This window comes from Limobrevibacterium gyesilva (assembly GCF_025989185.1).
Classification (GTDB): Bacteria; Pseudomonadota; Alphaproteobacteria; order Acetobacterales; family Acetobacteraceae; genus Limobrevibacterium; species Limobrevibacterium gyesilva.
On the sequence record NZ_JAPDNT010000032.1, the window covers coordinates 1 to 42,796 of the forward strand.

Genomic DNA, 42,796 nt, shown 5'->3' on the forward strand with positions numbered 1-42,796 from the left:
CGCGGCGCCGCGCCCCGCCGCGCGCCCGGCCGCCCCGGCCGCGGTCGCGCCGGCCCGCCGGCAGCAATTCGTCGCCGGCGACCCCGGCACGCCGATCCCGCAGGCCGGCTTCCTCGGCTTCGGCGGGAACGGCCAACCATAAGCACAACCAGGAAGGCCCGAGCGGACACGCCATGACGCCTGAAATCGACTGGACCCGCCTGACGGGCCCGGATATCCGCGCCGTCGCCGCCCGCGGCAACGCGCTGGCCGTACTTCCCGTGGGCTCGCTGGAGCAGCACGGCCCGCATCTGCCGGTGATCACCGACACCCGCACCGCCTGGGAAATCGCCATCCGCGCCGCCCGCCTCGCCGCCGCCGACACCCCCGTGCTGGTGCTGCCGGGCATGTGGACCGGCATGAGCGAGCACCATTTGCCGTTCGGCGGCACCATCAGCCTGAATTTCAACGAGTTCCGCGCCGTGCTGACCGGCGTCGTCCGCTCGCTGCGCGCCATCGGCTTCGCCCGGCTGCTGATCGTCAACGGCCATGGCGGCAACGTCGAGCCGCTCGCCGTCGCCGCCCGCGAGCTGGCCCACGAGTTCGGCCTGCCCGTGGTCGCCACCACGCCCTGGTACATCGTCGCCGACGAAATCCTGGCCCTGATGGAAACCGGCACCGGCCCGCAACACGCCTGCGAAGCGGAAACCTCGGTCATGCTGGCCATGACCCCGGACACCGTGCGCACCGACAAGCTGGAAGAAGCCGTCCGCCAGGCCCCGCCCGCCATCCCCGGCCGCCCAGGCTTCAGCCGCTTCTGGAGCTTCTCTGAACGCGCCCCCGTCACCGGAACCAAAGGCGACCCACGCCCGGCCACCGCCGAAAAAGGTGAGAAAATGCTGAACACCATGGCCGCCGCCCTGGCCGACGCCATGCACGACCCCACCCTGTGGCGCACCCCCGACCCGGTGTGGTCGCCCGGGCGCGGCCAAGGAAACACCGCGGGGTCGGCGCTGGATTGAGAAGGAAGGCCAGGGGCGCTGCCCCTGGACCCGCCAAGGGGCAGAGGCCCCTTGGATCCCGCTACTTTAAGTGGCTTGAAGAAGAGGGCCTGAGGAGCGGCTTCCGACCGTACCTCAGGCCCTCTTCTTCAAGCCACTTATGTCTGGGGTTCTAAGGGCTCCGCCCTTAGCGGGGTCGAGGGGCGGAGCCCCCGCCTTGCCTTCACACCCGCGCCCGAACCCCCTGGCGTTCCTCGGCCACGTCCAGGGCGGCCTCCACCAGGGTTCGCGGCAGGCGCGCCAGCAGGGAGCGGCGGCGGGGGCGGAAGGTTTGGGGGCGGGCTTTCTTGCCGCCGATTTCGCGGACCAGGGAGTCGATGTCGCCGAAGCGGTCGATCAGGCCGGTGTCCTTGGCGCGACTGCCGAGCATGAAGCTGCCGTCGAAGAGGCTGGCTTCGTCGGCGGTGAGCTTGCCGGCGCGGCGGGTTCGCACCCAGTCCTTGAAGCGGGCGTGGATGTCGTCCATCAGGGTGCGGACGAAATCGATGTCCTGCGGGCGTTCGGGGCTGAACGGATCGAGACGGGCCTTGTTCTCGCCGGCGGTGTAGAGGCGCCGGCGCACGCCCAGGCGGGTGATGGCGTCCTCGAACCCGAAGCCGCCGCCGACGACGCCGATGGAGCCGACCACGCTCATGGGGTTGGCCAGGATCTCGTCGGCGGCGCAGGCGAGCCAATAGCCGCCGGAGGCGCCAACATCGCCGATCACGGCGAGGACGCGGGCGTTGTTCTCCTCGGCGGCGCGGCGGATGCGGGCGGCGAGTAGGTCGGACTGCACCGGCGAGCCGCCGGGGCTGTTGATGTCCAGGATGACGTGTCCGTCCTTGCCGGCGGCGAAGGCGCGGTCGATCAGGCGGGCGTAGCCGTCCAGGTTCAGCGCGCCGCCGCGCGTGGCCAGGATGCCGTGCAGTACCAGCACGGGAATGCGCCGGCGGCGCCAGAACAGCAGCCTCATGCGGCGTCTTTCGGCAGGCGGTCGCGGGCGAGCGCGCGGAAATAGGCGACCACCACCGGCAGCGCGGCGTCGTTGAAGTCGTAGGCGGGATTGTGCAGCGGCGCGCAGGCGGTGCCGTTGCCGATGAACGAGAAATTGCCGGGCACATGCGCGAGCAGCCGGGCGAAGTCCTCGGAGCCCATGAACTGGGCGCAGTTGTCCTGCGCCGTGGGGCAGGCGGCGCGGGCGGCGCGCAAGGCCGCTTCGGTGGGGCCTTCGGTGTTGAGGGTCGGTACGAACTCGCGTGTGTAGGTGACGCTGGCGGTGGCGCCGTGGGCGGCGGCGGTGGCTTCGGCGATGCGGCGGATCTCGGCCTCGATCATGGCGCTGATGTCGGGGCGGTAGCTGCGGGTGTCGCCGCGGATGCACACCTTGGTGGGGATGACGTTGCGGGTGCCGTCGGTGATGAACTCGGTGACGGAGACCACGGCCGGGTCCACCGGGTCGATCCGCCGCGACACCACCTGCTGCAGCGCCATCACGACGGCGCTGCCGGCCAGGATGGGGTCGATGCCGGCATGCGGGCGGGCGGCGTGGACGCCGCGGCCGGTGACGGTGATCTCGAAATTGTCCTCGGCCGCCATGATCGGGCCGGCGCGGGTGGCGAAATGGCCCACCGGCGCGCCGGGGGCGTTGTGGATGCCGTAGGCTTCGTCCATGGGGAAGCGCTGCAGCAGGCCATCGTCCAGCATGGCCTGCATGCCGCGGCCGTGCTCCTCGGCCGGCTGGAAGATGAAGTGGATGGTGCCGTCGAAGTCGCGCGCGGCGGCGAGCGCGCGGGCGGCGCCGAGCAGGCCGGCAGTGTGGCCGTCATGGCCGCAGGCGTGCATCTGGCCCGGGGTGCGGCTGCGGTGCGGGCGGTCGGGCGCGTTCTCGGCGATCAGCAGCGCGTCCATGTCGGCGCGCAGGCCGATCGCGCGGTTGCCGCCGCCGTTGCGCAGCGTGCCGACCACGCCGGTGCCGCCGACGCCGGTGGTGACCTCCAGCCCGAACGCGGCCAGACGCTCGGCGACGAAGGCCGCGGTTCTGTGCTCGTTGAAGCCTGTCTCCGGGTTGGCATGCAGGTGCCGCCGCCAGGCGACGATGTCGGCCAGCTCGCTCTCGGGCAGTTCGTTTTCAGCGCGGGTCATGTCGGCCTCATATCACATGGTCGGGCCGCAGCCGGCAGGTGACCGCGGCGGTTTCGGTTTCCACCTGCAAGGTGGCATGGCGGATGCGGTAGCGCTCGCTCAGCGTCCGGCAGGCACGGTCGATCAGCACCTGGTCGTCGGCCGAATCCGTCCGCACCAGATGCGCGGTCAGCGCCGTCTCGGTGGTGGACAGGCCCCAGATGTGCAGGTCGTGCACCTCCACCACGCCGGGCAATGCGCGCAATGTGGCCTCGACGTCGAGATGCGGAATGCCGATGGGCACGCCGTCCACCGCCAGGTTCAGCGATTCGCGCAGCAGGCTCCAGGTGCCGATGGCGATCGTCACCACGATCAGGATACTGGTCAGCGGATCGAGCCACAGCCAGCCCGTCAGCATGATCAGCGCCGCCGACACCACCACGCCGGCCGACACCGCGGCGTCGGCGACCATGTGCAGGAAGGTGGCGCGGATGTTCAGGTCGTCGTGGCCGCGGCTGAACAGCCAGGCGGTGACGCCGTTGATGGCGACGCCGATGCCGGCCACCACCATGACGGTGATGCCGGCGACGGGCTCGGGCTCCATGAAGCGGCGCAGCGCCTCGACCCCGATGGCGCCGATGCTGACCATCAGCACGGCGGCATTGCCGAGCGCCGCCAGGATGGTGCTGCGGCCCCAGCCATAGGTGCGCCGGCGCGACGGCCGCCGGCGGGCCAGCCAGGCCGCCCCCCACGCCAGCAGCAGGCCCAGCACATCGCCCAGGTTGTGCGCGGCATCGGCCAGCAGGGCGACCGAGTTGGCGGTCACGCCGTAGACCGTTTCGGCGGCGACGAAGCCGATGTTCAGCGCGGCGCCGATGGCGAAGGCGGCGGTGAAATCGGCCGGAGCATGATGATGGTGGTGGTCATGCCCATGCGGGGCATGATCGTGGTCGTGGCCATGGTCGTGGCGCTGTTCAGCGGACATCCCGATCGGCTCCGGCGCTGCGGCGGCATCGCTCCCGCCCGCCGTCATCGCACCGGGCGCGACCGGGACGCAAGCGGGGTTACGGGGGGGCCGGCTGCGGCCAGTTCGGCCAGGTCAGTGCATCGGCATCGCGCCGGCGGTCCAGATGGTCCTCCACCGCCTTCACCCCGGGGATCGCCTGCGCCGCCACCACCATCGCCCGGCGCACATTCGGCTGGCGCACGATGCCCCACAGATGCACCACGCCGTCCTCGACGATGACGTTGCCTTCGTCCGGCACTCCGGCCCAGCCCTGGCTGCGCAGCTCGGCCAGCAGCGCGTCGCGGATGCGCATGTCGTCGGCCGTGCAGGCCGGCTGGGCGGCGCGGCTCGCCAGCCCTTGCAGCAGGTTGGCGCGGCTGATGATGCCCACCATCCTTCCGTCCTGGCCCAGCACCGGCACGCGCTTGATGCGCCGCCAGTCCATCAGCTCGGCGATCTCGGCGATCGGGGCGGTTTCCTCGACCGTGACCACCGGCGCCGACATCACGTCGCGCGCGGCACGGCCATGGGTGCGGACATATTCGGCGGCCAGGCTGTCGCGCGACAGGAACAGCTCCAGCCAGCGCGGGGTATGGGGCTCGGTGCCGGTTTCGGCCCGGCGCAGCAGGTCGCCTTCGCTGACGATTCCCACCGGCACGCCGCCCTCCACCACCGGCACGGCGCTGATGCGCTTGCCCAGCATCAGGCGCGCGATCTCGGGCACCGGCGTGTCCGGGGTCACAGTCACCACGTCGCGGGTCATGATATCGGCGGCCTTCATGGGCAAACCTCCTGCAACAATTTCGTAATGCTGCACCAGCGGCAGCAATTATGCGTTGACCTGGGTCAAGCTGGTGCCGGCGTTACAATATGGATCGTTGTGCGGGCGTCGTGATCGCTTGTATGGTCCGGGTCAATTCACGCAGTGGGCCGGACCATGTTCGCACGTCCTGCGATGGCCCGTCTGCCATCAACTCGGGACGTGCGCGCACGAGGGATTGCATGGGTGTTGGATTCGAGCGGCACCAACTCGTCAGCCGCATCAACGACGCGTTCCAAGCCAGCAATATCGCCGCCACCTCCGCCACGGCGGCCCGGCTGGGCCGGGATGCCGACGCCTTCGACATCGTCCATGCGCTCGGGCTGTTCGAGTTCCCGCCCGGCCTGGAGCTCGCCACCTATCGCAGCCGGCTGCCCATCCCGGACCTCAACAAGGCCATCCTGGCGCTGGCGTTCCGGCATTCGGTGGACAACAAGGTGCCGCTCAGCTTCGCCATCGCGTCCGGCCACGCCGAGGCGATCCGCGTCACCACGTCGGAGAAGCTGGTTTCCGTTGTCCTGACCCGCGTCGACTGAGCGCCGTTGCGGGCCGGCATGGCGCGCCGGCGCGGGGATCGTTGCCCTGCCGGCACGGCGCGCGTGCGATTCGGCCCTTCTGCGATTCCGATCGTTGAGCGCATGATGGCGCTTTCATTCCGCCGACGTGCCGGATCGGCGCCCAGGAGTCGATGCCGTGTCCGCGACTGGCGTGACGCCGCCCCCGAACGATGACGCGGAGCCCGAGCTGCGCCGGGTGAGCGTGATGTTCGCCGATATCGAGGGCTCGACGGCGCTGATCCAGAACCTCGACCCCGAGGACGCCGCCAGCCTCATCGACCCCGCCCTGCGCACCATGATCGACGCCGCCGAGCGGTTCGACGGCGTGGTCAGCAGCCGCGGCGACGGCATCATGGCGATCTTCGGCGCGCCCTCGGCGTCTGAGGATCACGGCGTGCGCGCCTGCCTCGCCGCGCTGGCCATCCGCGACGCGCTGGCTCCCGGCGGGGCGGCGGCACACGGCAGCGGCGGCGTGCGCGTGCGGGTAGGCATCCATGTCGGCGACGTGGTGTTCCGCCCGATGCGGATCGGCGGCGGCTGGAGCCAGGATGCGGTCGGCATCGCCGTCCATATCGCCGCCCGGCTGGAGCAGGTGGCCGAGCCCGGCACCATCTGCCTCAGCGGCGCCGCCTTCCGCCTGGCCGAGGGCTTCGTCAAGGCGGCCCCGCTCGACCCTATCGCGGTGAAGGGCGTCGACACGCCGATCGAGCGCTACCTGCTGCTGGAGGCCGACCGCACCGCCAACCGCTGGGGCGTGCGCGCGGCCAGCGGGCTCGCCGCCTTCGTCGACCGGGTGCACGAATTCGCCGCCCTGCACCAGGCGCTTGGCGGCGAGGGGCTGCGGCTGGTGCAGCTGGTGGGCGGCCCGGGCCTGGGCAAGTCGCGCCTGCTGCACGAGTTCACCAGCAGCGAGGCGGCCCGGGACTGCCATGTCGTCACGCTGGTCGGCGACTACCACCGCCGCTTCGTGCCGTTCCACCCGGTGGCCACCTGGCTGCGCGGCTGGCTGGACATCCGCAGCACCGACCCGGTCGCCGAGGCGCGGCAGAAGCTGGACCGCGGGCTCGCTGCCCTCGCCGCGCCCGATCCCGTCGACCGCGGCCTGCTGGAGCGCATCCTCGGCCTGGGCGGCCCCGGCCCCGACATCGCCAACCTCAGCGAGATCGCCAGGATCGACTTCGGCGCCACCGTCGCCGCCCTGCTCGCGGCGCTGGCCGGCGGCCGGCGCAGCGTGCTGGTGTGCGAGGACATCGACAGCTTCGACGCCGCCACCCGCGACCTGCTGGACAGCGCCTTGCAGTCCCTCGCCGGCCGCGACGTGCTGGTGGTCATCGCCAGCCGCACGCCGGTGCGCCTGGCCACCGTGCCGCCGGCGGCCACCCTGGCGCTGCCGCTGGGGCCGTTGCCGGACGAAGACGCGGCCCGGCTGCTGGCCAGCATCGACGAGAAGATCGCCGGCAACGCGGCGCTGGCCGCCACCATCCTGCGCAAGGCCGGCGGCAACCCGCTGTTCCTGGAGGAAGTGGCGCCCCTGGTCGCGCCGCCGCGCGAAGGCGCCGCGATGCCGGCACTGGACGATCGCGCGCCGTTCGACATTCCCGATCGGGTGGAGGCGCTGATCGCCGACCGCCTCGCCCGCCTGCCCAGGCCGCTGCGCCGCCTGATCCAGCTTTGCGCGGTGATCGGCGTGGACGTGCCGGTGCGGCTGGCGGCGCACCTCGCGGGCGTCACGCCCGACGAGCTGCATGCCCAGCTGCAGCAGCTGCAATCCGAGCAGCTGATGTACGAAAGCCGGAAGTTCCCCGACCCGCAATTCAGCTTCAAGCACGCGCTGACCCGCGACGTGGCCTATCGCACCATCCTGGCCGCGCGCCGACGGGCGCATCACGCCCGCATCGTCGACATCCTGGAAGGCGACGATGCCGACGAGCGCAACCTCGACGATCTCTGCGCCCATTCGATCCTGGCCCAGCTCTGGCCCAAGGCGGTGCTGTACCTGCACCGCGCCGCCCGCCAGGCCGTCGATCGCGCCGCCTACCAGCTCGCCGGGTCCTACCTCACCCGCGCGCTCGACATCTCGCACACGCTGGAGGACGACGACGCGACGGCGCGCCAGCGGCTGGATATCCTGATGGGCCTGCAATTGCTGCACGCGCAGGCCGGCAACTACCCGCGCATGAGCGCCTGCCTGGACGAGGCCGAGCCCCTGGCCCGCCGCCTGGACGAGCGCGGCATCCAGACCCGCATCCTGGGCCTTCGGGTGCATGTGATGAACATCCTGGGCCGGCTGGACGAGGCGGCCACCCTCGGCCGGCACACCCGGGCGCTGGCGCTCGAGTCGGGCAACGCGACGCTGACGCTGTTCTCCACCTTCTATCTCGGCCAGTCCTACTTCAACATGGGCCGGCTGCCCGAGGCGGCGGAGATGCTGGGCGAGAACCTGAGCATCCTGGCCGGGATGCCCACCGCGGCACGCCCGAAATCGGCCGGCACCATCGACGTGATGAGCTACGGCACGCGGGCGATGACCCTCTCCTTTCTCGGCGACTTCCCGCAGGCGCTGGCGAACGCGGCGCAGGCGCGGCGCCTGGCCGAGGAGCCCGGCCGCCAGCCTTATGACGGCGTCTTCGCCATGGCCACCACGGCCTTCACCCTGCTGCAGCGCCGCGACCTGGAAGCCGCCGAGGCCGCGTTCCGCGACGGGCTGGCCCGCTCGGAGGCGGGCGGGATCGCGCAGCTCAACCCGCCGCTGCTGGCCGGGCTGGGGCACGCGCTGCTGCTTCGCGCCGACCTGGACGCCGCCTCGGCGATGCTGTCGACCGCGCACCGCATGGCGCGCGATTCCAACCGCACGATGTTCCAGATCAGCGCCGCCACCGGCCTCGCCCTGACCGGGGTGCGGCTGGGCGAGCCCGACCTCGCGCTGCGCTTCGCCGACGAGGCGGTGGAGCTGGCCGAACGTTTCGGCTTCCACGGCTTTCGCGTCCCGGCGCTGCGGGCGCGCGGCATCGCGCTCGCCATGGCGGCGGGCCGCGAGGACGCGGGGAGCGACGTCCTCGCCGACGCGCTGCGCCTCGCGCGGTCGCTGCGGATGGCGGCCGAGGTCGCGCATTGCCACGCCGCGCTCGCCGCCTGCGGCGCGCCGGACCGGGAAGAACACCGGCACGAGGCCCAGTCCCGCTACGCCGCCCTGGGCATGACCGACTGGTTCGAGTCGCTGAACGGCACTCTCGCCCTGTAGGCGGCGCCTACGCCCGCAGCTCCGGGATCACCCACAACGGCGTCTCGCCCCGCTCCACCCGCTGCACGTTGTCGAACGCATTGCGGAAGCGCTTGAAGCGATTCTCCCAGGTGGGGCCGGCCAGATGCGCGGTCAGGATCACGTTCTCCAGCCCGAACAGCGGATTGTCGGGGCGCGGCGGCTCCTGCTCGAACACGTCGAGCCCGGCCGCGGCGATGCCGCCGCCGGCGAGGGCCGCGTGCAGCGCCGCCTCGTCCACCACCGGGCCCCGGCAGGTGTTGATCAGGATGGCCGACGGCTGCATCAGGGCGAGTTCCGCCGCGCCGATCATGTGCCGCGTCGCCGCCGTCAGCGGCACGTGCAGGCTAACCACATCCGACGTTTTCAGCACCTCGCGCAGCAAGCGGAAGCGCGCCCCCAGCGCGTCCTCGGCGTCTTCCGGCAGGCGGGCGATGTCGTAGTACTGCACGTCCATGCCGAAGGCGCGGCCGAGGCGCGCCACCTTCTTGCCGATGGTGCCAAGGCCGACGATGCCCAGCGTCTTGCCGTGCAGCTCGTACAGGTGCTTCTCGTTCCAGTCGTTGCCGCGCCAGCGCCCGCCGGCCACGTTGCCGTGCTGCCAGATCAGCCGGCGCGACACTGCCAGCATCAGCATCAGCGCGTGCTCGGCCACCGCCACCGCGTTGGCGCCGCCATTGTTGGCGATCGGCACGCCGGCGCGCCGCGCCGCCTCGACATCGCAACGGTCGTAGCCGGCGCTGAGCAGCTGGACCAGTTTGAGATTCGGGGCGGCGCGGTAGAACGCGTCGTCCATCGACGCGTCGCCCAGGCCGACGAGGTATTTCATGTCGGCAAGGGCCGCGCGGAATTCGGGGGTTCCCGGCTGGGTCACCACCAGGTCATATCCGTTCGGCGCCATGCCGCGCGAAATCTCCACGTCCGCCTGACCCAGCGGCACCAGCACGATCTTCGCTGTCATCCGTCTCCCCCGTTCCGGCCCGTTTGCTGGCGCCGATCAGCGTCCCTTGAACACCGGCCGGCGCTTTTCCATGAAGGCGCGCCGGCCTTCGACATAATCCTCGCTGTCGAAACAACCCTGGACCAGCCGCTCGCACAGCGCCAGATCGGCATCGGGGGACGTGCGCAGCAATTCCTCGACGGTGCGTTTCAAGGCCTGCATCGTCAGCGGCGCGTTCTCGGCGATCATGTCGCCGTAGGCACGCACATAGGCCTCCAGCACCGCCTCCGGCAGCACCCGGTTCACCAGCCCCATGGCGAGCGCCTCGGCGGCGTTGAAATGCCGGGAAGTGTAGAAGATCTCCTTCACATGGGCGGGCCCCACCAGGTCCATCAGCTTCTTCACCCCCGCCGGGCCATAGCCCAGGCCCAGGCGGCTGGCGGGCACGCCGAATTTCGCGCCCTGGCCGGCGATGCGCAGGTCGCAGCCGACGGCGATGCCCACGCCGCCGCCGATGCAGAAGCCCTGGATCATCGCGATGGTCGGCTTGCTGGTCCCCGACAGCCGCTTGCTCGCCTTCTCGGCCACGCTCTCGTAATGCGCGACGGTCTCGGGGGAGGAGCGCTGCTGTTCGAACTGGCTGATGTCGGCGCCGGAGACGAACGCCTTCTCGCCGGCGCCGCGCAGCACGATCACGCGCACCGCCGGATCCTGCTCGAAGCGATCGAGGATCAGCGGCATCGCCTCCCACATGTCCAGCGACACCGCGTTGCGGCGCTCCTGGTTGTTGAAGATCATCCACCCGATCGGCCCGTCGATGCGGGCGATCATGCGGGTGGTGGGAAGCTCGATGGTGTTGGGCGCGTCCATCGCGGATGTCCTTTCGGCTGGCAGGACGCGCATCGCGCCCGGGAATGGCCGGGGTGTCAACCGGGGGGCGGCGCCACCCCGCGTTTGGCCCGCGCGTTAGCCGAAGGCACCGGCGGCGCGCAGGGCGGCGATCTCGTCGGGCGCGTAACCGAACTGGCGCAGCACCGGATCGGTATCGGCCGCCAGCGCCGGCGGCCCGCGTGGCGGCACCGGCGGCGCTGCCCCCAGCCGGAACGGCGGGGCCACGGATTTCAGCGTGCGGCCCTCGGCCTCGTATTCCGTCACCTGGCCGATCGCGTGCAGCTGCGGGTCCTCGGCGGCGCGGCCGACATCGCGCACCGGCGCCGCCACCACCTTCGCCGCGTCGAGCATCGCCACCAACGCGTCGGTGCTGTGGCGGCGGGTGATGCCGCTCAGCAGCTCGACCAGGCGGACACGGTTGGCGCGGCGGCCTTCCACGCTGCGGAATTCCGGCTGATCGAGCGCCGCCGCGTCCAGCGTGCGGGCGCAGCGCAGCCACATCTCGTCGTTGCTGCCGATGATGATCGCCGCCCCGTCCGCTGTCGGAAACGCCTGGTTCGGCACCGTCAGCGCGTTGGCCGAGCCCATCGCGCGCGGCACCGTGCCGTCCAGCCAGTATTCCTGATAGAAATACGTCATCAGGTTGGCGCCGGCCGCCAGCAGCGAGGTTTCGACGCGCTGGCCCTTGCCGGTGCGCTCGCGGTGCAGCAGCGCCGCGAAAATGCCGGCGACCGCGCTCATGCCGCAATGCAGGTCGACCACCGCGCTGCCGCAACGCACGGGGGCGCCGCCGGCCTCGCCGGTGATGCTCATCAGGCCCGAATGCGCCTGCAGCGCGATGTCGTTCGCCCCGCGCGCCGCAAGCGGCCCCTGCCGCCCGTAGCCGGAGATCTCGCAATAGACGAGCCCGGGATTGGCCGCGCTCAGCGCGTCGTAGCCGAAGCCCAGGCGCTCGATCACGCCGGGGCGGAAATTATGCACCAGCACGTCGGCGCGCGCGCAGATCCGCAGCGCCACCGCCCGCCCGGCATCGCTCTTCAGGTCGAGGCCGAGGCTGCGCTTGTTGCGGTTCAGCGCCACGAACGAGGCGCTGGCGCCGCCGGCCGGATGCGCGCTGTTGTCGCCCAGGCCGAACACCCGCGCGTCGTCGCCGGCGCGCGGGTCCTCGATCTTGACGACGTCGGCGCCGTAGTCGGCGAGCAGCTGCGTTGCCGCCGGGCCGGAGAACACCCGCGTGAAATCCGCCACCAGCATCCCGGCGAGCAGGCTCATCGCGCCGCCCCCGCCGCCGGCATGATGCCGGCGGACGCGCCGCAATCGATCACCAGGGTCTGACCGGTGATGCAGCGGGCCTCGTCGGAGGCCAGGAACAGCGCCGCGTCGGCGAAGTCGCGTTGCGTGGGCATCCGGCGCAACGGCAGGCCGGCGGCCATGGTGGCGATGGCGGCGTCGGGATCGGCGCTGCTGCGCGCCAGTTGCAGGCGCAACAGCGGCGTGTCGATGCCGACCGGCGCCAGCGCGTTCACGCGCACGCCCTGCGGCCCGAACTCCAGCGACAGGCTCTTCACCAGGCCGGTCACCGCATGCTTGGTCGCCGTGTAGACGCTGCGCTCCGGCCGCGCCGTGACGCCCTGCAGGGAGCTCGTGAACAACAGCACGCCGCCGCCCCGCACCAGGCTGCGCAGCGCGGCGCGGGCGGAAAAGACGGTGCCGGTGAGGTTGACGGCGATGGCGCGCTCGATGCGCGCATCTTCCGCATCCAGCAGGCCTCCGCTGAACGCCATGCCCGCGTTGGCGTGGAAGATGTCGATCGGCCCGCCGAGGATCGCTTCCGCCGCCACCACCATGTCGTCGCATTGGCGCGGATCGGTGATGTCGCAGGCCAGGCTCGCCGCGGTCCGCCCCTCGGCATCCAGCGACCGCGCGACCGCCTCCGCCCGCGCGCCGTCGAGGTCGGCCACCACGACGCGCGCGCCTTCGGCATGAAAGCGCCGGATGGTCGCTTCGCCGAGCCCGCTCGCGGCGCCGGTGACGACGGCGCGGCGCCCCTGCAGGCGCATCAGGCGGCCTGCGGCCCGGGCAGGTAGACGGCGGCCGTGCCCACCGTCAGCACCGCGCCGGCATCGTCCTCGCACCAGACCTCGAGGCCGTAGCGGACCGTGCTGTCGCCCGCGTCGTCGGCGGCGGCGACCCGCAGGCAGGGGCGCACCCGCTGGTCCTCGTAGACCGGGCGGATGTATTTCGTCGCGAGCTCGCCGCGTTCGAGAACCGCCGACCCGAACGTGTCGAGCATGAACCCGTAGATCCAGTTCGTGGAGATCATGCCGTCGGCGATGATCGCGCTCAGGCCTTGCGCCTTCGCGAATTCGTCGTCGTTGTGGATGGTCGGCCCGGCGATGCGGAACACCCCGTCGTTTTCCACGGCGGTGTCCAGCGCGTCGCAGTACCAGCGCATCCGCTCGCGCGTCATCGCCCGGAACGGCGCGCGGAACTCCGCGCCCGGCGCAAAGGAGGGCGCGCTCATGCCGCCTGCTCCGCCTGCCGGTACGACAGGATGGCGGTGTCGCGGTAGCGCACGAACAGGCGCCCGTCCTCGGAAGACCGCAGCTCGATCTCGATCACGATGTGGTCACGTCCCTTCCGCGTTGCGCGCTCCACGACCTTCGCGGAAGCGGTGATGCGGTCGCCGGTGCGGATCGCGCCGCACCATACGCTACGAAATTCGTAATGGATGCGCGCCGTGGGGCCTGCGCCGCCCGGGCAGGCGCGCTTGAAGAAGCGCAGCTTGTCGATGTGGACCAGCGGCGCGGGCCAGGCTCCCTCCTCCTGGAATGCCGCCTGATGCAGTTCGACGGAGTGTGTATATTCGCGAACGACGAAGGGTGTGACGACATATTCGAAGCTGCCGAGGTCGTCCCCGGCCTCCAGATCGCTGGCATAGCGGCCGAGCGCCATCCGTTCCTCCTGTTCGTTCGGGTCTCCGGGGCAGGCATGGCGCCCCGGCGCATGGCCGCACGTTAGGGCTGGCCATTTCCGAGAGTCAACTCTATAACCGGGCCAACGAACGATTCTCGTCGTCATATCGCTCTTTCACGACGATAGTCGGAGAGGCCGGAAATCAGGTCTTCGAGGCACGCATGGGACGATCACCACGCCCGACACCGAAACCGGCGACACCCAGGCCGGCGGAACCGACGCAGGACGACGCGCCGCGCCGCCGCCGGCGCGGGTCCGACGGCATGCCTGTCGTGCTCGATGCAGTGGATGAGCAGATCATCGCCGCCCTGCGCCGCGACGGCCGGCAGGCCAACACGCATCTGGCCCGGCAGATCGGCGTCACCGAAGGCACCGTGCGCAAGCGCATCCAGCGGCTGCGCGAGGCCGGAATCGTCGATGTCCGTGCGTTCGTCGACATGCGCCGGATGGGCCTGGACTGGGATGTCATCATCCTCGTCAACTGCGCCTATGGCCGCATCGAGGACGTGGCCCGCCAGCTCGCGGCTCTCGACGAGGTCCGCTACGTCGCCTTGATGACCGGCCGCTACGACCTGATGGTCGCGGCTTTCTTCCGCTCGCAGACCGAACTGACGGCCTTCCTGCTGGAACGCCTGCCGGCGGTCGAAGGCGTGACCCGCTCCGAGATGCTGCACCGGCTGCGCGCGCTGAAATACGACTCGATGCGATTCCTGTAGCGCCATCCACGATGAAACGAAATGACGAAGGGAAGAGACACGCCATGACACAGGCCACCCAACCGGCGCTCGGCCGCCGCCTGCTGCTGCAGGCTTCGGCGGGGCTGCTCGCCCTGCCCGCCTCCCGCGCCGCATGGGCCAAGGACGCGACGCTGCGCATCGGCATGGCCGCGGCGCCATCGGCGATGGACCCGCATTACCATGTGCTGGCCACCAACCAGTCCGTGCTGTCGCATATTTTCGAAACGCTGGTGCGCCAGGATGCCGCGCAGAAGCTGATCCCGGGCCTCGCCGCGTCGTGGCGCCTGGTCGGCGACACCACCTGGGAATTCCAGCTGCGCGAAGGTGTTGCGTTCCATGACGGCTCGCCGTTCACGGCCGCAGACGTCGTGTTCTCGCTCGGCCGCGTGCCGAAAGTCCCGAACAGCCCGTCCTCGTTCGCGATCTTCCTCAAGCAGATCGCGACGACAGAGGTCGTGACACCGCACGTGATCCGCTTCCACACGCATGCGCCCTACCCCGACCTGCCGATCGACCTCAGCCAGATCGCGATCCTGTCGGAGACGGCCGCCGCCGGCCCGGTGCCGGAAGGCAAGACCACGCAGCAGCTCAATGCCGGCGACGGCACGATCGGCACCGGCCCGTACCGGTTCGTCTCCTTCACCCCGAACGACCGCGTCGTGCTGGCGCCCAACCCGTCCTATTGGGGCGACCGGCAGCCCTGGAGCGCCGTCACGATCATGGCGATCTCCTCCAGCGCATCGCGCGTGGCGGCATTGCTGGCGGGCGACGTGGACCTGATCGAAAAGGTCCCCGGAGAGGACGCCCTCAAGCTGCGCGGCAATCCGGCCCTGCGCGTGATGGTCACGCCGTCGAACAGCGTGTTCTATCTGTGCTTCGACCAGGCGCGCGACGACAGCCCCGGCGTCACCGACGCCAACGGCCGCAATCCGCTGCGCGACCCGCGCGTGCGCAAGGCGCTGTCGATCGCGATCGACCGTGAGCGGCTGACGGAGCGCATCCTGTCCGGCCTCGGCCAGCCGGCCGCGGAACTGGCCGCGCCGGGGATGTTCGGCGCGACGCCGGACGCCCAGGTGGACAAGTTCGACCCGGAAGCGGCGCGCAAGCTGCTGAGCGAGGCCGGATATCCGAACGGCTTCGGCCTGACGCTCGCCACCACCAACGGCTTCTATGTGCAGGATGCCCAGCTCGCCCAGTCGATCGCCGCGTTCTGGACGCGGGTGGGCGTGCGCACGAAGGTGGAGGCGCTGCCTTCCACCGTGTTCTACACGCGCCGCAACGCCCGCGGGTTCAGCGCCTATTTCACGTCGATGTCGATCATCACCGGCCAGGCCTCCGACACCCTGAAACTCCTGGCCGCCACGCAGGACCCGAAGCGTGGCCTGGGGCAGACGAATTTCGGCGGCTATTCCAACCCGCGCGTCGATGCCCTCATCGACGAGGCCGCGCGCACCATGGACCCGCGGCTGCGCGAACAGGCGCTGCAGCAGGCAAGCCGGATCGTCACGGTTGACGACCATGGCATCCTGGCTATTGCGATCGAGAAGATCGGGTACGCGTGCCGCAACGCCATCGAATACTCGCCCCGCGTCGACAAGTGGGTGACTGCGATGCAGACGCGCCCGGCCGCCGCCGGCTGACCGTCGGGGGAAGCGCGCGCCCGGGAGGGCGTACGAAACGCCGCCGCCTGCCGCATGACGGGCTGCCTGCCATTACCCAGATGTGCAGCATCGGTTCCGGGAAGGTGTGGTACGCTCGCCTCGCCCCCGGTGGCGCACGCCCGGGCCATCGCGGCTTCGCGTCCGGCATGGTCTTCCGCCATGCCGGGCCCGGCTTGCGTGCCACAGGGTCACGTGGGCCAGGGAGCTTGCGGCAATGGACAAGGACCCGGTCGCCGACACCACGCAGCAACGAGAAGCCGCCCTGGTCGGCCTCGCACAGGATTTGGCGCGGGAGCTGGGCCTGCGCCCACAGGCCGGGCGGCGCGCGGCGCTCGACATGGCGCTGGGGCGCGACTGGGGCTTCGACAGCCTGTCGCGCGCCGAACTGCTGTTGCGCATCGAGCGCGCGCTCGCCATCCATCTGCCGGCGCAGCTGCTGCAACGGGCCGAGACGCTGCGCGACGTGCTCGCAGCCCTGGAGCGGGCGGCCTCCGCGACCCCCATGGCCGGCGCGGCCGCGCCTCGGCCCATCGTCCTGACGGAGGCGGAGCCGGCGCCGGCGGATGCGCCGACGCTTACGGACGTGCTGGACTGGCATACAAGCGAGCACGGTGATCGCACCCATCTGGTTCTGACGCAGGGCGACGGCCAGGACGTCAGCCTGAGCTACCGGGAGCTGGCGGAGCGATCGCATGCGGTCGCCCGCGGGCTGCGCCAGCGCGGCGTGGAGACCGGCGAGCGGATCGCCATCATGCTGCCGACCGGCCTGGATTTCTTCGTGGCCTTCTTCGGCACGCTGTACGCAGGCGCCGTGCCGACGCCGATCTATCCGCCTGCCCGCCCGTCCCAATTTGCCGAACATCTGGCGCGGCAGGGCGGCATCCTGCGCAACGCCGGCGCGGCGCTGCTGATCGCTGCACCCGAGGCCGGCAGCGTGGCCGCCCTGCTCCGGCTCCAGGTCGGCAGCCTGCGCGGCGTGGCGACAGTGGACGCGCTGGCGGCCGGTGCCGGCGCGTTGCCCGGCCCGGCGCACCCCGACGCCATGGCCCTGCTGCAATACACCTCCGGCAGCACCGGCGACCCCAAGGGCGTGGTCCTGTCGCACGCCAACGTGCTGGCGAACATCCGCGCCATGGGCGAGGCGATGGACGCCGGCCCCGCCGACCGGTTCGTGAGCTGGCTGCCGCTGTATCACGACATGGGCCTGATCGGCGCCTGGCTCGGCAGCCTGTATTTCGCGGCACCGCTCGTCGTCATGCCGCCGATCACCTTCCTGGTGCGGCCCGAGCAATGGCTGTGGGCCATCCACCGCCATCGCGCGACGCTGTCGGCGGCGCCGAACTTCGCGTTCGAGCTGTGCCTGCGCCGGATCGCCGATGCCGCCATCGTCGGGCTCGACCTCGGCTCGCTGCGCATGGTGGCCAACGGATCCGAGGCGGTGAGTGCCGAGACGCTGCGGCGGTTCACCGCCCGCTTCGCGCCATACGGCTTCCGGGCGGAGGCGATGGCGCCGGTGTACGGGCTGGCGGAAAACGCGGTCGGGCTGACGTTTCCGCCGCTCGGGCGGGCGCCGGTGGTCGATCGCGTGCGCCGCGTTGCCCTGACCGCGCATGGGCGGGCCGAGCCCGCGGCGCCAGGCGAGGCGGATGCGCTGGAGCTCGTCGCCTGCGGGCGGCCGTTGCGGGGGCACGAAATCCGCATCGTCGGGCCCGCCGGCGAGCTGGGCGAACGCCAGGAAGGGCGGCTGCAGTTCCGCGGCCCGTCGGCGACCGGCGGCTATTTCGCCAATCCCGGAAAGACCGCGGACCTGATCGAAGGCGGGTGGCTCAACAGCGGCGATCTTGCCTATGTCGCCGGCGGCGACGTGTTCATCACCGGGCGCAGCAAGGACATCATCATCCGCGCCGGCCAGCACATCTATCCGGAAGAGATCGAGCGCGCCGTCGGCGACGTTCCCGGCATCCGCAAAGGCTGCGTGGCGGTGTTCGGCGTGCGCGACCCGCGCGCCGGCACGGAACACGTCGTGGTCGCGGCCGAGACGCGCGAGACCGACACCGCGCGTCTGGACACGCTGCGGGCGCTGGCGGCCGAGGCCGCGGCGCGGCTGCTGGATGCGCCGCCGGAACAGCTGGTGCTGCTGCCGCCGCGCTCGATTCCCAAGACCTCCAGCGGGAAGCTGCGCCGCGCCGCCACCCGCGCGCTGTTCGAGCAAGGTCAGTTGGGACGGCGGCCCGATTCGCCCGCGCGCCAGGTGCTGCGCCTGCTGGCCGCGGGCCTGCTGCCGCAGGCGCGCCGCGCCGCCGCTGCCGTCGCCGCCCTGGCTTATGCCGGCTGGTGGTGGCTGGTGCTGATCGGCGGCGCCGTCGTCGCCTGGCCCGGCGTGCTGCTGCTTCCCCGGCTGGCCTGGCGCTGGGCGCTGCTGCGCACCCTGGCGAAGCTGGTGCTGTGGCTGATGCGCATCCGGCTGGACGTGACCGGCACATGGCCAGCGGTGCCACGGCCGATCTTCGTGACGAACCACGCCAGCTATTTCGATTGTGTCGTGCTGGCCGCCGTGCTGCCGGGCGCGCCGGTGTTCATCGCCAAGAACGAGCTTGCAGCGCAGGCGATCGCCGGCCCGTTCCTGCGCGCGCTGGAGACGCTGTTCGTCGACCGGTCCGATCCCGAAGGTGGCGTGGAGGACACGCGCACGGCGCTGGCGGCGGCGGCGGCCGGGCGGGCGCTGGTGTTCTTCCCGGAAGGCACGTTCACCCGCGCCCCCGGCCTGTTGCCGTTCCGGCTGGGCGCCTTCGTCATCGCCGCGCAACAGGGGCTGGACGTCATCCCGGTGGCGCTGCACGGCACGCGTTCGGTGCTGCGCGGCGGGCAATGGTGGCCGCGGCACCACGGCGTGGCGGTGCGGATCGGCGCGGCGGTGGCGCCCGACGGCCGCGACTTCGCCGCCGCGATCCGGCTGCGCGACAAGGTACGCGCGGCCATTCTCGCCGGCTGCGGCGAACCCGACGCCGGCCCGCCATGAACCCCCTTCTGCCGGAGCCGCCGCGCCCCTGGCTGTCGCTTTATCCGCCCGGCATGCCGCGAGCGCTGCCGGCGCCGCAACGCTCGCTCGATGCGCTGTTCACCGATGCCGCCGCGCGCTACCGGGACCGCCCGTTTCTCACCTTCCTCCGCCGGCGCACCAGCTACGGCGAGGCCGCCGCGCTGATCGGCCGTGCGGCGGCAGGGTTTCGCCGCCTGGGCGTCGGCCACGACACCAGGGTGGCGCTGTGCCTGCCGAACTCGCCCGGCGCGGTGCTGTGCTATTTCGCCGTGCTGCGGGCCGGCGGCACCGTCGTGAACCTCAACCCGCTCGCCGCCGAGCAGCAGATCATCGGCCAGATCGGGGATTCGGGTGCGGAGGTGGCGGTGACGGTCGATCTGCAGCCGATGTTCGGCCGGATTTTCGGTGCGCTGCGGCGGACGCGGCTGCGCCATGTGGTGGTGTGCCGGATGGCGCAGATGCTGCCGTTCCCGCAGAGCCTTGCGTTCCGTATCCGCGAGCGCGCGCGCCTGGCGGCGCTGCCGGACGATGAGCGCGTGTGCGCCTTCGCGACACTGGGCGCGGACGCCGATGCCGGGGACGTGGCGCCCGCGCCGCACCCGTCCGGGGTGGCGGTGATCCAGTACACCGGCGGCACCACGGCCGATCCGAAAGGCGTGCTGCTGTCGCACGCGAATCTGTGCGCCAACGTGGCGCAGCTTCGCGCCTGGTTCACCCGCGCCGAACCCGGCGCGGAGCGGTTCCTGGCCGTGCTGCCCTTCTTCCATTGCTTCGGCATGACCGCGGTGATGAACCTCGCCGTCGCCCTCGGCGGCGAGCTGGTGATCCTGCCGCGCTTCCGGCCGGTGGAGACGCTGCGCACGATCGAGCGCCGGCGCGTCACCATCCTGGTCGGCGTGCCGGCGCTGTTTCACGCCTTGACCGAGTGCCCCGCCTGCACGGCGGCCGCCCTCGCGTCGCTGAAAGTCTGCGTCTCTGGCGGCGACTCCCTGCCGGAGGCCCTGGCGCGGCGCTTCGTCGCGCTGACCGGCGTTCCGTTGGCGGAAGGCTACGGCCTGACCGAGTGCGGGCCGGTGGTCACCTGCAGCAATCCGCTGGAGGGTATCGAACGGCCCGGCTCCTGCGGCGTGCCGCTGCCCGGGACGGATGTCGCGATCATGGCGGCCGAGGCGCCGCATGGCGTGCTGCCGCCCGGCGAGATCGGCGAGATCTGTGTTCGTGGCCCGCAGGTGATGCTCGGCTACTGGCAGCGGCCGGAGGCCACGCGCGAGGCCTTCCGCGACGGCTGGCTGCACACCGGCGACCTTGGCCGCCTCGACCGGGACGGGTTCCTCTATTTCGTGAACCGGCAGCCCGAGGTGATCGCGGTGCGCGGCTACAAGGTCTATGCGCGGGCGGTGGAGGAAGCGATCCGGCAGCACCCGGCGGTGGCCGAGGTCGCTGTCGTCGGTGTCCCCGATCCCGCCCGCGGCGAGGTGCCCAAGGCCTGCATCGTGTTGCGCGCCGGCACGACGCTGGCGGCCGAGGGCCTGCGCGTCTTCCTGGCCGACAAGGTATCGCCGATCGAAATGCCGCGGATCGTCGAGTTCCGCGCCAGCCTGCCGAAATCGGCATTCGGCAAGGTGCTGAAGCATGAGCTGGGCATCGGCGCCCGATCGCAGCCGAACCCGGACACCGGCAGAAGGCAATGAGCTGGCTGTGGGCGCAGTCAGGTGCGAACCAGTCTCTGCTGGGCAGATTCCCTGTTTTGCAGGGAGAAAACGGGGAACGGGTCTGATTTGACGGGCCAGGCGCCTGCCGTCCTGTGATGCCGACTGCAGCACGACGCAAGCCGGCCAGTTCATGGCAGACGGCTCTAACTCGCCACGAACACCAGCGAAGAAGAGGAACGCTCCAGCAAATCGGCTGCCACATCACCAAAGAATAACCTGCCGACGGACCGAGGTCTGACGCCGAGCACGACGAGGTCGTGACGCCCTCGCTTCACCTGCTCGGCGATCGCGTCGTCGATGGGGAGGTTCCTGCGGATAACTGTCCGCGTCGCGATCCGGTATTGATCTGCAAGGCTCACTGCCTCTCGCAGCACTGCATCTTCCGTATATGTGTCGTGGCTCCCAAAGGTGTGACGCGAGGCCGCGTGTTTCGGCGTGCCCGAAACGTACAGGAGTGTAATGGGAGCGGTACCGGATTTGGCGAAGGCAAGCGCCACTTCGAGGGCTCGTCGCGACGCGTCTGTGCCGCTGACAGGGACCAGGATGTTGACGTTCGCGGCGCGAGGGTCCTCCAGATGCGCTGCACGGGCTTCGACGACAACGAGCGGACCATCGAACGAAGCGGCAAGGCGGGTCACGTCCTTGTGGAATCCACCGTCCGGGTCCGTCGTGCGCCCCACGCCAATCAGCAGGAGGTCGTAGCCCTTGCGCGCCTCACGGGCGACAGCGTCCTCCGCGGCAGCGTCCCGGGCGCGTGTCGTGACATCAGCCGCCCTCTGCGCTCTTGCTTCGTCCGGCGCAAGGGCACTTTCGGCGGCGTTCTTGACCACAGTCTCCAACGGCGGGACCGGACCGGATGGCGGCGCCCCAGCGGGATGGTCTGGTCCCAACTCCAGCACCGTGATCGGCATGGGCCGCCACGCCGAGAGAAGTCCCGCCAGGCGCGAGGCAAACTGGCCGTTCGCTGACCGGTCGACTCCGAGGAGAACTCGCTCAAGATTGGCCACGAATCCCTTTGTCTCGAGTGCCTCACGGGCGAGGCGATCATGCTCCTCCGGGGTCATCGGCAGGCGGGCGAGTGCCCAGCGGAGCATCGGCGGCATTGCCATCGTGGTCACGAATGCCATCGTGACAATCGTCGTATACAAAGTCTCGTTGAGCACCCCAATGGACAGGCCGATCGTCGCGACAATCACCTCCGTCGAGCCGCGTGCATTCATCCCGCAAGCCAGGGCAAAGGCCTCGCGATGGGAAAGGCCCGCCAAGGCGCCTCCGAGGAAAGCCCCACCGAACTTGCCGACGCTTGCGATCAGCACAAGCCCCCCGACAAACAGAAGCAGCGCTGGATCGCGCAGTACCGTAAGGTCCGCGGTGAGCCCGGCTACACCGAAGAAGATCGGCATGAACAGAGCGACGATCAACCCGCGCAAATTGTCCCGGATGTGTTCAGCCAAAATCGGCGAACGGCCGACGAGAATGCCGGCAACGAAGGCTCCCAGGACCGTGTGCACACCGATCGCATGGGTCACCAGCGCCATCGCCCCCATGATGACCAGGATCGTCGTGATGACCGGAAGCTCGCTGACGAAACTGTCGTTGGTCCAGCGAATGAGCGCCGATACCACTCGCTGTCCGATTGTCAGGCTGGCCGCCAGAAAGAGCGCGGTACCGATCACGCTGACGCTGAGAGGCAACAATTCCACGCTGCCGCGCTGCGCGAGGCCCAGGATCACGGCGATGACGATCCAGCCGATGGTGTCATCGATGATCGCCGAGGCCACGATCAGCTGACCGATCGTTCGGCGCATGAAGTTCATCTCGCGAATGACTGCGGCGACGATCTTTACAGAGGAGATCGAAAGCGCGATGCCGAGGAACAACGCCGTGATGAGGCGCATCTCGGGTCGAGGCAGCATCGCCTGGGGCATAAACTGGCCCAGCAGGAAGCCGCACAGGAACGGAACGCTGATTCCCGCGATCGAGACGCTGGCCGCGGCGCGCCGCATCTTCCTGATCAAGGCGAGGTCGATCTCCATGCCCGTCAGCAAAAGCAGCATCAGGATGCCGAGCTGGGACACGGCGTCGAGCATGCCCTTCTGCATCCCCGTCGCAGGAAAGATGGCGCGCTGGATGTCGGGCAGCAGGGCGCCCAGCACAGAGGGCCCCAGCAGGATCCCGCCAAGCAATTGCCCCATAATCGGGGGTTGGCCGATACGCTGCATCCCCTCGCCAAGCAGCCGTCCGACAATCAGCAGCAGGACGATCTGCGCGACGAACAGGACCTCGGAGGGCTGGCCATGCGCCTCATTCGCGGCCAAGGTCGCCGGGGCCATGATGAAGATGGCCAGGGAACAGCCAAGCAAGGCGCCCGCGAGCGACTTGATAGACGTGGGAATACTCATGGGCAACTCCATCGGAGCGTTGCCATGCCGACCACCCGAATATGGGGCTGATTGCCCTGCGGCGCTACCGGACGCAGCGGCAGCAGCCATTTCATCGCAATGGACTAACTCCCATGTCCCGGTGGGCTTCGGTCCTCCCAGTCCACCCAATCCACCGCGTGGCTGTCTACGTAGCTGCTGACGGCGGCACCAACGGTCGGGAAAAAGAACTTTTCACCAATCTTGTCGAGGAGTCCGAACCGCTTGAGCTTGTCTTTTACAGGGTCTTTGAGTTCGGCGAAGCATAACTCGATCCCGGCGCCGTCTAGTGTCTTGTCCAATTCGGCGAGGGTATCAGCTGCGGTGACGTCCACGCTGGTGACAGGTTCGGCGGCAACGACCAGCCAGCGCACCGGCGCAGGCGCTTTCGCCGCTGCATCCAGAACACGCTCCTTGAAGAACTCGGCGTTGGCGAAAAACAGTGGTGCGTCCCAGCGAAACAGGACCAGGCCGGATATCTGGCGAGCATTGGGGTAGCGCGTGATGTCGTGGTAGCCCTTGACCCCTTCAGCGCGGCCCAGCACCGCTGAGTGCGGACGCCAAGCATCCCACAGGAACTCGATGACAGCAATCGCGATCGCCAGGCCTATGCCCGGGATGGCGCCAAGCACGGCGACGCCCACAAAGCAGACTATGGATAGCCAGAACTCCCAACGCTGGATGCGATAGATTCGAGTGAGATCCGCGACCTCGATCAAGCCGACAGCTGAAGCGATCACGACCGCGGCCAATGTGGCAGTTGGCAGATACTGGAGGAGATTCGGCGCCACCAACAGCAGCAGGGCAACGGCGAGTGCGCCAACGACTCCCGTCAACTGCGTTCGCGCGCCCGCAGCCTCTGCCACGGGGGTACGCGACGAACTGCCGCTCACCGGAAAGCCCTGAAAGAATCCGGCGGCCAGGTTCGCGACGCCAAGCCCTACCATCTCCTGATTGGGATCAACATTCATGCCGGTTCGCGCGGCGTAGGCGCGGGAAAGCACGCTCGTATCAGCGAACGACACCAGGGCGACTGCGCAGCCTCCGATCAGTACCGGGACCATATCGGTGTAGGTGAGCCACGGGATCGCGAACGCGGGCAGACCCTGGGGCAAGGGACCAAGGACCGACACGTCAGCGCCCGCGGCCAGATCCAGCCAGCCAACGATTGCCGTCGCGCCAACCACGGCAATCAGGATACTCGGCAAGCGCTTGTTGTTCTTGAGCAGTAGAATAACCGCCAAAGTACCCGCGCCGACGGCGAACTCCGTCCAGTTCGTTCGTCCGCCCAGAACCGCCTCGGCTGTGGCCCATAGTCTTCTCAATGGTCCATCGCCTTCTACCGAAAAGCCGAAGAGCTTGGGCAGTTGGCTGATCAACACCGTCAGCGCGATTCCGTTCATGTAGCCATAGCGGATCGGCTTCGAAAGAAGCTCCGTCACAAAGCCCAGCCGCGCCAGGCCCGCCAGAATGCACACGATCCCCGAGACCACCGCCATCATGCCGGCCAAGGCAACGGCGCGATTTGGGTCTCCACCAGACAGCGGCAAGACGACGCCGAGTATGACGGCAGCCAGCGAAGAATCCGGTCCCAGGACCAGAATGCGACTGGGGCCGAGCAGCGCATAAGCCAGCAGCGGCACGATCGTCGCATAGAGACCATGAATGCCCGGCACACCCGATGCGACCGCATAGGCGATCCCGACGGGCACCAGGATCGTTGCCAGCACCACTCCCGCAGCGATGTCATGAGCCAGCCAGCTGACCTGATACCGGCGCAGAGTAAGCAGCCCCGGCAACCACCGTATCCAGCCGCTCTGATTTGGCATTGGCCAGCTCCCGGTAAGCGGTCCGTGTTCAATTCATCATATGCCGGCCCGGCTGGTCACGAGGGTATTGTAACCCCAAGGGCATGCCACGCGTTTCACGGGAACGGCGGCGAAAGGAGGGATTGTGTCGGACCCCATGACCTATGGCTGCCCCAAGAATCCCCGTGGCCGCTTGCCACGCTGGGTGATCGCGGCCGGGTTGTTCGTGATTGCCATCGGGTTGCTGGCCGTGTTCTGGGACTGGAACTGGTTTCGCCCGCTTGTAGCACAGCAAGCCTCCGCCCCCCTTGGCCGCACCGTGACCCTGCGGCATTTCGATCTCCATCCCGGCCGACAGCTCGTCGCTGTCGCCGAGGGGGTGGAGATCGCCAACCCCGAGGGCTTCCCGGCCGACAGCCGATTCGCCACGATCGTGAGGCTGGCGGTCACCATCGACGCCATGGCGTGGCTGCGCACGCGCCGGCTCGTGATTCCCGCCATCGTCCTGGACCGGCCGACGATCGATGCTCAGGAGCCGGCGGATTCGGCCGCCAACTGGATGTTTCCCGCCCTCGCATCTGCAGCCGGCAGCGCCGCAGCCGACCAGCAGGCTGCTCCCAAAATCGGCAATCTGCAGATCAACGATGGGGCGGCACATGTGGTGGTGCCGCGTCTGCGCGCCGATTTCGACATCGCGATCGCCACAATCGACCGCGCCGGCGGCGGCCAGGTGAAGTTGGAAGCGCACGGCACCTATGCGGGGCAGCCCATTACCGGTCAGGCCCTTGGCGGGGCACTGCTGTCCTTGCGCGCCGCCACTCAGCCCTACCCGATCGACCTGCGTCTCGCCAACGGCCCGAGCACCGTGCACCTGGCAGGCACGGTGCAGAATCCGTTGGCCTTCGCAGGCGCCGACCTCGCGCTGGAAGTGAGCGGCCCGACATGGCGCTGCTGTTCCCGCTGACGGGCATTCCCATTCCCAAGACGCCAAATACCAGGGCGCCAAAATCCTGGGCGGCAGCATGCCCTTGGACTCGTTGGCAGCCGTTGTAGACATTGATAATGGCCACATTCGTGTAGCGCCCGGCACCGTTGGCGTGGGCAGCGGCCGGATCGAGGGGAATCTGGATCTGGTGCCCATCGGCGACGAGTTCAGGCTGCACGGCGATATTGCATTCCAGCGGGTCGACCTCGGCCGGATGCTCGAGGCGGCGGGGGTAGCCCATGGCAGCGGCGCGATCGGCGGACATGCGGTCATCGACTCCACCGGCAATTCCGTCTCCTCTGTCCTCGGCAACGGCAATGGCTCGCTGCAACTGGTCATGTCCGGCGGCGGCGACGTCAGCGCAATCTTCGTGGCGATCTCAGGTCTGCAGCTGGGCAATGCCATATTGGCCGCGTTGGGCGTGCCGCGGCGCGACCAGATCGAATGTTTCGTGGGCGATTTCGCCCTACAACACGGAACACTGGCCACGCGCACCCTGTTGCTGGAGACCAGCAACAATATCGTCACCGGCGGCGGCACGATCGACCTGCGAACGGAGACGGTGGATTATCGGCTGAAGACCGATGCGAAGCATTTTTCCATCGGCTCGCTGCCCACGCCGATCGCAATCGTCGGCAAGTTCAAGCACCCGGATATTGGCCCGGCGGTCGGGCCCCTGATTCCGCGTGGCGGTGCGGCGATCGGCCACGGCGAATGGGGGGCCAGGGAGCATGATCGGCGCCGCTGCCATCAGGTGGAAGGCTTGCGCAGCATTGCAGCGCGGCTGCCGCGCAGCAACGGGTGACTGGCCATGGGAGCGCCGAGGATGCGGCGCCAGTCATCGACCGGACGCCGCTCCACAGCCTTCTCGGCGATCTCGTCCTTGGGACCCTGGCGGAGGGCGAGATCAAGCGCGTGAGCACCACCGGAAATCAGCATGGCGATGATGGTGACAGCGCCCTCGGGGATGACACGGCGGACGCGAGTGCGCATCCCGACACCGGGCGCCCGCCGGGTTCATCGCGGATTCGACGCGCAGACGTCTTTGAGGCTCCCTCGCGTGAGGGAGGGGCCGACGGTTATTCGCCCCGCCAGACCGGGCGCCGCTTCTCGAAGAAAGCGCGTATTCCCTCCTCGTAGTCTTTCGTCGCCTCGAGGGGCCGGCGCAGCGCGTCGTTGAGGGCGGTCGCGTCGCCGATGGACATATCGGCCCCGACATTGACCATACGTTTCACGGCGGCGACCCCCAGCGGACTCGAATTGATCTTGATTTCCTCCGCCAGCCCGAGGGCGGCATCGTGAAGCTGTTGCTTGGGCACGACGCGCTCGACGATCCCGAACTCAAGCGCCTCTTGCGCGGTTATCCGCCTTGCCGTGAAAAAGAGCTCTTTCGCCCGGCCGCGCCCGATAAGACGTGGGAAAATGACGCCGGCGGTTCCTCCCGGATAAGCGCCGAGTTGCATTTCCGGCCATGCGAACACGGCATCATCGGCCGCGATCTTCAAATCGCAGTTGCAAGCAAGCTCGAAGCCGCCGCCCAGGCACCAGCCTTCGATCGCGGCGATGGCGGGTTGCGGCATGTTCCACATGACTTCGTTGGCGCGGCGAAGCGAGGAACTCTGCTCCCACTTCTCCTTCGGGGAAAGGCCCCGCCGTTCCTTGAGATCCGTGCCGGCCGAAAAGGCCTTCCCGCCGGCGCCCTTGATGATGACGACCCGAATCTCGGGCCGTCCGCTGATGTCGCGCAGGGCGGCCTCCAGAGCCTCGCCCACTGCCGTCGAGATGGCGTTGTGGATCTCGGGGCGGTTGAGCGTAAGGATGCTTACGCCGTCGCGGTCATCCCGCAGCAATATGGACATCACGTCTCCTCAGCTGAATGATGGAATCGGTTCCCGCCGCGGGCTCGTCGACGGGGGAGCCTCGGTTCATCCGGCGGCGGCGCCGCCAGCCTTGACGTCGAGCCAGCCCTGCAGCACTTCGTCCGTGTGCTCCCCGATCTTGGGCGGCGCAGTCCAGCCGGCCGCCACGTCGAAGTTTCCGTATTTCACCGCAGGTCCGATGAGCGGCATCTCGCCGCCGTCGGTCTTGGGCGCCATGACGCGCATGCCGCGCGCCAGAGTCTGGGGATGGCGGAAGACCTGCTCCATGGTGTTGACCGGGGCGCACGGCACCCCTGCATCCTGCAGCTTCTCGATGAGGTCGGCGGCGCGCCACTTGCGGACCTCGGCATCGAGGATCGCGTGAAGCGCGTCCCGATGGGTCACGCGGCCGCGCAACGTGGAGAAGCGAGGATCGGCCACCAGATCCTCCCTGCCCAGGACCCGGACGAAGCCGGCGTAGAGGCGCTCGACGCCGGCGCCGATGACAACCCATCCGTCGGCCGCTTCGAACGCCTTGTAGGGCACGGAGCTCGCATGCTCCGACCCCCATTTCGGCCGCTGGTGTCCGGTCAACAGCCATTCGAGGCCGGCATCGACGAGAAAGCTCACCACACCCTCGAAGAGGCTCGTTTCGATCCGCTGGCCGCGGCCTGTCCTCTCGCGATCGAAAAGCGCCGTCATGATGGCGCCCATCGCATATTGGCCGCACACCAGGTCGAAGGCCGAGGTGCCGAGCTTGATTGGGTTTCCATTCCTCTCGCCGGTGAGGCTCATGTATCCGCCTTCGGCTTGAATGGTCAGGTCGAACGCGCCCTTGTCCTTGCACGGGCCCGTCGCCCCCATACCCGACAGCGAGGCGTAGATCAGCGTCGGGTTCGAAGCCGCGAGATTGCGGTAATCGAGGCCCATGCGCTCCATGACGCCGGGCCGGAAGTTCTCGACCACGACGTCGGCCTTGCACGCCAGGGCGTGTGCAAGCTCGCGATCGCGCCGCTCCTTCGTGTTGAGCACGATCGAACGCTTGTTCCGGTTGACGGCGAGGTATCCCATGCTCGCGCCGTCATGGAACGGCGGCCCCTGCATTCGGATCGGATCGCCTTCAGGCGCCTCCACCTTCACCACGTCGGCGCCCAGATCGGCCAGGAGCATGGTGCAGAACGGGCCGGCGAAGAGCCTGGTGAAATCGAGAATTCGTACGCCTGCGAGAGGTTTTTTCTGCATGACCCATTCTTCCCTTATTCAATGAATGGCCAGGTCTTCGACGGCCAGCTTCCCGTCCGCCCCGAGGTGGAACGCGATGTGTTTCAGCCAGCGCGCGTCGTCCTGCCTGGGATGATCGCGCCGTTGGTGCGCGCCGCGGCTTTCGGTGCGCAAAAGCGCCGCCCGTGCGATGAGGCCCGCTATCGTCGCCATGTTCCGCGCCGACCGCACGCCGAGCGCCTCATCGACCGTTTCGGGCGCGAGTTCGGACGCTGAGGTTTCGAGGCCGCGAAGCCGTTCGACGGCGATCCGCAACGAGCCTTCGTCGCGGTAGAGTCCGACCGAGGCCGCCATGATCGAGCGGATTTCGTGCTTGATCGCTGCGGTTGACGGCTCCCGGACACGACCGCCGCGCAGAGCATCGAGGGCCTCTTGATGGATTCGCCGCCAATCACGTGCGGCTCCACCGACACCGCCGATGCTTGCGGCCGTCGCCCGCCCAACCAGCCAACCCATTGCGATCGTCTCGCCGCCCCCATTGCCCGCGAGCCGGCTCGCCCCATGGAGCCCTCCGCTCGCCTCGCCGCATGCGAACAGGCCGGGCACGCCTGCCCAGCCGGTTCCATCGATGAAGACGCCGCCCATCTGGCTGTGCGCCGCGGGGCGGACGATCGGCCCTCGAACGGTCGGCTCCCAGCCGGCGTTCCGCCTTCTCGCCGACACGCCCATGCCGTCCGGCCTTTTCCTCGACTTCCGCGATCATCTTCGTTCCATGCTCCCGCGAGCGCGCCGCAACCGGCCGGCTCAAGCCTTGATTTCGTTGCCGGCGAACCGGCGGACCACGAACAGCGCGACCAGGATGATCGCCGCCTGGACCATGGCCAGCGCGCTGACCCGCGGCAGGCCGCCCGAATCCCAGAAGTTGAAGATTGCCGGCCCGAGCACTTGGGTCCCAGCGCCCGAGAGGAAGAGCGAAGCGCTCACCTCGCGAACGGACACCATGAAGAGCAGCGCCCAGGTCGCGAGCAAGCCGGTGCGCAGCAGCGGCACGGTCACGGTCCGCATCAGTCTTCCCCAGCTCGCGCCGCTCACGCGTGCCGCCTCTTCGAGTGACCGGTCGATCTGGATCACCACGCCGCTCATGCCTCGATAGGCCAGCGGAATGAAGACCACGACATAGGCGAGCAGCACCGCGAAGAGCGTGCCGTAGAGATGAAGCGGCAGCGCCAGCAGCATCCAAAGAAAGCCGAAGGCGAAGATGAGCCGCGGGAACGCCTGGGGCAGCATGGTGACCTGCTCGAGCAGCCGGCGTCCGGAGCTGTTCGATCGGTGGACGTTCCAGGCAATGACCGTGGCGAGCGCCACCCCGATCGTCCCGGTGCCGACGCCGAGGAGGAGGCTGTTCGTGATCGCCTCCCGCGTGGTCGGGAAATCGATCAGGACGTAATGGTAGTTCTGAAGCGTCCATTCGGCCGGATGCCAGCTCGTGCCGCCGCTCCGCTGGAGCGAGGCCAGCAGGAGCGCGCCGAGCGGCAGCACCAGCGAGATCAGCACGTAGAAGCATTCGAGGCCGAACAGGACCGGCGTCCAGCCGCGCATGTCGAGCCGGCGCGGCCGGTAGCTCCGCCCCGAGACGACGGTGAAGGACCGCCCCTTGAGGACGCGGCTGTAGAGCCAGACGGCGAGCGCCGTGATCGCGACCAGCACGAGCCCGAGGGCCGCGGCCAGCGGATAGTTCGGCGGATAGCCCTGGAACAGCACGTAGATGGCGGTCGTGGCCACATAGAACCGGGCGCTCGTGCCGAGCATGGTCGGGATCGCGAAAGCGCCCATCATCGAGGTGAAGAGGAACAGCGCCGCACTCAGGATCGCGGGCAGCATGAGCGGCAACGTGACGCGGAAGGCGGTGCGCAACTTGCCGCCGCCGAAGACGGCCGAGCATTCCTCGAGCGACGGGTCCATGCGCTGCATCGCGGCACCGATCATGAGCACGGCGACCGGCGCCTCGAAGATCGCCATCACGAAGACGATGCCGGGCACGCTGTAGATGTTGATGAGGGGATCGGGGCTCCCGGTCAGGCTCGTGTAGAGCTGGTTGATGAGCCCGTCGCGCGGTGAGCCGAGCTCGCTCCAGGCGAGCGTACCGACAAGCGGACCGAGCGGATACGGTATGGCGACCAACAGCTCGAACAGGCGGGAGCCCGGCACCGTCGTGCGATGGAGCGTCCAGGCGAGCCCCACACCGATCGCCGTCGCCACCAGCGTGCCAAGGGCCGAGACGAGGAGGGTGTTCCAGATCCAGTCAAGATGGTCGAAGAGCTCGACGAAGTTCGCGAGCCCGTACTCGGTCGCCGGCAGCGCCTGCGGGTCGCCGACGTTGAAGGCGCTGGTGACCAGCAGGACGAAGAGGATGCCGGTGAGCGCCGGACGCGCGGGAACAGGCGGGCGACCGCCCTTGGGCTTCGGAGGCGCCGGCGGCAGCAGTGGCTCGATGAGCGACCACAGCGATTCGGACACGAGGGATAGAGGCATCCCCCTTCATGAACAAGTTGGCGACGCCCTGGGCCGGCCTGCAGTGGCACCCGGAATGGCACTACATTCCCGACGAGCCCAGCAAGTCCATCTTCCGGGCCTTTGGCGACGCCTGCCGCATGCACACCGCCGGCATCCGCCGGGTGGAGTGATACCAACGGCCCTTGACGATGACCCTTCCATCGTCAAGGGCCGTTGGTATCGCGCGCCGATCCGCTTGCGGCACGCAAGCGCGTGCCTGTCGCGGGCTTGGTGGGCGGCGGCGCGCAAAATAACGACTCATACCAGCGGTCATTTTTCATGGCCGCTGGTATGACGCCCCCGGGGCAAGCGGCTCAGCCTGCCGCTTCAGTGTTGAAGGGGGATTTGGCCGGGTCCGGTTCGGGCATGGCGGCCAGCAGCATGCGGGCATAGTCGCTGGACGGCCGCTCGAAGATGTCGTCCACGCCCCCTTCCTCGACGATGTCGCCGCGATAGATAAGTGCGATCCGGTCACAGATGTAGCGGATGACGCCGAGATCGTGGGAAATGAACAGGTAGGTCAGCCCCAGCTTCTGCTGCAGGTCGTGCAGCAGGTTCAGCACCTGCGCCTGCACCGACACATCCAGCGCCGAGGTTGGCTCGTCGAGGATGAGAAATTCCGGATTCACCGCCAGCGCGCGCGCAATGCCGATGCGCTGTCGCTGCCCGCCCGAGAATTCGTGCGGATAGCGATACAGGTGCTGTGCGCCGAGCCCCACCAGTTCCAGCAGCTCGATCACGCGGTCGCTGCGCTGCCGTGCGCCGAGGCCCAGCGTGTCCTGATGGATTTCCATCGGCTCGGCGATGATGTCGTGCACCAGCATGCGCGGGTTCAAGGATGCGTACGGATCCTGGAACACGATCTGGATACGGGCGCGCATACGGCGCATCTCCGCTGCCGGTAGGGTGGTGAGGTCGGTACCATCGAACACGATGCGCCCGGAAGTGATGCGCTCGAGTCCCAGAATGCAGCGCGTCAGCGTGGTCTTGCCGGAGCCGGATTCGCCCACGAGGCCAAAGCTCTCGCCTTTTCCGATCGACAGGCTGACATCGTTGAGCGCCGTGAAGCTGGTCTGCGGGCCGAGCCACCGCCTGCCACGGGACCGGAACGTCTTGGTCAGGTTTTCAATGCGCAGGATCATGCCGCGGCACTCCCGGCGGGTGTGGCAAGCACGCAGGCCACGTCATGGCCGGGCGAGACGGCGATGGTGGGGGGAACCCTTTCGGCGCAGCGCGGCTGGGCCACAGGGCAGCGGGGGGCGAGGCGGCAGCCGGGCGGCGGCGTGAACAGGTTGGGCACCGAGCCCGGCAGGCCCTGCAGTTCCCCCCGGCGGTGGGTGGCGTGCGGCACGGCTTTCATCAGCGCGCGGGTATAGGGATGGGTGGGGTTCCGGAACACCGGCCGCACCGGGCCGGATTCGATGATGTTGCCCGCATACATCACCGCCACATGCGTGCAGAGCTGCGCCACCACACCGAGATTGTGGGTGATGAGCAGCACCGCCAGCTGGTACTCCAGCACCAGCGAATGGATCAGCCGCAGGATCTGCGCCTGCACCGATACGTCGAGCGCGGTGGTAGGTTCGTCGGCGATCAGGAGTTCCGGCTTGCCGATCAGCGCCATGGCGATCAGCACGCGCTGGCGCATGCCGCCCGAGAACTGGTGCGGATAGTCATCAATGCGCCGGGCGGCGTCGGGAACGCCCACCTTGTCGAGCATCGCGATGGCCAGCCGCCGCGCCTCGACACGGCGCTGGCGGCGCGAGGCTCCCGGGGCGAGCCCCAGAATGGCAGGATCGACCGCATCCGCGTGCAGCGCCACGTCCACCATCTGCTCGCCGATGCGGAAGGCGGGGTTGAGGTTGGTGGTGGGATCCTGGAAGATCATGCCGATATGGCCGCCGCGCAGGCGGCGCATCCCATCCTCGGGCGTCGCCAGCAGGTCCTGCCCTGCGAAACGAATCTCGCCACGCAGATACCGCCCCGGCGGAGACGGCACGAGGCGCGAGATGGACAGGCCGGTCAGCGACTTACCGCATCCGGTCTCACCCACCAGGCCCCAGATCTCGCCGCGTTCCACCGAGAGGTTGATGCCGTTCAGCACATGCGCCTCACCCTCGAAGGTGCGCATGGCCAGATGCAGGTCCCTGATGTCGAGGAATGCCATGCCGCCGTGCCTCAACGCCGCGCTCTGGGATCGAGCACGTCGCGCAGGCCGTCGCCCAGAAGGTTGAAGCCGAACACGGCCAGGAAAATGGCGAGGCCGGGGAACATCGCCGTCCACCAGTAGTCGGGCATGTAGTTGCGCGCAATCGACAGCAGCGACCCCCATTCCGGCGTGGGTGGCTTCACACCGATGCCGATGAAGCCGAGCGACGCCACGGTCAGGATCGCGAAACCCATGTCGAGCGACATCTTCACGATGATGGGCGAGACGATGTTGGGCAGGATGTGCCGCCGCAGGATACGGCCGGTGCCGGCCCCAAGCGCCTGCGCCACCTGCACGAACAGTTCCTCTTTCTTCGCGATCACTTCGCCGCGCACCAGCCGGGCGTAGCCGGGCCACCAGGTCAGCGCGATGGCGATGATGGTGTTGACGAGCCCCGCCCCCAAGGCGGCGGCCACCGCCATGGCCAGGATCAGGCTCGGCAGCGTCAGCTTCAAGTCGGCGATGCGCATGAGGATCTCATCGGTCCATCCGCCGTAATAGCCGGCCAGCGCACCCACGATCGTGCCGGCCAGCGCGCCCAGCACGACCACGGCCACGCCTGACAGCAGCGAGATGCGCGCGCCGGCGATCACCAGCGTGAACACGTCCTGCCCCAGCTCGTTGGTGCCGAACAGATGGGCGATGGATGGCGCCTCGAACCGCGTGGCGGTGTTGATGCCGCCGGCGATATCGGCGGGGTAGGGCACCAGCGACGGGCCGGCCACGGCGGCCACGAACAGCAGCACCACGATGGCGAGCCCCACGATCGACAGCCAGCTCTGCTGGAACCTGTAGGCGGCGCGTCTCCAGTTCTGCCGCCGAGCGGCTACCGCGGAGGCGCGGGCGTCGGGGGTGGCGCTCGCGCTCATTCGTATCGCACCTTCGGGTTCAGCAGACCGTAGAGCAGGTCGACGACAAGGTTCACCGCGACGAACAGAACACCGATGGTCAGCGTGACCCCCATCACCGGCATGAAATCCTGCGTGACGATGGCTTTGGTGGCATAAAGCCCGATGCCCGGCCAGTCGAACACGGTTTCCACCAGCACGGTGCCGCCCAGCAGCCAGCCGAAATACAGGCCGATGACCGTCAGTGTCGACGACATCGCGTTCTTCAGCACGTATTTGAAGATGATCAGCCGTTGTGACAGGCCCAGCGCGCGTTCGGTCAGCACATAATCCTGCTGCAGCACTTCCAGCGTAGTGGCGCGCATCATGCGGGTGATGGTGGCCAGCGGCGACAGGCAGGTGGCGAAGGCCGGCAGCGCCAGATAGGCCAGCGCAACGCCGAAGGCGTGCGGATCACCCGCCCACAGGCTGTCGATGGTCAGGAAGCCGGTCACGAAGGGCGGCGGATCCTCGGTCAGCGGGAAGCGACCGCCCAGCGGCAGCCAGCCCAGCCACATCGCGAGCCCCAGCTGCAGCAGCAGCCCCAGGAAGAAGCGCGGCATCGAGATGGCACCCAGCGACACGACGCGGGAGACATAATCGGGCCAGCGGTCGCGGTAGACGGCGGCCAGCAGCCCCGCGGGAATGCCGATGACGATCGCCAGCACCATGGCCACGACCACCAGTTCCAGCGTGGCCGGCAGGTAGGCTTTCAGATCCTCCAGCACCGGGCGGCGGGTAAAGATCGACTGCCCCCAGTCACCGGTGACCAGTCCGGTCGCGTAGTGCCAGTACTGAACCGGCAGCGGCTGGTCCAGGCCGAATTCCCGCGCGAGGTCGGCGATCTCTGCCTGCGTGGCGTTGGGGCCCGCGGCAAGCGTCACGGGATCGCCCGGCAGCAGCCGCGCAATGGCGAAGATCAGCAGCGACAGCCCGACAATCACGGGCACCAGAAGAACAATGCGCCTGACGGCAAACCTGAGCATCGGCGACTCCAGAAGCGCGGGGCCGTTCAGAACCGGCGCCGCCGCATGCGTGTGGCGGCGCCGGGCAGACTCACTTCAGCGACAGCGGGAACAGCTCGATGGCGTTGGACGCCACGGGCGTGAAATGGAAGTTCTGCACATCGCTGCGCATGGCCAGCTTGCGCTTCTCCAGCACACCGAAGATGTCCGGCGCGTCTTCCACCACCGCCTTCTGGAAGGCGACGTAGAGTTCCTTCCGCTTCGCCTCGTCTGTCTCCGACCGCGCCCGAATGATCAGGTCATCGACCTTCGGGCTGGAATAGACGGGGTTCTGCCAGCCGCCGTTGCGCGAGGAATGATAGGCCGCGAAGGCGATGTTGTCGGGGTCGCCGTAATTCGCCGTCTGGTAGACGGGGAAGAAATCCGGGCAGGTTTCGGGTGAGCGGGCGGAGGCCACCATGTCCGGCCAGATCATCGGCTTGATGTCGAGCTCGATGCCCAGCTTGCGCAGGCTGTCGAGCAGCACGAGGCCCCAGCGGCGCTGCTGGTCGAGCCCCGAGACATAGTTCATCACCAGCTTGATCCCGCCCTTCGCATAGTCGGACTTCGCGAGGAACTCCTTCGCCTTGTCGAGATTCATGCGCGGCACGGCGAGCGTCGGGTCGAAACCCAGGATGCCGTCGGGCAGCGGGCCGGTCATCAGCTGGGCGTAGCCGGCGGCGTCGAGCATCGCCTGGTAGTTGAACGCCCACGAGACGGCGCGGCGCAGATTGATGTCCGCAAGAGGCCCGTGCCGCGTGTTCATCTTGATCGAGAAGGTGCGGTATTCCGGCTCGATGATCGAGACGACGCCGGGGCGCCCCTTCAGCGCGTCCATATCCTCGCTGGTGAGGTCGACGGCGATATGCGCCTCGCCGCGGCCCACCATCAGCCGCTGGGTGGAGGTCTCGCGCACGATCTTCCAGATGGCGCCGGTCAGGTTGCCGCCGCCCTGTTGCCAGCCGCCCTCAACGCGCTCGAACTCATAGAGGTTGCCGGCCTCGGCGCGGCGGACGCGCCATGCGCCAGACCCGGCGATGGTGCTGCGCAGATAGGTCTGCCCGTCGTCAGACCCCTTGTTGGCATCAACGGCTTTCGGGTTGACGATCCACAGCCACGGCAGCACCTGCAGGAACGCCGCGAACGGCTTCACCAGCCTGATCTTCACAGTGGCGGCATCGACCGGCTGCACGCTGTTCTCGTCGACGATACCGGCGACCATCCAGGCATTGCCCTTGTTCAGGCGCAGCAGGCGGTTGAAGGAATACCGCACCGCCTCGGCCGTGACCGGTGTGCCATCATGGAAGCGGGCGGCGGGGTCCAGCTTGAACACATATTCGGTGCCGTCGGCCGAGGCGGTCCACGATGCCGCCAGTTGCGGCACGGGCTTCGGCGGGGTGCCCTCGGTGCGCACCAGCGAATCATACGTGTTGCGCAGGAGCATGCTGGCCGAATAGCCGGTGGCGATATGCGGGTCGAAATTCGGGATGTCCTGGTTGCTCGCGATGACCAGAATCCGCTTGGCCTGCGCATGCGCAGCCCTGCCGCCCATGGCGGCCGAGGCCACAAGCGCGGTGGCGCCAGTGAGCGACTGGCGCCTGGTCAGATTGAACATGTCTTCATCTCCGCTTCCCTGTTGGTTTCGTGTCGGTGGTCCCGCACGCCGCCTGCTACGCGGTCAGTATGTGCTCGCGCGCGGGCGCGGCATCGCTCGCGGGATGATGGTCGAGGTCGATTCCGTAGTCGCGCTGGGCGCCTGCCCGTGTCACGAGGCCCAGCCGCACGTCGCGTTCAACGGCAGCGCGGTCCCGGTCATGCGGCTTGCCGTATCCGGCGCCACCGGCCAGCACCACTTCCACGATCTCGTCGGTGCGGGTGACCTGCACAAGGTCGCCGGTGCCGCAATCATGCAGCACGCGGCCCGAGGGATCGACAACGCGGCCGCTGGCCTCGCCGCCGGGCCGGCCACCGAACAGGCCGGGCGCGCGGTTTCCCACCCCCTCGGGGTAGACCGAGACCAGCGTGGTCATGCCGTCATCGGCCAGCTTTCGCACCCGCACGCGTTGGCCCAGCCCGCCGCGGAACCGGCCCGGGCCACCCGAATCCGGAACATATCTCTTCTCCAGCACCAGCACCGGCACCCGCGCTTCGAACAACTCGATGGAGGTGTTGGCCGCGGAGGTCGGCCACAGCAGGCCGGACTTGCCATCCCCCTTCGCCGAGGCGCCCTGGCCGCCGCCCATGAACAGCAGGTCGGAATAGGTATTGCTGGCGGCATCACGGCCATAGATGTTGGCGGCAACCGGCAGGCCGGTGAAGGCCTGCACCTTTCCTGGCGCCGCATCGGCCAGCGCGCGGAAGATGTTGGGCGCCAGATACCAGCCGGTGCGCGTGCGCAGGTTCACCGCTGCCGGGCGCTCGGCGTTCAGGATGGAGCCCTCCGGCGCGCGTACCGTGAACGCGCGGTAGCAACCGGCATTGCCGCGCACGGACGGCGTCAGCATGCATTTCAGCGGATAGGTCGCATGCGCCGCCGTGTAGTTGAGCGTGGAGTTGAGCCCACCCTGCGGAAGCTGCGGCGGCGCACCGTCGAAATCGATGTCGATCGAGTCACCCGCCACCGTCAGCTTCAGCGGGTAGCGCATCGGCTCACCCAGCGGGTTGTTCCACACTTCCGAGGTGTAAACACCATCGGGCAGGGCGGTGATCGCGTCGCGCATCGCCTTTTCCGAGCGGCCCTGCACCACCGTGGCCAGCGCCCGCAGGTCGTTCATGCCGTAATCGGCCATGAACGACAACAGCCGGTCGGCACCGATCGCGTTGGCGGCCACGAAGGAATGCACGTCACCCAGCACCTGGCTGCTGTTGCGCACATTCTCGGCCAGCAGGCGGAACAGAGACTCATTCGGCCGCCCCGCCTCGTAAAGCTTCATCGGCGGGATCTGGAAGCCTTCCTCGTAGATCTCGCGGGCGCGCAGCGAATCCTTGGTGCCGCCGATGTCGGAGACATGCCCCACCGTACCCATCAGCCCCACCACCTTGCCATCGCGGAACACGGGGGTGACGACGGCGATGTCGAACAGGTGGCCGGCGCAAAGCCAGGGATCGTTGGTGATCAGCACGTCACCGGGCTGCAGCGTATCGGCCGGATAGCGTTCCAGCAGCGCCTTCACCGCGCGCGGCAGGGTCAGGTTGAACACCGGCATGGCGCGCGGCGAATGCGCCAGCGTCTCGCCCTCCGGGTCGAGAAGTTCGCAGGCGAAATCCTGGGCTTCGGAGATGACCAGCGAGAAGGCAGTGCGGCAGACCGTGAGCCACATTTCCTCGACCACGGTCACGAGACGGCTCCACATGATCTCCAGCGAGATCGGGTCCGCCTCGATACGCGCTGCGGCCTCGGCGATCGGCATGCCGGCGGTGATGCCGAGATCGGCCGCGCTGGCCGCCCCGATCTCGATGCGCAGGTTCATGTTCGCATCGATCGTGACCATGTCGCCCGGGGCCACGACGGTGGTGGACTCGCGCTCCTCGATGATCGCCGGGCCCGCAATGACATCTCCGGGCACCAGGGCGTAGCGGTCATATACGGCGGTGTCGGCGAACCCGTCCTCGAACCAGGCGCGGCGGGTGCCCTTGCGCCGGGCGCCGGCATCGCCGCCGCCGGTGGCCCCGGTCAGCGACAGAACCGGCGTGGGCCCCACGCAACGAACCCGGAAATTGATCGCCTCCAGCCGCGCCCCTTCATAGACCGAGGTGTAGCGGGCCGAGTAGACGCGGATGAAGGCAGCGCGGATTTCATCGAGCTTGGCGGCACCGATCGTGCCCGCGGGCAGCGGCACCGAGATGTCGTGCATCTGGCCCATCAGCCGCATGTCTGCGGTGCGCTCCACCACGATATCGGCCTCGCTGACGCCGGCATCGCGCAGATGCTTGCGGCCCTCGGCCTCCAGCCCGGCCAGCAGGGCGTTGAGCGCCGGTGCGTCGAAATCCTCGGAGAATTCGGTCGGGTGCGAGCGCACCAGCTCGAACGACAGCGGGGCGGCCAGGAATCCCAGCGCCGAGGCCGCGCCCGAGGCCGGCGGGACGATCACCTCGCGCACGCCCAGCACGCGGGCCACATCGGCTGCATGGGCGGGGCCGGCGCCGCCGAAGCCCACCATGGCGTATTGGCGCGGGTCCTTGCCCTTCTCTACCAGATGCACGCGCGCGGCGGCGGCCATGCTCTCTGTCACCACCTTGTGGATGCCCCAGGCCGCCTGTTCCAACGACAGGCCCAACGGTTCGGCCACGGTGGCCACGGCGCGTTCCGCCGCTGCCTTGTCCAGCGCCATACGCCCGCCCAGGAAGAAGCCGGGGTCGTAGTAGCCGAGCACCAGGTTCGCGTCGGTCACGGTCGGGCGGGTGCCGCCGAGGCCGTAGCAGGCGGGGCCGGGGTCGGAGCCAGCGGAATGCGGGCCGACCTTCAGCAGCCCCACCTCGTCGATCGCGGCGATGGAGCCGCCACCGGCGCCGATCTCGATCATGTCGATCACGGGCGCCTTGATCGGCAGGCCGGACCCCTTGGTGAAGCGATGGACCCGGCCGGCTTCCAGCATCGGCGCAATTTCGGCACGCCCGTCCTCGATCATGCAGGCCTTGGCGGTGGTGCCGCCCATGTCGAACGAGATCACGTCCTTCTTGCCGGCCAGCGCGCCAAACAGGGCGGTGGCGAGGCCGCCGCCGGCGGGCCCGGATTCGAGCAGCCGGATCGGGAAGGCGCGCGCCGTGTCGGGGGAGACGAGGCCGCCCGCCGAATGCATCAGCCGCAGGGCGCCCGCGAAGCCGCGCGAGGCCAGCTCCTTCTCCAACCGGCGGAGGTAGCGGTCCATCAGCGGCTGCACATAGGCGTTGGCGCAGGTCGTGACGCAGCGCTGATATTCCCACAGCTCCGCCACCACGTCGGAGGAGAGGGAGACAGCAAGCCCCGGGAATTCGGCGCGTGCGATCTCGCCGGCCATGCGCTCATGCGCGGGGTTGCGATAGGCGTTGAGGAAGCAGATGGCCACAGCCTCCACCCCGGCCTCGACGCAGCGGCGGAAAGCGGCGCGCACGTCCTCGGGGTTCAGGTGTTCCACCACCTCGCCGTCGCGGTCCATGCGCTCGGCCACTTCCAGCCGCATGTTACGCGGCACGAACGGGTCGGGGAAGCCCAGGAACAGGTCGTAGATGTCGTAGCGCTGCTCGGTGCCCATCTCCAGCAGGTCGCGGAAGCCGCGCGTGGTGATGAGGCCCAGCTTCGCACCCTTGCGCTCGATCACCGCGTTGGTCACCAGCGTGGTGCCGTGCACGATCTCGCAGACAGCCGAGAGGCCGATGCCGCCCATGGCCACCAGCTCCTCCAGCCCGATGAGGGCGGCCTCTGAGGGGTCGTGCGGCGTGGTCAGGCGCTTGTGCAGGCGGACGGTGCCGGCCTCCCCGTCATAGAGGATGAAATCGGTGAAGGTCCCGCCGATGTCGAAGCCGATGCGCCAGCGCCTGGTCAGTCGAGTCATGTCCGGATTCTCCGTCAGTCCACCGAAAGCGGATGGAAAATTGGGTCGCCGACCAGGGTAGCGATACGTCGTGCGCCACTCCTGAGGGCATCGATGATGGTGCGGCGCTCATCGTCGGTGATGGTCGCCGCCGGGTAGGAAATGCAGAGGCTGACTTCCTCGCCCGTGCCGGGATCCCCCACCGCGACGGCGAGGGCGCCGACGCCCCGGTTCGATTCGTCGTTGGATTCGGCGTAGCCGTCGCGCCGTACCAGCGCCAGCCGGCCCAGTAGCTCATCGAGCGTCTGCGGCGAAGTGGCGGAGGGTGGGGTGAAGGGGCCGGCATACAGGGCGCGCACCGCATCGTCGGGCAGGCGCGCCAGCAATGAGCGGCCGGTGGCGCTGGCGGCGGCATCGAGCCGGTGGCCGATATTGCTGGCCACGCGCAGCATATTGGTGCCGGTATGGTCGGTCAGCGCCATGATGTCCCGACCGTGACGGACGCTGACATATCCGGTATGGCCGCATTCGGCGGACACGCGCGTCACGACCGCGTCGGCCCGGGTCAGGAGCGAGGAGGCGCGGCGATACTGCTCCCCCACCTCGGCCAGCAGCACGCCGGGGCGGTAGCGCCTGGTGGCGCCGACGGCTTCCAGGAACCCGGCATCGCACATGGCGCGCAGCAGGCGCGAGACGTTGCTCTTGGGCAAAGACAGCATCGCCGCCACGACAGTCACGCTGAGTTCGCGACGGTCGGCCGAAAAACACTTCAGCACGTCTGCGGCGCTGGAGAGCACGGACATGGCGTCATTGGTTCCAAAAAATGGAATTTAAGTGCCGATATATGGAACTTTAGAGCCATAAATTTGTCATCGCAATCCGATTATCGCAATACGGCGCTGACGTGCGGGCCACCTCTGGACGTCGAGATCAGCAGGCCGTGCTTCCTGAACTCCGCCTGGTGGTCAATCGCGCACTACCGGCTGCCACGATCCGAGTGGTGAATCAGCCCTGGCTTCGGTCGGCGCATGGCGATGGCCCTCCGCAGGGCGGTCAGCGCCAGTTGCTGATGCAGCCTGTCGCCGGTCGCCCGGCCAACAACGCGGCGGGCGAACAGGGCGATGACGACCCTGCAGAATGGCGACTGGTTGGCTGGTTGGCTGGGGCGGGAGGATTCGAACCTCCGCATGGCGGAATCAAAATCCGCTGCCTTACCGCTTGGCGACGCCCCAATGAGTCGCGCCCTTCGGCGCGGCCCCTGATTAGGTCCCGGCGCGGCGCTCGGCAACCCCCGTCAGCGCCCCGCCCCACGCCCACCAGCCGTGCCGGCGCAGTGCCGGCGCGGCGGCCTCGGCCACCGCCGCATCGGCGAACAGGCCGAAGCAGGTGGCGCCGGAGCCGCTCATGCGCGCGAGGCGGCAGCCGGGCTGGGCGCGCAAGGCCGCCAGCACCTCGCCGATCACCGGGCGCAGCGCCAGCGCCGGCGGCTCCAGGTCGTTGCCCAGCGCCGCCAGGTCGGCCGCCATCGCGTCGAGGCTGGCCCACCCGGCCGGCAATGCCGCCGGTGCCGAGAAGCCGGCGGCACGGGCGCGGAATACCTC

34 protein-coding genes, 1 tRNA gene and 3 pseudogenes are annotated in these 42,796 nt (G+C 68.8%); 10 read left to right on the forward strand and 28 right to left on the reverse strand.

Annotated elements, in window-relative coordinates; all coding sequences use genetic code 11:
• Positions 1-173 precede the first annotated feature (173 nt).
• Complete coding sequence (locus OL599_RS21795) at positions 174-1,001, forward strand: creatininase family protein (RefSeq protein WP_264716137.1); 828 nt, start codon at positions 174-176, stop codon at positions 999-1,001.
• 202 nt (positions 1,002-1,203) lie between these two features.
• Here the strand turns inward: OL599_RS21795 and OL599_RS21800 are convergent, their stop codons facing one another.
• The 4 genes from OL599_RS21800 to OL599_RS21815 form a co-directional block, all read right to left on the reverse strand.
• A complete protein-coding gene (locus tag OL599_RS21800) occupies positions 1,204-1,992 on the reverse strand; it encodes a S49 family peptidase (protein WP_264716138.1) in 789 nt (262 codons plus the stop codon).
• On the reverse strand, positions 1,989-3,161 hold the full coding sequence (locus tag OL599_RS21805; protein ID WP_264716139.1) for an amidohydrolase: 1,173 nt from the start codon (positions 3,159-3,161) through the stop codon (positions 1,989-1,991). The genes OL599_RS21800 and OL599_RS21805 overlap by 4 nt, the downstream gene beginning before the upstream one ends.
• Positions 3,162-3,168: 7 nt before the next feature.
• Positions 3,169-4,125: a cation diffusion facilitator family transporter gene (locus tag OL599_RS21810; RefSeq protein WP_264716140.1), complete on the reverse strand. Its 957-nt coding sequence runs from the start codon at positions 4,123-4,125 to the stop codon at positions 3,169-3,171.
• Positions 4,126-4,204: 79 nt separating this feature from the next.
• A complete protein-coding gene (locus OL599_RS21815; protein WP_264716141.1) occupies positions 4,205-4,927 on the reverse strand; it encodes a CBS domain-containing protein in 723 nt (240 codons plus the stop codon).
• A 221-nt stretch (positions 4,928-5,148) separates the two neighbouring features.
• On the opposite strand from OL599_RS21815, the gene OL599_RS21820 reads away from it, so the two are divergent.
• A complete protein-coding gene (locus tag OL599_RS21820) occupies positions 5,149-5,502 on the forward strand; it encodes a hypothetical protein (RefSeq protein ID WP_264716142.1) in 354 nt (117 codons plus the stop codon).
• 157 nt (positions 5,503-5,659) lie between these two features.
• Positions 5,660-8,764, forward strand: a complete 3,105-nt coding sequence (locus tag OL599_RS21825; RefSeq protein ID WP_264716143.1) for an ATP-binding protein — start codon at positions 5,660-5,662, stop codon at positions 8,762-8,764.
• 7 nt (positions 8,765-8,771) lie between these two features.
• On the opposite strand, the gene OL599_RS21830 is transcribed toward OL599_RS21825, so the two are convergent.
• From OL599_RS21830 to OL599_RS21855, 6 genes are all read right to left on the reverse strand, one after another.
• Positions 8,772-9,743, reverse strand: a complete 972-nt coding sequence (locus tag OL599_RS21830; protein WP_264716144.1) for a 2-hydroxyacid dehydrogenase — start codon at positions 9,741-9,743, stop codon at positions 8,772-8,774.
• A gap of 36 nt (positions 9,744-9,779) precedes the next feature.
• Positions 9,780-10,592 carry an enoyl-CoA hydratase gene (locus OL599_RS21835; RefSeq protein WP_264716145.1) on the reverse strand — a complete coding sequence of 271 codons (813 nt, stop codon included), beginning with the start codon at positions 10,590-10,592 and terminating at the stop codon, positions 9,780-9,782.
• Positions 10,593-10,688: 96 nt separating this feature from the next.
• Positions 10,689-11,885: a CaiB/BaiF CoA transferase family protein gene (locus tag OL599_RS21840; protein ID WP_264716146.1), complete on the reverse strand. Its 1,197-nt coding sequence runs from the start codon at positions 11,883-11,885 to the stop codon at positions 10,689-10,691.
• A complete protein-coding gene (locus OL599_RS21845) occupies positions 11,882-12,673 on the reverse strand; it encodes an SDR family NAD(P)-dependent oxidoreductase (protein ID WP_264716147.1) in 792 nt (263 codons plus the stop codon). Before OL599_RS21845 ends, OL599_RS21840 begins: the two co-directional genes overlap by 4 nt.
• Positions 12,673-13,137, reverse strand: coding sequence for a MaoC family dehydratase (locus OL599_RS21850; protein ID WP_264716148.1), 465 nt, complete (start codon positions 13,135-13,137; stop codon positions 12,673-12,675). Before OL599_RS21850 ends, OL599_RS21845 begins: the two co-directional genes overlap by 1 nt.
• Positions 13,134-13,568: a hypothetical protein gene (locus OL599_RS21855; protein WP_264716149.1), complete on the reverse strand. Its 435-nt coding sequence runs from the start codon at positions 13,566-13,568 to the stop codon at positions 13,134-13,136. Before OL599_RS21855 ends, OL599_RS21850 begins: the two co-directional genes overlap by 4 nt.
• A gap of 284 nt (positions 13,569-13,852) precedes the next feature.
• Between OL599_RS21855 and OL599_RS21860 the strand changes: the two genes are divergently transcribed.
• The 4 genes from OL599_RS21860 to OL599_RS21875 all read left to right on the forward strand — a co-directional run bounded on the left by OL599_RS21860 (position 13,853) and on the right by OL599_RS21875 (position 20,718).
• The gene (locus OL599_RS21860; RefSeq protein ID WP_264716150.1) at positions 13,853-14,305 is read left to right on the forward strand and encodes an Lrp/AsnC family transcriptional regulator; all 453 of its coding nucleotides are present in this window, start codon (positions 13,853-13,855) and stop codon (positions 14,303-14,305) included.
• Between the two features lie 44 nt (positions 14,306-14,349).
• Positions 14,350-15,966, forward strand: a complete 1,617-nt coding sequence (locus OL599_RS21865; protein ID WP_264716151.1) for an ABC transporter substrate-binding protein — start codon at positions 14,350-14,352, stop codon at positions 15,964-15,966.
• A 235-nt stretch (positions 15,967-16,201) separates the two neighbouring features.
• Complete coding sequence (locus OL599_RS21870) at positions 16,202-19,006, forward strand: AMP-binding protein (protein WP_264716152.1); 2,805 nt, start codon at positions 16,202-16,204, stop codon at positions 19,004-19,006.
• Complete coding sequence (locus OL599_RS21875) at positions 19,003-20,718, forward strand: AMP-binding protein (protein WP_264716153.1); 1,716 nt, start codon at positions 19,003-19,005, stop codon at positions 20,716-20,718. The genes OL599_RS21870 and OL599_RS21875 overlap by 4 nt, the downstream gene beginning before the upstream one ends.
• 164 nt (positions 20,719-20,882) lie before the next feature.
• Here OL599_RS21875 and OL599_RS21880 read toward each other — a convergent pair whose 3' ends face one another.
• Both OL599_RS21880 and OL599_RS21885 read right to left on the reverse strand, forming a co-directional pair.
• Positions 20,883-23,141 carry a cation:proton antiporter domain-containing protein gene (locus tag OL599_RS21880; RefSeq protein WP_264716154.1) on the reverse strand — a complete coding sequence of 753 codons (2,259 nt, stop codon included), beginning with the start codon at positions 23,139-23,141 and terminating at the stop codon, positions 20,883-20,885.
• Between the two features lie 104 nt (positions 23,142-23,245).
• Positions 23,246-24,958 carry a SulP family inorganic anion transporter gene (locus tag OL599_RS21885; RefSeq protein WP_264716155.1) on the reverse strand — a complete coding sequence of 571 codons (1,713 nt, stop codon included), beginning with the start codon at positions 24,956-24,958 and terminating at the stop codon, positions 23,246-23,248.
• Between the two features lie 154 nt (positions 24,959-25,112).
• Between OL599_RS21885 and OL599_RS21890 the strand changes: the two genes are divergently transcribed.
• Together OL599_RS21890 and OL599_RS21895 are read left to right on the forward strand one after the other, a co-directional pair.
• Positions 25,113-25,931 carry an AsmA family protein gene (locus tag OL599_RS21890; protein ID WP_264716156.1) on the forward strand — a complete coding sequence of 273 codons (819 nt, stop codon included), beginning with the start codon at positions 25,113-25,115 and terminating at the stop codon, positions 25,929-25,931.
• Between the two features lie 73 nt (positions 25,932-26,004).
• Complete coding sequence (locus tag OL599_RS21895) at positions 26,005-26,757, forward strand: AsmA family protein (RefSeq protein WP_264716158.1); 753 nt, start codon at positions 26,005-26,007, stop codon at positions 26,755-26,757.
• On the opposite strand, the gene OL599_RS21900 is transcribed toward OL599_RS21895, so the two are convergent.
• The 6 genes and pseudogenes from OL599_RS21900 to OL599_RS21925 form a co-directional block, all read right to left on the reverse strand.
• Positions 26,703-26,945, reverse strand: coding sequence for a hypothetical protein (locus OL599_RS21900; protein WP_264716159.1), 243 nt, complete (start codon positions 26,943-26,945; stop codon positions 26,703-26,705). The two genes, OL599_RS21895 and OL599_RS21900, sit on opposite strands and share 55 nt — an antisense overlap.
• Positions 26,946-27,031: 86 nt before the next feature.
• Positions 27,032-27,811 (reverse strand): enoyl-CoA hydratase/isomerase family protein, encoded by a 780-nt coding sequence (locus OL599_RS21905; RefSeq protein ID WP_264716160.1) that lies wholly within the window; start codon positions 27,809-27,811, stop codon positions 27,032-27,034.
• Between the two features lie 66 nt (positions 27,812-27,877).
• Positions 27,878-29,053, reverse strand: coding sequence for a CaiB/BaiF CoA transferase family protein (locus tag OL599_RS21910; protein ID WP_264716161.1), 1,176 nt, complete (start codon positions 29,051-29,053; stop codon positions 27,878-27,880).
• 18 nt (positions 29,054-29,071) lie between these two features.
• On the reverse strand, positions 29,072-29,677 hold the full coding sequence (locus tag OL599_RS21915) for an FAD-binding protein (protein WP_264716162.1): 606 nt from the start codon (positions 29,675-29,677) through the stop codon (positions 29,072-29,074).
• A 159-nt stretch (positions 29,678-29,836) separates the two neighbouring features.
• Positions 29,837-31,291, reverse strand: coding sequence for an ABC transporter permease (locus tag OL599_RS21920; protein WP_264716172.1), 1,455 nt, complete (start codon positions 31,289-31,291; stop codon positions 29,837-29,839).
• A 138-nt stretch (positions 31,292-31,429) separates the two neighbouring features.
• Positions 31,430-31,564 (reverse strand): annotated as a pseudogene (locus tag OL599_RS21925) (IS5/IS1182 family transposase); the annotation flags it as partial.
• A gap of 8 nt (positions 31,565-31,572) precedes the next feature.
• Here OL599_RS21925 and OL599_RS21930 point away from each other — a divergent pair.
• Positions 31,573-31,716: a hypothetical protein gene (locus OL599_RS21930; protein WP_264716163.1), complete on the forward strand. Its 144-nt coding sequence runs from the start codon at positions 31,573-31,575 to the stop codon at positions 31,714-31,716.
• A 183-nt stretch (positions 31,717-31,899) separates the two neighbouring features.
• On the opposite strand, the gene OL599_RS21935 is transcribed toward OL599_RS21930, so the two are convergent.
• The 10 genes and pseudogenes from OL599_RS21935 to OL599_RS21980 form a co-directional block, all read right to left on the reverse strand.
• On the reverse strand, positions 31,900-32,727 hold the full coding sequence (locus OL599_RS21935) for an ABC transporter ATP-binding protein (RefSeq protein WP_264716164.1): 828 nt from the start codon (positions 32,725-32,727) through the stop codon (positions 31,900-31,902).
• Positions 32,724-33,752, reverse strand: coding sequence for an ABC transporter ATP-binding protein (locus OL599_RS21940; RefSeq protein WP_264716165.1), 1,029 nt, complete (start codon positions 33,750-33,752; stop codon positions 32,724-32,726). The genes OL599_RS21935 and OL599_RS21940 overlap by 4 nt, the downstream gene beginning before the upstream one ends.
• Before the next feature lie 11 nt (positions 33,753-33,763).
• On the reverse strand, positions 33,764-34,663 hold the full coding sequence (locus OL599_RS21945; RefSeq protein WP_264716166.1) for an ABC transporter permease: 900 nt from the start codon (positions 34,661-34,663) through the stop codon (positions 33,764-33,766).
• Complete coding sequence (locus OL599_RS21950) at positions 34,660-35,667, reverse strand: ABC transporter permease (protein ID WP_264716167.1); 1,008 nt, start codon at positions 35,665-35,667, stop codon at positions 34,660-34,662. The genes OL599_RS21945 and OL599_RS21950 overlap by 4 nt, the downstream gene beginning before the upstream one ends.
• Positions 35,668-35,737: 70 nt before the next feature.
• A complete protein-coding gene (locus OL599_RS21955) occupies positions 35,738-37,300 on the reverse strand; it encodes an ABC transporter substrate-binding protein (protein WP_264716168.1) in 1,563 nt (520 codons plus the stop codon).
• 55 nt (positions 37,301-37,355) lie between these two features.
• A complete protein-coding gene (locus tag OL599_RS21960; protein ID WP_264716169.1) occupies positions 37,356-41,216 on the reverse strand; it encodes a hydantoinase B/oxoprolinase family protein in 3,861 nt (1,286 codons plus the stop codon).
• Positions 41,217-41,230: 14 nt separating this feature from the next.
• On the reverse strand, positions 41,231-41,998 hold the full coding sequence (locus tag OL599_RS21965) for an IclR family transcriptional regulator (RefSeq protein ID WP_264716170.1): 768 nt from the start codon (positions 41,996-41,998) through the stop codon (positions 41,231-41,233).
• Positions 41,999-42,105: 107 nt separating this feature from the next.
• Positions 42,106-42,324, reverse strand: a pseudogene (locus tag OL599_RS21970) (DDE-type integrase/transposase/recombinase); the annotation flags it as partial.
• Positions 42,325-42,352: 28 nt separating this feature from the next.
• A tRNA-Gln gene (locus tag OL599_RS21975) sits at positions 42,353-42,427 on the reverse strand.
• Between the two features lie 30 nt (positions 42,428-42,457).
• Positions 42,458-42,796, reverse strand: a pseudogene (locus OL599_RS21980) (4-(cytidine 5'-diphospho)-2-C-methyl-D-erythritol kinase); the annotation flags it as partial.

What these genes read in the sequence shown, in the direction of transcription:
- OL599_RS21795 (WP_264716137.1), top strand. Translation starts at nt 174, where the DNA reads ATGACGCCTGAAATCGACTGGACCCGCCTGACGGGCCCGGATATCCGC.
- OL599_RS21800 (WP_264716138.1), bottom strand. Translation starts at nt 1,992, where the DNA reads ATGAGGCTGCTGTTCTGGCGCCGCCGGCGCATTCCCGTGCTGGTACTG.
- OL599_RS21805 (WP_264716139.1), bottom strand. Translation starts at nt 3,161, where the DNA reads ATGACCCGCGCTGAAAACGAACTGCCCGAGAGCGAGCTGGCCGACATC.
- OL599_RS21810 (WP_264716140.1), bottom strand. Translation starts at nt 4,125, where the DNA reads ATGTCCGCTGAACAGCGCCACGACCATGGCCACGACCACGATCATGCC.
- OL599_RS21815 (WP_264716141.1), bottom strand. Translation starts at nt 4,927, where the DNA reads ATGAAGGCCGCCGATATCATGACCCGCGACGTGGTGACTGTGACCCCG.
- OL599_RS21820 (WP_264716142.1), top strand. Translation starts at nt 5,149, where the DNA reads ATGGGTGTTGGATTCGAGCGGCACCAACTCGTCAGCCGCATCAACGAC.
- OL599_RS21830 (WP_264716144.1), bottom strand. Translation starts at nt 9,743, where the DNA reads ATGACAGCGAAGATCGTGCTGGTGCCGCTGGGTCAGGCGGACGTGGAG.
- OL599_RS21835 (WP_264716145.1), bottom strand. Translation starts at nt 10,592, where the DNA reads ATGGACGCGCCCAACACCATCGAGCTTCCCACCACCCGCATGATCGCC.
- OL599_RS21840 (WP_264716146.1), bottom strand. Translation starts at nt 11,885, where the DNA reads ATGAGCCTGCTCGCCGGGATGCTGGTGGCGGATTTCACGCGGGTGTTC.
- OL599_RS21845 (WP_264716147.1), bottom strand. Translation starts at nt 12,673, where the DNA reads ATGCGCCTGCAGGGGCGCCGCGCCGTCGTCACCGGCGCCGCGAGCGGG.
- OL599_RS21850 (WP_264716148.1), bottom strand. Translation starts at nt 13,137, where the DNA reads ATGAGCGCGCCCTCCTTTGCGCCGGGCGCGGAGTTCCGCGCGCCGTTC.
- OL599_RS21855 (WP_264716149.1), bottom strand. Translation starts at nt 13,568, where the DNA reads ATGGCGCTCGGCCGCTATGCCAGCGATCTGGAGGCCGGGGACGACCTC.
- OL599_RS21860 (WP_264716150.1), top strand. Translation starts at nt 13,853, where the DNA reads ATGCCTGTCGTGCTCGATGCAGTGGATGAGCAGATCATCGCCGCCCTG.
- OL599_RS21865 (WP_264716151.1), top strand. Translation starts at nt 14,350, where the DNA reads ATGACACAGGCCACCCAACCGGCGCTCGGCCGCCGCCTGCTGCTGCAG.
- OL599_RS21870 (WP_264716152.1), top strand. Translation starts at nt 16,202, where the DNA reads ATGGACAAGGACCCGGTCGCCGACACCACGCAGCAACGAGAAGCCGCC.
- OL599_RS21875 (WP_264716153.1), top strand. Translation starts at nt 19,003, where the DNA reads ATGAACCCCCTTCTGCCGGAGCCGCCGCGCCCCTGGCTGTCGCTTTAT.
- OL599_RS21880 (WP_264716154.1), bottom strand. Translation starts at nt 23,141, where the DNA reads ATGAGTATTCCCACGTCTATCAAGTCGCTCGCGGGCGCCTTGCTTGGC.
- OL599_RS21900 (WP_264716159.1), bottom strand. Translation starts at nt 26,945, where the DNA reads ATGCGCACTCGCGTCCGCCGTGTCATCCCCGAGGGCGCTGTCACCATC.
- OL599_RS21905 (WP_264716160.1), bottom strand. Translation starts at nt 27,811, where the DNA reads ATGTCCATATTGCTGCGGGATGACCGCGACGGCGTAAGCATCCTTACG.
- OL599_RS21910 (WP_264716161.1), bottom strand. Translation starts at nt 29,053, where the DNA reads ATGCAGAAAAAACCTCTCGCAGGCGTACGAATTCTCGATTTCACCAGG.
- OL599_RS21915 (WP_264716162.1), bottom strand. Translation starts at nt 29,677, where the DNA reads ATGGGCGGCGTCTTCATCGATGGAACCGGCTGGGCAGGCGTGCCCGGC.
- OL599_RS21930 (WP_264716163.1), top strand. Translation starts at nt 31,573, where the DNA reads ATGAACAAGTTGGCGACGCCCTGGGCCGGCCTGCAGTGGCACCCGGAA.
- OL599_RS21935 (WP_264716164.1), bottom strand. Translation starts at nt 32,727, where the DNA reads ATGATCCTGCGCATTGAAAACCTGACCAAGACGTTCCGGTCCCGTGGC.
- OL599_RS21940 (WP_264716165.1), bottom strand. Translation starts at nt 33,752, where the DNA reads ATGGCATTCCTCGACATCAGGGACCTGCATCTGGCCATGCGCACCTTC.
- OL599_RS21945 (WP_264716166.1), bottom strand. Translation starts at nt 34,663, where the DNA reads ATGAGCGCGAGCGCCACCCCCGACGCCCGCGCCTCCGCGGTAGCCGCT.
- OL599_RS21950 (WP_264716167.1), bottom strand. Translation starts at nt 35,667, where the DNA reads ATGCTCAGGTTTGCCGTCAGGCGCATTGTTCTTCTGGTGCCCGTGATT.
- OL599_RS21955 (WP_264716168.1), bottom strand. Translation starts at nt 37,300, where the DNA reads ATGTTCAATCTGACCAGGCGCCAGTCGCTCACTGGCGCCACCGCGCTT.
- OL599_RS21960 (WP_264716169.1), bottom strand. Translation starts at nt 41,216, where the DNA reads ATGACTCGACTGACCAGGCGCTGGCGCATCGGCTTCGACATCGGCGGG.
- OL599_RS21965 (WP_264716170.1), bottom strand. Translation starts at nt 41,998, where the DNA reads ATGTCCGTGCTCTCCAGCGCCGCAGACGTGCTGAAGTGTTTTTCGGCC.